Below are 57,671 nucleotides of genomic sequence, written 5' to 3'. Positions count from 1 at the left end.
TGCAGAGACGCTGAATCAAGCAAAGCAATCAGGGCAAAGCCGTCCGCTTGTTGTTGGAGCCGTTCCTTTTGACCAAGTAAAAGCAGCTCGGCTCATTGTTCCTGAAGAAGTGCACTGGTCAGGACCGCTTCAATTTGATCATGCGGAGAAGGAACAGCAGCCTGAGCATACATACCACATAGAACCTGTTCCTGCACCAGAGGGATATAAAAGTGGTGTCGAACAAGGACTGGCACGCATTGCCGATGGTACTCTCAGCAAGATCGTCCTGTCCAGATCGCTGCATTTGACTTCGTCTGAACCGATTCAGACGGATGAACTGCTTCGCCATCTGGCGCAGCATAACACACATGGCTACACGTTTGCCGCGGACGTGTCGTCTAGCGAAGCGGAAACGACTTCCCGCCGAACATTGCTCGGTGCAAGTCCGGAGCTTCTCATTTCAAGAATGGGAACCCAGGTCGTTTCTAATCCATTAGCCGGCTCAAGGCCCCGCAGTGCCGATCCTTGTGAAGACCAGCGCCGGGCTGATGAATTGCTTTCTTCCGCAAAGGATCTCCACGAACACGCAGTTGTAGCTGACGCAGTTTCGGCAGCGCTTAGGCCTTTTTGCCGGACGCTGGATGTTCCGGAAAAGCCTTCGCTGATCAAAACGGAGACGATGTGGCATTTGTCCAGCGTAATTAAGGGAGAGCTTTCTGATCCGTCTGTAACCTCACTGGAGTTAGCAGCGGCGCTCCACCCGACGCCGGCCGTCTGCGGAACACCGACTGATCTTGCCAGAGAAGCAATTCTCAGTATTGAACCGTTTGACCGCGGTTTTTTTACCGGTATGGTCGGCTGGTGTGACGATGCGGGTGACGGAGAATGGGTCGTGACGATCCGTTGCGCAGAGGCAGAAGAACGTTCACTCCGCCTGTATGCCGGAGCCGGTGTTGTTGCCGGATCAAAACCCGAGGACGAGCTTCAGGAGACATCCGCGAAGTTTCGGACAATGCTGCGGGCACTGGGCGTGAGTCACATATGATCAGAATGAATTGCTGGAGGGATACAACATGTTGAATGGATTTACGCCTTGGCCTGATAAGGTAGCTGAGACATATCGGAAGAACGGCTGCTGGGCCGGCGAGACGTTTGGAGATTTGTTAAGGGACCGGGCTGCCAAACATGGCGATCGCATCGCTATTACATGCGGAAACACCCATTGGAGCTATCAAGAGCTGGACACAAGAGCTGATCGTCTGGCTGCCGGATTTCAGAAGCTCGGCATTCAACAGATGGATCGTGTCGTGGTGCAGCTGCCGAATATCGCAGAGTTTTTTGAAGTCATTTTCGCGCTTTTCCGTCTGGGGGCGCTCCCGGTCTTCGCACTGCCTTCTCATCGAAGCAGTGAAATTACATATTTTTGCGAGTTTGCTGAAGCGGCTGCTTATATTATTCCCGACTCTTATTCCGGTTTTGACTACCGTTCACTTGCCAGACAGGTGCAAAGCAAACTGCCGACTTTGAAGCACGTCATTGTCGCAGGGAAGGCAGAGGGATTTTTGCCGCTGGAGGATTTGCATACAGAACCTGTAAAACTGCCTGAAGTCAACTCTTCTGATGTGGCGTTCCTTCAGCTTTCTGGAGGAAGCACCGGTTTATCAAAACTGATCCCGCGGACTCACGATGACTACATATACAGTTTGCGGCGGAGTGCAGAAGTTTGCTGGCTCGATCACAGAACGGTGTACTTGGCAGCATTGCCGATGGCGCACAATTACCCGCTGAGCTCGCCTGGGGTTCTCGGCGTGTTATACGCCGGAGGAAGAGTGGTACTATCTCCTTCACCAAGTCCTGATGACGCATTTCCTTTGATTGAACGGGAGCAAGTCACAATTACCGCTCTTGTTCCGCCCCTTGCAATGGTATGGATGGATGCGGCATCTTCACGCGATGACGATCTTTCCAGTCTTCAAGTGCTGCAGGTCGGCGGCGCCAAATTCAGTGCTGAAGCTGCGCGCAAGGTGAAAGCTGTTTTCGGCTGCACGCTGCAGCAAGTGTTCGGGATGGCAGAGGGTCTCGTCAATTATACAAGGCTGGATGACCCTGAGGAGGTGATTATCAACACCCAAGGAAAACCGATGTCCCCATATGATGAAGTACGTGTTTGGGATGACCAGGATCGTGATGTAAAACCTGGTGAAACAGGGCATCTGCTGACACGGGGGCCGTACACGATTCGGGGTTACTATAAATCAGAAGAGCATAATGCTGCTTCATTTACTGAGGACGGTTTTTACCGCACAGGTGATATCGTCAGGCTGACATCAGACGGCTATATTGTCGTTGAAGGCAGGGCGAAGGACCAAATTAACCGCGGGGGAGAAAAAGTGGCGGCTGAAGAGGTAGAAAATCATCTGCTGGCGCATCCGGAAGTTCATGATGCGGCAATGGTCTCCATGCCTGACCCATTTCTTGGCGAAAGATCTTGTGTGTTCATTATTCCCGGGGATGAAGCCCCGAAAGCCGCAGCGCTCAAAGCGTTTTTGAGAGAACGCGGACTGGCTGCATACAAGATCCCCGATCGTATTGAGTTTGTTAAGTCCTTTCCGCAGACAGGGGTAGGAAAAGTCAGCAAAAAAGCGCTTCGTGAAGCCATTACCGAGAAGCTTCTTGCAGGATCAAAAAAATAAAACAAACAATGATTTGAGAGGGAGTGTTCAAATGGCTATACCTGCCATTCAGCCGTATCAAATGCCGACAGCGTCTGATATGCCGCAAAACAAAGTGTCATGGGTGCCTGATCCAAATCGGGCAGTCCTGTTAATCCACGATATGCAAAACTATTTTGTAGATGCCTTTACAGCGGGAGCGTCTCCGGTCACAGAGCTTTCAGCGAATATACGGAAGCTGAAGGATCTATGTACCAAGCTTGGGATACCCGTCGTCTATACTGCGCAACCGGGAAGTCAAAATCCGGAAGACCGAGCGTTACTGACAGACTTTTGGGGTCCGGGATTAAACAGCGGCCCTTATGAGGAGAAAATTATAACCGAACTGGCACCGGAAGATGATGATCTCGTGCTGACAAAATGGAGATACAGCGCATTTAAGAGAACGAATTTGCTTGAGATTATGCGCAAAGAGGGGCGCGATCAGCTGATCATTTCCGGGATTTACGCCCATATTGGCTGTCTCGTTACAGCATGTGAAGCATTTATGGAGGATATCGAAGCATTTTTTGTGGGAGATGCAGTTGCAGATTTTTCATTAGAAAAACATCAAATGGCACTGGATTATGCGGCTGGGCGCTGCGCGTTTACCGTGATGACTGACAGTCTTCTCGATCAGCTGAAGAATGCGCCTGCACCTGTTCAGAAAACGTCAGTGAAGACTGGTAAAGCAGTGTTTACATGCGAGAAGATCCGTAAACAAATCGCTGAGCTTCTTCAAGAAACACCTGAAGATATTGCAGATCAAGAGGATTTGCTCGACCGTGGGCTTGATTCGGTAAGGATCATGACATTAGTAGAACAATGGCGCCGTGAAGGAGCCGAGGTGACATTCGTGGAGCTGGCTGAACGCCCGTCGATCGAAGAATGGCAGAAACTGCTCACAACCCGCAGCCAGCAAGTCCTGCCAAACGCGGATTATTTATAAAAGGAGGATAAACAAACGGATGCCTGATACAAAAGACCTTCAATATTCTTTGACCGGCGCGCAAACCGGCATATGGTTTGCTCAGCAGCTAGATCCGGACAATCCAATCTACAATACAGCGGAATATATAGAAATCAATGGACCAATCAATATTGCTCTTTTTGAAGAAGCTTTGCAGCACGTGGTAAAGGAAGCAGATTCGCTGCATGTCCGCTTCAGTGAAAATATGGACGGGCCTTGGCAGATGGTAAACCCGTCTCCAGAAGTACAGCTGCACGTCATTGACGTCAGCTCTGAACCTGATCCGGAAAAAACAGCATTAAACTGGATGAAAGCAGATTTGGCAAAGCCGGTCGATTTAGGACATGATCCTTTGTTCAATGAAGCTCTGTTTATAGCCGGGCCTGATCGTTTCTTTTGGTATCAGCGCATTCACCATATTGCGATTGACGGCTTCGGCTTCTCCCTGATTGCCCAGCGTGTGGCAAATACGTATGCCGCGCTGATGAAAGGACAATCAGCTACAGATCGTTCCTTTGGGTCGCTCCAGGCCATTTTGGAGGAAGATGCAGATTATCGCGCATCAGAGCAGTATGAGAAGGATCGCCAATTCTGGCTGGATCGTTTTGCAGATGGACCTGAGGTTGTGAGTTTGGCTGATCGGGCGCCAAGAACATCTAACCGTTTTCTTCGCCATACGGCGTACCTGCCTCTATCTGATGTGAACGCATTGAAAGAATCGGCGCGCTTTTTCTCAGGAAGCTGGCATGAAGTCGTGATTGCGGTGTCAGCTGTTTATGTGCATCGGATGACCGGTTCTAGGGATGTTGTGCTCGGTCTGCCCATGATGGGACGGATAGGGTCTGCATCATTGAATGTGCCGGCTATGGTGATGAACCTTCTCCCGCTCCGGCTGTCTGTAAGCTCTTCAATGAGCTTTTCTGAACTTATTCAGCAAATTTCCCGGGAAATCCGCAGTATTCGGCGGCATCATAGGTATCGCCATGAAGAGCTTCGGCGTGATCTGAAATTGATAGGAGAAAACCATAGATTATTTGGCCCGCAAATCAACCTCATGCCGTTTGATTACGGTCTTGACTTTGCCGGGGCCCGAGGAACAACGCATAACCTTTCAGCCGGTCCTGTCGATGATCTATCAATCAATGTATATGACAGAACGGACGGAAGCGGGCTGCGGATTGATGTAGATGCGAATCCTGAGGTATACAGTGAGTCTGATAGTAAACTACATCAGCAGCGGATCTTACAGCTGCTACAAACGGCTTCTGCCGGGGAGGATATGCTGATTGGGCAAATGGAGCTTCTATTGCCAGAGGAGAAAAAACAAGTCATTCATGAATGGAATGAGACGGCCAAATTTGAAAAACTGTTCAGCCTTCAGGACATGTTTGAGAAGCAGGCAATCCTTACACCTGAACGTATCGCTCTCATATGTGATGACGTTCAAGTAAACTATCAAGAGCTAAATGAAAAGGCAAACCGCCTCGCGCATCTGTTGATCGAAAAGGGGCTTGGTCCGGAGCAATTTGTCGCTTTGGCGCTGCCGCGTTCTCCAGAGATGGTGGCTTCGATGCTTGCTGTACTAAAGACTGGTGCGGCGTATCTTCCGCTTGACTCGGAGTTTCCGGCCGACCGAATTTCTTACATGCTCGAGGACGCGAAACCTTCATACATCATAACGACTGAGGAAATAGCAGCCCGTCTGCCTGATGACCTGTCTATTCCGCAGCTTGTGCTTGATCAGACTGTGACGCAGGAGGCTGTAAAACATTATTCGCCTGACAATCCCAATGTATCGGTTTCTCTTGCCCATCCTGCGTATATCATCTATACCTCAGGGTCAACAGGAAGGCCGAAGGGTGTTGTTGTTACGCTGAAAAGCTTGAGCAATTTTCTGCTGTCCATGCAGGAGGCATTTTCTCTAGGAGAAGAAGACAGGCTGTTGGCTGTGACGACTGTCGCTTTTGATATTTCGGCATTGGAGTTATATCTTCCGCTTATCAGCGGGGCGCAAATCGTGATCGCAAAGAAAGAAACGATCCGTGAGCCGCAAGAATTAGCCCAAATGATTGAATATTTCGATATCAATATTATGCAGGCGACACCGACACTATGGCATGCTCTGGTGACGAATGAACCTGAGACACTTCGGGGGCTCAGAGTGCTAGTTGGAGGCGAGGCGCTGCCGAGCGGCCTTTTGCAGGCGCTTCAAAAGCTTCATTGTTCAGTCACGAATTTATATGGGCCTACTGAAACAACGATTTGGTCTGCAGCAGCTTTTCTGGAAGAAGGGCTGAAGGGCGTTCCGCCAATTGGCAAACCGATTTGGAATACGCAGGTATATGTGCTTGATAACGGTTTGCAGCCGGTGCCGCCGGGAGTTGTCGGAGAGCTTTATATTGCAGGAACCGGCTTGGCTAGAGGTTATTTCCACCGCCCTGATTTAACGGCTGAGCGTTTTGTTGCAGATCCATACGGACCACCGGGGGCTCGGATGTATCGGACTGGAGATCAGGCTCGCTGGCGCGCTGATGGGACTTTGGAGTATATCGGACGGGCGGATCATCAAATTAAAATTCGAGGCTTCCGAATTGAACTTGGAGAAATTGATGCCGTGCTTGCTAAGCATCCGGACATTGAACAGGCTGCGGTTATTGTTCGGGAAGATCAGCCGGGAGACAAACGATTGGTGGCGTATGTAGTCCTTGCTTCAGCTATTGATACTGTCGAGCTTCGCCGTTATGTGGGTGCCAGTCTGCCTGATTATATGGTGCCGGCAGCATTTGTGGAGATGGATGAACTGCCATTAACACCTAATAGCAAACTCGATCGGAAAGCACTGCCGGCGCCTGATTTTAGCAAATCTGTCAGCGGTCGGGGGCCGAGGACTCCGCAGGAAGAGATATTGTGTGACTTGTTTGCTGAGGTTCTCGGTTTGGCACGTGTCGGCATCGATGACAGTTTCTTCGAGCTGGGCGGTCACTCGCTTCTTGCATCCCGTTTGATGAGCCGCATTCGCGAGGTAATGGGAGCCGAACTCGGTCTCGCGAATCTATTTGATGAACCGACAGTAGCCGGACTCGCTGCCCACCTTCATCAGGCGCAGAGTACACGCCCTGCATTGCAGAGAGCTGAGCGGCCTGAAAGAATTCCGCTTTCTTTTGCCCAACGCCGGCTATGGTTCCTCCATTGTCTTGAAGGGCCTAGTCCTACTTATAATATTCCGGTTGCTGTCCGTCTGTCGGGTGAGCTTGACCAAGGAGTGCTGCAAGCGGCACTTTATGATCTCGTCTGCCGCCATGAAAGCCTTCGGACGATTTTTCCTGAATCACAGGGGACATCGTATCAGCATATTTTAGACGCGGTTCAAGCAAGGCCTGTTTTACATGTTACAGAAATTGCTGAGAAGGAGCTTTCTGAGCGGTTTGCTGAAGCTGTGCGCTACAGTTTTGATCTTGCAGCTGAACCTGCTTTTCGTGCGGAACTTTTTGTCATCGGCCCTGACGAGTACGTGCTGCTTCTCCTCGTGCATCATATTGTCGGGGACGGCTGGTCCTTAACGCCGCTGACCCGCGACCTTGGGGCGGCTTATGCGGCTCGCTGTCACGGAAAAGCTCCCGAATGGGCGCCCCTTACTGTGCAATATGCAGACTATGCGCTTTGGCAGCAAGAACTGCTTGGAAGCGGGGATGATCCAAATAGTTTGATTGCCGGACAGCTTGCTTTCTGGAAAGAAACCTTGGAGAATCTGCCTGATCAGCTTGAACTGCCAACCGATTATTCACGTCCGGCTGAACCGAGTCATAATGGGGATACGATTCATTTCCGCATTGAGCCTGAGATGCACAAGCGATTGCAGGATCTGGCTCGCGCAAATAGAGTGAGCCTGTTTATGGTGCTTCAATCCGGTCTCGCAGCTTTATTGACAAGACTCGGGGCGGGCACTGATATTCCGATCGGCAGCCCGATCGCGGGGCGGAATGATGATGCGCTAGGCGATCTTGTGGGCCTGTTTATCAATACATTGGTGCTCAGAACCGATACATCCGGTGACCCAAGCTTCCGTGAGCTTCTTGACAGAGTGCGGGAAGTGAATTTGGCAGCCTATGAAAATCAGGATCTGCCGTTTGAGAGACTCGTAGAGGTGCTCAATCCGGCTCGTTCGCGTGCGACGCATCCTTTATTCCAAATCATGTTTGCATTCCAAAACACACCGGACGCTGAACTGAATTTTCCTGAAATGGAAAGCTACCTGCGGATCCACAGTGTCGGTTCCGCCAAGTTTGATTTGACGCTGGAAATCAGTGAAAATCGTCTTGCTGACGGGACTCCAAACGGATTGGAAGGACTGCTCGAGTACAGCACTGATCTTTTCAAGCAGGCAACTGCTCAGGCTCTTGCTGACCGTCTGATGCGCCTGCTGGAGGCTGCAGAATCTGATCCTGACCAGCGAATTGGAAATTTGGACATCCTTGCACCAGAGGAGCGCAGCAGCATGGTGACAGATTGGCAATGTGTTTCTGAAAAGATTCCGCATGCATGTTTGCCGGAGCAGTTTGAGAAGCAGGCTGCTTTAAGTCCTGATGCCATTGCCGTTGTTTGTGAAGATCAGTCACTGAGCTATGCAGAGCTGAATGAAAGAGCAAATCGGCTTGCCCGAATGCTGATCAGCGAAGGAGTCGGACCGGAGAAATTTGTGGCCTTGGCACTGCCTCGGTCATTGGAAATGGCTGTCGGGCTATTAGCGGTGCTGAAAGCCGGCGCGGCTTATCTGCCTCTCGATCCTGACTATCCGGCTGACCGTATCGCTTTTATGCTGGAAGATGCGAGGCCTGCGTTTATCATGACGAACACAAAAGCTGCAGAGAACATTCCGCCAGCTGAAAACGTGCCGAGAATCGTGTTGAATGATCCCGAAATGGCAGAGAAACTAAACACATACCCAGCTGAGAATCCGAGCAATGCGGATAGAATTCAGCCGCTTTCTCCTTTGAATACAGCGTATGTCATTTATACATCAGGCTCAACGGGCGTTCCAAAAGGTGTGATGATTCCTCACCAAAACGTAACGCGTTTATTTGCAGCGACTGAACACTGGTTCCATTTTAGCTCAGACGATATCTGGACCATGTTCCATTCCTATGCGTTTGACTTTTCGGTGTGGGAGATGTGGGGGCCTCTGCTGCATGGCGGACGTCTTGTGATCGTGCCTTATCACATCAGCAGATCGCCAGAAGCGTTTCTGCGCCTGCTGGTAAAAGAGGGTGTGACCGTTCTGAATCAGACACCATCTGCTTTCTATCAGTTCATGCAGGCGGAACGGGAGCAGCCGGATCTCGGTCAAGCACTCAGTTTGCGTTATGTCATTTTTGGCGGAGAAGCGCTTGAACTCAGCCGTTTAGAGGATTGGTATAACCGCCACCCTGAACATAGACCGCAGCTTATCAATATGTATGGTATTACAGAAACGACTGTGCATGTAAGCTATATCGAATTAAACCGAAGCATGGCAGCATTACGGGCAAACAGCTTAATCGGCTGCGGCATTCCCGATCTTGGCGTTTATGTGCTGGATGAGCGCTTGCAGCCGGTCCCGCCGGGTGTTGCTGGAGAGCTGTATGTATCAGGGGCGGGGTTGGCACGAGGCTATTTAGGCCGGGCTGGATTAACAGCGGAACGCTTCATAGCTGATCCGTTCGGTCCTCCGGGTACCCGAATGTATCGCACTGGGGATGTGGCCCGCCTCCGTGCTGACGGCTCTCTTGACTATGTTGGCCGTGCCGATCACCAAGTGAAAATCCGGGGCTTCCGAATTGAACTGGGAGAAATTGAAGCGGCGCTAGTTCAGCATTCGCAGCTTGAAGATGCGGCAGTAATTGTGCGTGAGGATCAGCCGGGAGATAAACGTTTGGCAGCTTATGTCATACCTTCTTCGGAAGACACAATTGATAAGGCGGAACTGCGCAAATATGCTGCAGAGAGACTGCCAGATTACATGGTGCCTTCTGCTTTTGTAACGATGAAAGAATTGCCGTTGACACCGAATGGAAAGCTTGACCGTAAAGCACTGCCCGCACCGGATTTCGCAGCGGCAGTGACAGGACGAGGACCGAGAACGCCACAGGAAGAAATCCTCTGTGACCTGTTTATGGAGGTGCTTCACTTGCCGCGTGTCGGCATTGATGACCGTTTCTTTGATTTAGGCGGACATTCCCTGCTTGCTGTACAGCTGATGAGCCGCATTCGCGAAGCACTAGGCGTAGAACTCAGCATCGGAAACCTATTCGAAGCGCCGACTGTAGCAGGACTTGCAGAAAGACTTGAGATGGGCTCAAGCCAAAGCGCACTCGACGTTCTGCTGCCGCTCCGAACAGGCGGAGACAAGCTTCCTTTGTTCTGTGTTCATCCGGCAGGCGGACTTAGCTGGTGCTATGCCGGTTTGATGACGAACATAGGAACAGATTATCCGATCTACGGCTTGCAGGCACGGGGAATCGGGCAGCGGGAAGAGCTTCCGAAAACACTTGACGACATGGCTGCCGACTACATTGTTCAAATCAGAACAATCCAGCCGAGAGGACCGTACCATCTCCTAGGCTGGTCTCTGGGCGGGAATGTCGTTCAAGCGATGGCAACCCAGCTGCAAAATCAAGGAGAAGAAGTATCCCTATTGGTGATGCTGGACGCCTATCCGAACCACTTCCTTCCTATAAAAAAGGCGCCAGATGATGAGGAAGCGCTTATTGCCCTTCTGGCGTTAGGCGGGTACGACCCAGATAGCCTAGGGGACAAACCGCTTGATTTCGAAACAGCAATTGAGATTCTTCGCCGTGACGGCAGCGCGCTTGCAAGCCTGGATGAATCAGTCATTTTCAATCTGAAGAATACGTATGTCAATTCTGTCGGTATTTTAGGCTCATATAAACCGAAAACCTTCCGCGGAAATGTCTTGTTTTTCAGATCAACAATCATACCTGAATGGTTTGATCCGATTGAACCGGATTCGTGGAAGCCTTATATTAGCGGACAAATTGAAGAAATCGACATTGACTGCCGCCATAAAGATCTTTGTCAGCCGGAACCGCTCGCTCAAATCGGCAAGGTTCTCGCTATCAAACTGGAAGAGATGAATAAATAAGGGGGAAGAAAGATGGCAAATCCTTTTGAAAATGCGGATGGCACATATTTGGTGCTGATCAATGAAGAGGGCCAATATTCCCTGTGGCCCGGTTTTATAGATGTGCCGAGCGGCTGGACAGTCGTTCATGAGCAAAAAGGGCGTGATGCTTGTCTGGACTATATCCAATCGCATTGGAGCGATATGAGGCCCAACAGCCTAAAGCCTGTTGAAAATGTGTAATTGCATAAAAAAGAGACTGCTTGCCGCAGTCTCTTTTTCTATTTACGCAGACGTTTGGGTATGATCACAATCTCTGACCGGGTTTCCGTTTTCATCCGTACACCAAGATTGGGATAAAAACGCTAAAAACACTGCAGCCCACTGATCGGCGAATTGAATCAGAATGCCTCCGTCATGCCAAGAGCCGTTGTCTTTTTTCCAGCGGCTATCCATTGCATTCCCTTGATTCATATGGATATTGTGCATGCCGTTGGTCGGTTTAAAACCGAATATTTTATCTGCAGCCTGTTCCGGCCCAAATTTTGAACCGAATATATAAACTGGCGCTTTCTCTTCTTGCGCTTTCTTCATATACGTTTCAATAAAGTCATTTAAATCATTATCAGGCCCCATGATTTCATGCGGCAAGGGCTTCATGTCCCGCGGTTCAAACAAATTGCCCCGCACATAATCCAGCGCCACTTCACGGTTTGCCTCATTGATCTTTGTATATCCATACGGCATGTTCGGAAGGATCGTAATTGAGCTGGAATCAAACTGATCGTCAGCCAAATACAATACTTCAGATTCCTCAGAACTGGACATCACATTGATGGCGCACCTGTAATACGTATTCTCTTCACCGAGCACTTTGACTTGGAAATGAGGACTGTCTTCATCAGTTTCCCGCTTCATATCTAAGACAATGCCTTTTAACACGCCATATTGCTGAACAGCCATATGAATCCTCCTTTATGATCAAGTTTCATCGTTTTAGTTCGTGAAATGGTCTCTTTTTTCCTTCTGAAAAATAAAAAAAGCCTGCAGAAATCTTTCTGCAAGCTCGATGTCATTAAGCACCCGCCACAGATGACTCATCCTCTAAAGCTTTCTCGGCAGGAACATACTCATATCCTAAATCCTTTGCCACAGCTTCATAGGTCACGTGTCCGTTTGCTGTGTTTAAACCAGCTCTCAGTGCCGCATTGTCTGCAAGCGCTTTTGCTGCTCCTTTGTTAGCGATTTGCAGCGCGTATGGAACAGTAACGTTAGTCAGGGCGATTGTTGATGTACGAGGGACAGCGCCCGGCATGTTCGCCACAGCGTAGTGGACAACGCCGTGTTTTTCATATGTCGGCTGATCATGTGTAGTAATATGGTCGACAGTTTCGACGATGCCGCCTTGGTCGATCGCAACATCGACAATCACTGAACCCGGTTTCATTTGTTTGACCATTTCCTCGGTCACAAGAGTCGGAGCTTTAGCCCCCGGAATTAAGACCGCGCAAATGAGAAGATCCGCTTCTGCCACAGCATCTGCAATATTGACCGGATTAGAAATTAACGTTTTAATCTGATGGCCGAAGATGTCATCAAGCTGGCGCAGACGGTCTGCGTTTAAGTCGATGATGGTCACGTCTGCCCCGAGGCCGACAGCCATTTTCGCCGCGTTTGTGCCGACTACGCCTCCTCCGATAATCGTTACTTTTCCGCGGGAAACGCCTGGCACTCCGGCAAGCAGAATGCCTTTTCCGCCTTTAGGTTTCTCTAAAAACTGCGCTCCGATTTGCGCTGCCATTCTGCCTGCAACCTCTGACATCGGCGTCAGAAGCGGCAATGTCCGGCCGTCACTAACCGTTTCATATGCGATCGCCGTAACTCCTTTATCTTTCAAGGCCTGTGTCAGCTTAGGCTCAGCTGCTAAATGAAGGTACGTAAACAGCACAAGCCCTTCGCGGAAGTAGACATATTCTTCCGGCAGCGGTTCTTTGACCTTCATGACCATTTCGGCGTCCCATACCTGTTTCGGGTCAGCAATAATCTCCGCTCCTGCTGACTCATAGGCTTCATTTTCAAATCCGCTTCCAAGGCCCGCGCCTGTTTCAACCAGCACCCGATGGCCGTTTGAAATGAGCTGAGAAACGCCTCCGGGTGTTAATGCAACGCGGTTTTCATTGTTTTTTATCTCTTTAGGAACCCCTATGATCATATTTGTCTCCTCCTGTATCTGTGATGTATTTAGTGTAGCTTGATTCTTATGAAAATTCTTTGTTTGAAAAAGAAAATAAAAAAACCTGGATTTGTGAAATTTCACAAATCCAGGTGCCGAAGCTTGATATCTAAATAGATGGTGAACTTTTGATTCACATTTTTTAAATCGATTTCAGCAATCTGGCTGATGCGCTTGAGACGGTAATTCAACGTATTAACGTGTATATTTAACATCTTGGAGGCTGTATTCACGTTGCTGTCTGCTTCAATAAAACGCTCTAGCGTTTCTACCATATTTGACTGATGATCCCGATCATACTGTTCCAGTTTGGAAAGCGAATAATTAAAATATCCAGTCTGTTTCCGTTTTTCATCCAAGATATCCAGGTATTGATAAATGCCTAACTCAGAAAAACTGAAAAGATGTTTTGTCTCTTCTGCGAAACGTTCCTTTGCTTTTAAGACAGACAGTGCCTCCTGATAGGAGCGGGAGACAAAAGAAATAGAATGGTATATTCCGCCAAAAGCAATAGAAACGTCTTCTATTTTATAACGTTCTTTCAACTGTTTTTGCGTACTTAAAGCAAACTGCTTTAAATCTTGAAAAGGGTGATCTGTTTTAGGGGCGGTTAAAATAATGAGTTCATTTGAATCTACGGTTGTCAGCAGCACGTGAACCTGCTGGGTCGTTTCCTGTAAATATTGCAGCTGCTGTTCGATTTTTTCAGTCAGCTCGCCGTTTATCCGGATGATCATAACGGAAAACTCAGAAGGGGCGGCCATTCCAAGTTTGTGGAAGCCATCCGCCATGTCATGCTCCTGATAAATGTGGCCAGTCAGCATTTTCCAGAAAAACTCTTGGCTGCGTTCTTCATTTTTCGTTTTTCTGATTTGGAGTTTGAGAAGCTTGTTTTTTACTGCTTTTGTCGCCATCTGCAATGTCATTAGATCATCGTCAGACAAAGTTTTTTGGATCTCAAGCGCCCATATGAAGCCAAGCACTTGGTTGTTTTTCCATATGGAAATGGCAACGCGGTTGCTTAGTCCAACTTCATCTATTTGCTTTACCCTGATCGGCTGGTCCGTTTTTAAAAGAGCTGGAATTGTCCCGTCTTTCCACAACTTGTTAATGACCTTCTCAGGCACCCTTCTGCCAATGATTGTAGACGTTCGGGCAGGATCTGTGCAGTCGCTGTGAGTGCTGTAGGCAAGCAGCTTGTGGTTAACATCCTCTATGGTGATCGGGCACCGCAGAACATCGCTGATATGATCAGCTACATCTTCAAGTCTGTCAAAACTGTATTTAAACGGATCATTCGGCATAGTCATAAATCTCCCTACTTTTCATGCGATTTTTCTTTGACATCTCATCCCCTTCCTTTTATTATGATTGTTGTTGTTTGGGAAAATCAACAACAAAGAGAGGAAGCTAAAAAAACAGATACATAGCATATTGAAAGAACATTTTAATATATGATTTGGGGCAAGACTGATTAAGAAAGAAAAAACTGAACCTTTCAGAAATGGTGCTGTAGCATCAAATTTTCTGAAAGGTTTTTTTTGGAGTTGGCGAATCATTTGGGTCTTTTGGGTTATTCGGAGAATGAAGAAGAGATTAAGAAAATAAACCTACTTGTTTAACAATATATGTCATTTTTAAGTGAGTTGGGATAAACCATTGGACTCATTTTGTAAAATTAAAACATATTTGTTTGACTGTGCCGAAAAACTGTTTTTATAATAATGACGTTCTAAAAATAAGTGAATTAGCCCATATTTAGGCTGATGGCACAGGAGGTAATGAGGAATATGGCAGGATTAATTCGTGTCACACCCGAAGAGCTAAGAGCGATGGCGAAGCAATACGGCGTTGAAAGCCAAGAAGTATTAAATCAGGTTGATCGTTTAAATCGCATGATCTCTGATTTGAAAAGCATGTGGGAAGGTGCTTCAAGCGAAGCGTTCGCAGATCAATACGAGCAGCTCAAACCTTCATTTATCAAAATGTCAGATTTGCTTCAAGATGTGAATCAACAGCTTGATCAAACAGCAAATACACTTGAGTCTACTGACCAAGACATCGCAAATCAAATCCGCGGATAACAGTATGAAAGGGAAGGAGCGCCTGATTCACGAGAAGACGGCGCTCTTTCTATGTAAGGGTGATCCTAAAATGTATATTGATATTACAATAGATTTGAAACATTATAACGGCAGTGTCTTTGATCTCAGGCTGTCAGATTACCACCCGGTGAAAAAAGTAATTGATATTGCTTGGCAGGCTCAAAGCGTCGCTATACCTCCGCGCGAAGGGCACTGGATCAGAGTGGTTAATAAGGATAAGGCGTTTTCCGGAGAATGCAAGCTGTCTGATTGCGGCATTACAAACGGAGACCGGCTTGAAATATTATGAAAGGATCTGGTTGAATGTCAGGTAAACAAAAATCATATTTAGAAAACCAATTAGAAGCCGTTGCCGAGAAAACAGATGCCGGCTATACATTTACCTTTCAACGGGAAAAAATAAAGCTTCTGGACGGTCTCGAAGCCAACGTGATCAAAGATGTAAATCCATTTTTTCAAAAAGAGATCGATGTGACGGATGATGAAGTGATCATCACAATCCAACCTCCTCCCTCCTATAAAGCATTCCGCGTAATAAAGGCTAAAGATAAAAAAAGCAAATGGCAGTTTGCCTATCAGCTTGTTCAAGCTGTACAGCAGCACAATCTGTCGAGGCTGAATTTGATTGTCGCTCCTGAAAACATTGTATTTGATAAAGGCCTAACGCCTTATTTTCTCCATTATGGAGTAAAAGAAAGCATTCCTCCTTACGAGCATGATGAGGAAAGAGTGTGGGGGGAGCTGAAAGCGGCAGCGGCTTTGGCAGTTGACGGCGCTTTTAATTTTGAAGACTACCTGAAATTTAATGAAACGCTGACGTTTTCCGCAGAGGCTAAGGAGATATTGGATGCAGCGTCCTATGATGAACTGCTCGAACTGATTCAAACCCATATCGATGAGCTCGAAGCTAAAGCGAAAACATACATACATATCCCGAGAAAGAAATGGAACATCCAGCGATATATCGGCCTGGGGCTCATTGTTTTGCTAGTACCCGCTCTTATTTATTCGATGTATTCATTATTTTTCGCACAGCCAAAGCACCAGGCGATAGTAGACAGCAACCGCGCTTTCCTAAATAAGCAGTACAGTGAGGTTATCAGCAGACTGTCTAAGTACGATGCGGAAAGCCTGCCTGAATCGGTGCAGTATCAGCTTGCTTATTCCTATGTAGAAGTTGAAAAACAGCTTTTAGATTACCAACGGGATAATATTGAGAAGCTAGTGACATTGCAATCTGAGCCGCAGCATTTCCTTTATTGGATTGATATTGGTAGAGGGGATTATAAAGAAGCGATCAGTATTGGACATAAGCTCGAGTATAACCCATACATTTGGCTTGGCCTTTATAAATACAAGCAGCAGCTCTTAGCTGAGGATAGTAATGATGAAGCAACTCAAAAAGAACTTGATTCTGTTGACAGCGAACTTGATAAAGTGAATAAAGCTAACGCTGAACAGGAAAAAGAATCGAATACTGAGTCTTCAACAACTGATACAACGGAAGAGAAACAACAAGCTGAAGAGACTGAAGAGAAAGCAGCAGAAGAAAAAGCGAAAAAAGAAGAACAAGCGAAGAAAGAAAAAGAAACAGAAAAGAAAGATGAGAAAAAAGATGACAAATAACGTGAGATATGAAGCGCAGGTCATCGCATGCTGCCAGTCGGCCGTTAGGGGGTTCGCCATTTGAGTCTATTATGGGTTTTCTACCAAAATAACGTTCAAAAATTGAAACTGTCTGACCTCCCGGCGTCCCATCCGGTGACCATAGGGCCTGATGTGAAGGATTCCGTTACGATCGGCACCATTCCGTTTGAAAGCGGAATGATTTCTCTTCAAAGAAAGGAATCCGGCGGCCAATACGAAGTTTTCCAGGGAAATGATTGTCTTGGCACGATTGAGCCGGGTACATCATTTACCCTCCGAACGGATCAGCAGAGTATACACTTGATCTTGATGGGCAGTGAGCCTGAGAAATCCGTTTATTTTACGGGGGATCGGGATGAAATCATATGCTCTTCTGAAAAAACAAATGCAGATATTTATTTGAATCCGCAAGATTTTGCTTTTGCTGATCAAAGCACGTTTTCTTTGCTTCGTGTCGGCGAAAGGTGGTCGGTTCATCCTGAAAGCGGGACGATTTTCTTGAACGGAGAGAAGATCATCGCCAATACACCGCTCCAGCCGGGGGATGAAATGTTCTGGAACTTTACGCAAATGAGAGTGACGGAACAAGACCTTTTAGAAATTGTTCATTTTGCACCGTTTGAAACAGCATTAACAGAAACGGTCAAACCAAGCACAGAGATGCAGAAAAAATATCCGCAGTACAGAAGAACACCGCGGATGGTGTACGATTTGCCGGATGACCGCGTTTCTTTCAGTTTTCCCTCTCAGGAGAGCGATCAAACCAACAGAGGGCTGTGGCTCGTCATTCTGCCGCCGCTCGTCATGCTGATCGTGATGGGCGTGGTCGCCATCATCCAGCCGCGCGGCATATTTATACTCGTTTCTTTGGCGATGTTTATGATGACCCTCATTACCTCGACGGTGCAATATTTCCGGGATAAAAACCAGCGGAAAAAACGCGAGGAAAAACGGGAGCGCGTATATAAGCTTTACCTAGATAATAAGCGGAAAGAGCTTCAGGCGCTAGCTGAAAAGCAAAAGCAGGTACTTGAATTTCACTTCCCTTCGTTCGAACAAATGAAATACCTAACAAGTGAAATCAGTGACCGGATCTGGGAAAAGTCGCTTGAAAGCAAGGATTATCTCCAGCTGCGGCTGGGGACAGGAACAGTCCCTTCAAGCTATGAAATCAATATGAGCGGCGGAGACTTGGCCAATCGTGATATTGATGACCTTATGGAGAAATCGCAGCACATGCAGCGTGTCTATAAGGACATCCGCAATGCGCCGGTTACGGTGGATTTGGCGGAGGGGCCGATGGGCCTTGTCGGGAAATCTCAGATTGTTAAGAATGAGGTTCACCAGCTGATCGGACAGCTAGCGTTCTTCAATAGCTATCACGATCTGCGTTTCGTTTTTATTTTTCATGAAGAAGAGTATAAAGACTGGGAGTGGATGAAGTGGCTTCCGCAATTTCAAATGCCCCATATTTATGCGAAAGGTTTTATATATAATGAGCAAACCCGAGATCAGCTCCTGTCTTCACTTTATGAATTAATCAGAGAGCGAGATCTCGAAGATGACAAAGAAAAATTGCAGTTCAAACCGCATTTTGTATTTATCATCACGAATCAGCAACTGATCTCAGAGCACGTCATTCTCGAATATTTAGAAGGGCAGCATGAGCATCTGGGCATCTCTACAATTGTGGCCGCAGAAACAAAGGAAAGCTTGTCGGAAAATATTACGACCCTTGTCCGCTACATCAATGAGCATGAAGGCGACATTTTAATACAGAAGAAAAAAGCGGTAAGAATTCCGTTCCGCCTCGACCATCACCAACGCGGGGACAATGAACGGTTCTCACGCACACTGCGGACGCTGAATCATCAGGTCGGCATTACCAATTCCATTCCGGAAACGGTATCGTTCTTGGAGCTTTTCCATGCGAAGGAAGTAAAAGAAATCGGCATTCAGCAAAGATGGCTGACGAGTGAATCGTCGAAGTCGCTGTCAGTGCCGATCGGCTATAAGGGAAAAGATGACATTGTGTATCTGAACCTTCATGAAAAAGCTCACGGCCCGCACGGGTTGCTTGCGGGGACAACGGGGTCTGGGAAAAGTGAATTTCTCCAGACTTACATCCTGTCACTTGCGGTGCATTTTCACCCGCATGAGGCGGCTTTCTTATTAATTGACTATAAAGGCGGAGGGATGGCGCAGCCGTTTCGCAACATTCCTCATTTGCTCGGCACAATCACGAATATTGAAGGCAGCAAAAACTTCAGTATGCGTGCGCTAGCTTCCATTAAAAGTGAGTTGAAAAAAAGGCAGCGCCTGTTTGATCAGTATCAAGTCAATCACATCAATGACTATACAAAGCTGTACAAGCAGGGCAAAGCAGAAGTGGCGATGCCTCACTTGTTCTTAATTTCTGATGAGTTCGCTGAGCTCAAAAGCGAGGAGCCTGATTTTATCAGGGAGCTTGTCAGTGCCGCGCGTATTGGGCGGAGCCTCGGCGTTCATTTGATTTTGGCAACACAGAAGCCGGGCGGTATCATTGACGACCAGATCTGGAGTAACTCGCGCTTTAAAGTAGCGCTGAAGGTTCAGGATGCCACCGACAGTAAAGAAATTTTGAAAAACAGCGATGCCGCAAACATTACCGTGACAGGACGCGGTTATTTGCAGGTCGGCAATAATGAAGTGTATGAGCTGTTCCAATCCGCCTGGAGCGGGGCGCCTTACTTAGAGGAAGTCTACGGAACAGAGGATGAAATTGCGATTGTCACGGATACGGGCCTGATCCCGCTTTCTGAAGTGGATACCGAAGATATCGCGAAAAAAGACGTTCAAACAGAAATAGAAGCTATAGTTGACGAAATTGAACGGATCCAAGATGAAATGATGATTGAGAAGCTGCCAAGCCCTTGGCTACCGCCGCTCGCGGAACGTATTCCGCGCACTCTCTTCCCATCGGACGAAAAAGATCACTTCCACTTCGCGTATGTCGATGAACCAGATCTGCAGAGACAGGCGCCGATTGCTTATAAGATGATGGAAGACGGAAATATAGGCATATTCGGCTCTTCCGGCTACGGAAAATCAATTGCAGCCGCAACGTTCCTGATGAGCTTTGCGGATATATATACACCTGAAGAGCTTCATGTCTATATCTTTGATTTCGGTAACGGAACGCTTCTGCCATTAGCGAAGCTCCCGCATACCGCGGATTACTTCCTGATGGACCAATCAAGAAAAATTGAAAAGTTCATGATTCGAATTAAAGAAGAAATTGACCGCCGTAAACGTCTGTTCAGGGAAAAAGAAATCAGCCACATCAAAATGTATAATGCGCTGAGCGAAGAAGAGCTTCCGTTCATTTTCATCACAATCGACAACTTTGATATCGTTAAGGATGAGATGCATGAGCTTGAATCGGAATTTGTCCAGCTTTCCAGAGACGGGCAGAGCTTGGGCATTTACTTCATGCTGACAGCAACGCGGGTTAATGCGGTCCGCCAGTCATTATTAAATAACCTGAAAACAAAGGTTGTCCATTATCTCATGGATCAATCTGAAGGATATTCCATTTACGGAAGGCCGAAGTTCAGCCTTGAACCGATTCCGGGGCGCGTCATCATTCAAAAGGAAGAGCTTTATTTCGCGCAAATGTTCCTCCCTGTTGACGCTGATGATGATATCAGCATGTTCAACGGGCTGAAATCTGACGTTCAGCAACTTCAGGAGCGCTTTGCTTCAATGGAGCAGCCGGCACCGATTCCAATGCTGCCTGAGAGCCTGTCGACGAGAGAATTTTCTCTCCGCTTCAAGCTGGAACGCAAGCCTTTATCAGTACCGATCGGGCTTCATGAAGAAACAGTCAGCCCAGTCTATTTTGATTTAGGCAAGCACAAGCACTGCCTAATTTTAGGACAGACACAGCGAGGAAAAACAAACGTCTTAAAAGTGATGCTCGAGCATCTGCTTGATGATGAAACGGAAATGATTGGTTTGTTTGACTCGATCGACCGCGGTTTATCCAAATATGCAAAAGAAACAGATGTCGCATATCTGGAAACAAAAGATGATATTGAGCAGTGGATCGAAACAGCAGAAGATATTTTCAAAACAAGAGAAGCCATGTATGTAGAAGCCGTCCGCCAGGGAGATGCGCAAAATCTGCGATTCTCACAAGTGGTGCTGATGATTGACGGGATTACGAGATTCCAGCAGACGATTGATACGAGAATACAAGACCGTCTGGCAAACTTCATGAAATCCTATGCGCATCTTGGGTTCAGTTTTATCCCGGGCGGAAATCACAGCGAATTCTCAAAAGGCTATGACTCCTTGACGACAGAGATGAAGCAAATTCGCCATGCGATTGTGCTGATGAAAAAATCTGAGCAAAATGTCATTCCTCTCCCGTACCAAAGACAGGAGCCTGAGATTCAGCCGGGCTTCGGATATGTTGTGGAAAACGGGAAGGAGCAAAAAGTTCAAATTCCTTTATGTTCTGCTGAAAGGGAGAGTGCTAGATGACAGAACAACGAAAAAGCTTGATCAAGTTAATATCCGCCGTCATCATCATTTTGCTGCTGCCGGTTTTGTTTTTCCGCTTTATCGGGGAAGACCCGGCGAAAAAAGTAGCGAATTCAACGCGGCAAATCGCGGTGGTGAATGAAGACACAGGCGTATTGAGCGAAGAAGTGAAGTCTGATGAAGAGGACAAATCCGCCCAGTTCGGCAAGGAAGTAGCGACCGTTCTGGGTGAACGTCCCAATTATTCATGGACAGTCGTAAACCGAAGCGCGGCCGAGACTGGTCTCGCATCAAAAAAATACGATGCGATTGTCTACATTCCCTCAGATTTCTCAAAAAACATTCTGAGCTATGACAAAGACCATCCTCAAAAAGCAACGCTCGAATTCAGCATTCAAGATAACCTGAATGCGGTCAACAAAGAAAAAGTGCAGCGTGAGCTCGAGGATGCGCAAAAGAATATGAACAGTAAAATGTCGGCCTTATATTGGAATTTTGTGTCACAAAAAGTAGACAGCATCAGAGGAGAATTTGACAATATCGTCAACAAAGAATCTGAATTCCAGAATGTCATGTACAACTTTTACAAACCTAGCTCAAATGATTTAGCAGGTGAAATCAAACAGCAAAAAGACTTAATCGATGAGCTGAAGAAATCAATGAATGAAGCGCAAAGCACGACAAAAGAAAAAGCTTCAACAGCGGAAGAAGCCAAAAACACGCTGAAAGAATTCGTTGATACCGTTGAAAGGTACAAAGAATATCAAGAAAATCAGAAAAAACTGCTTTTGACAGCCCAAGATGCCACTCAGCAGCAAATTCACACAGGTCTGGATGCCATCCAAGCACAGCAAAAGGCGAATCAGTTCAGCGAACGCATGAGCGGACTGGCAACTGGGATTAGCCAAGCGAAGACGCAAATAGGTCTGACAAGCCTCGCGTTGGACAATGCTAAAAAGTCAAGGCAAGATCAAGTGTCAATGCAGGAAATGGGTATGGCGAAGATTCAAAGTGATCTTCTCGATGAGTATAAAAGAAATGTTTTGAAACAAGTGTACGGACTTCTGGTTGAAGCACGCGAACCAATTACTTTTGGAGACGATCTAGACCAAGATGAATCTGAGAATGATGATCAAGATTCTAAGGAAGAAGACCCTGAAGAATTAAGAATCGATCTTGAAAAACAGCGTGAAGAACTGAAAAACATCGCAGCTGACATTAAGGATATTTCAGACAATCTAAAGGAACCTGAAAAAGAGGAACCGACGCCAGAGGACCCGTCCACTGACAACCCTGACAAACCTGATGATGGAAACAACACAATTCCCGATGATACACAGGGAGACACCGGAAACAATGATAACAATAGTGATACCGGGACTGAAGGACAAACGGACGGCGATACTCAGGATCGTGACCAGCAGGGAACAGACGGTCAGGAGCAGAACGGTGATGCCTCTAATGGTGCGTCAGACAGCGGACAAACCGAAACGGGCACATCTGCCGAACAGACTGCTTCATCTGACTCAGCCCTTCAATTTATCAAGCTGGCAAATGAAGGCGGAACTGGAGAGTCAGGAGATACCGGAGGAGACGGCGGCACGACTCAGCCTGAGGATAAAGACCAAACAGGAAATGACGACATTTCTGATATTGAAAAAACGAAAGAACAGCTCAACAAAGTGTCTGAGCGAATCAAGCAAATTGAACAGGAAATAAAAGAAAAAGAAGAAAAACATAATGAAGAGCTCAATCAGAAACTTGAAGCATTGAAAGCACGAATTAAGGAGCTTGAGGGTGAAGTAGGGGAACTCAAAGACCAGGTAAAAGAATTAAAAGCTAAATTGAAATCAGAGCATGAAAAAGTATTTAATGATGGTATCTATAGAGCTATTTACGATTTAGAAGCGAAGAATCAACTTGGTTTTATAAAGTCCATTAAATCAGAAAATATTTCTTATTTAATGAGATACTATAGATATTTATCTGTTTATGACTCTTTATTATCTGGAACGATTTACAGCACTGCAAAAGCCAACGCTATTGAAGGCCAGCAGGGCAACGTCAAATCAGTCCTGGCTCTCTCACCAGCAGAATCAGCAAGCTGGGAAGAACTCAAAAACAACACGATGCAAACCGATGAAGACATTAACAGCTTTATCGACGGCATGACTAAATTTACAGAGGACTACAGCGGCTTCATCCGTGACTCTCAAGCAGGTGTTCTCGAGGAACTGACGAACATCTCTGAAAGTGCCGCAAAAGCGACAGAACAGCTCGTAACGGGCACAACACAAGAAGCAGCGACGTTCAGTAACGACGGGCTGTCTGGCACAATGGCACTGAGTATCCAAGATACAGTCGGCCAGGAAGTGCTGCAAATGTCAGACATGATGGGGTCATTGTCTGATCGCCAATCAGGCATTATTGATTACACGACGAATATGCAGCAAAGCGTCAATGATGTTCAGGCGAAAGCTGACACCTTAAACAACAACTGGGGGAAAAATGTCGCTTCCACGAAACTCGTACGCAATGACGTATACGGCATACTCGGAAATACATTAGTAGACGGCCAAAACAACGGCTATGTATATGATTACTTGGCAAATCCGCTTAAAATCAGCGGAGAGGTTCCGGAAGAAAAAATTCAGACGGTACCGCCGGTTGTCATCCTTGTCATTGTGTTGATCAGCAGCCTGTTAATCGGCTATTTCAGCTCGTATTATCAAAATGCGCCGCTTCTCGTAAAAGGAGCGCTATTCGGAATTCTGAATATCCTTGTCGGACTCATGATCAGCTTGTTCGGTTTGAATATTTATTCACTGCCGGACGATCAGACGATTAAGTGGTCGGTGTTTACGATTCTATTGCTGGTCGCAAGCTCTGCCTTCATCCGGACAGCATTCAGATTCGGTTCAATCCCTGGGTGGATCGCTTCAGCGGCAATGATTCTATTCTATGTCGCACCGCTTATTGATTTGATCATGCCGAACTTTACATTTGAAGATCCGGTTTCGAAAGTATATATCGACATCCAGTACGGTACAGGACACTTGTTTACAATGGGAATAACGGTTCTGCTGATCATTGCGGTAATTGCCGCGGCTTTGCCGCTGATTATCCGGATGATGGCCGAACACACAGCAGAAAGCGATGAAACGTATGAAGCGTAATCGCAGCATGGAAAAGGGGATCATGATGTGTATGCTCTCCTTTTCCCTTTTCATACCCTCTGCCGCCGCTGCCGAAACCGAGGAAAATACAGATGTCGCGCCAAACCAATATGAAAAAAAAGACATTGAAATCGATACGAATTATTTGCATGAAGATACCTACTATGAAGAGAAAGTAGAACTGCCTGAGGAACAGAAGAATTTCACTTTTGATAAACCCGAGGACAAGGACGCCGAGCTGATAAAAAATTTGTTTACATCAACAAATCCCGAGGAATCCAACACGATTGCGGCCCAGTCGAAACAGCTCGGGATTACGTTTGCTGAAAAACCAATGAAAAAGACGTCATCCCCAGAAACAGAAGAAGGACAAGGTACATCTTCGTTACTGCTTCCGATTATCTATGTTGTGCTGATCCTGCTCGGAATTGCAGGCATTGTGTTCCTCATCCCAAAAGTCACAGCGCAGGAGAACAAAAAGGCATAGGCCCTGTGCTTGTGTTGTGCTAAAGCGGTACCGTACAATAGGAATGGAAGGAGGAGGTTGTTTCTAATGGAACTTTATATCATCACCGGAGCGTCAAAAGGACTGGGAGAAGCCATTGCATTACAGGCTTTAGAGAAGGGCCATGAAGTCCATGCCTTATCCAGAACAAAAGCGGATGTCTCACACGAAAAACTGACGCAGCATCAAATAGACCTCATTAATCTCACAGAAGCTGAACAGCAATTTGAAACATTGCTTTCATCCATTAATCCAGATCGTTATTCAGGTATTACCCTGATCAATAACGCCGGAATGGTAACGCCGATCAAACGCGCCGGCGAAGCGTCTCTTGACGAGCTTCAGCGCCATTATCAACTGAACTTGACAGCGCCCGTCCTTTTGAGTCAGCTGTTTACAAAAAGGTTAGCATTATACAGCGGCCAAAAGACGGTTGTCAACATTACGTCAGGCGCCGCCAAAAATCCATATAAGGGATGGAGCGCGTATTGCAGCTCAAAAGCCGGTCTCGACATGTTTACGAGGACATTTGGATTTGAACAAGAGGATGAAGAACTGCCAGTGAACATGATTTCCTTCTCACCAGGTGTGATGGACACTGAGATGCAAGCTGTCATCCGTTCTTCATCGAAAAAGGATTTCCACGACATTGAACGTTTCCGGAAATTAAATGAAACAGGAAGCCTTCGCAGTCCGTCCTTTATTGCCGGCACACTGCTTTCTTTATTAGAAAAAGGGACAGAAAACGGACGCATTTACGATATTAAAGAGTTTTTGTAGAGCAGATATTTTCTGCTCTTTTTTTTATAAAAAAGTCTATCGCCCTCGCATTCTGTTGAGTAGCCGCATATACTGACTGAAACTCTGCTTTTAGGGTATAACAATGATGATTAAAAGACAAAATGATGTGACATAAGAATTGAGTTTCTCTGCAAATTATGTTAGCATTCTAAAAATATCTAAAGGAGGGGTTTCCATGAGAAAGGTTACATTAATGGATGTTTTCACCCATCCAATTGCACAAAAATATTTACAGCGTTCCGGCGTGGCACATGCGATTGCCTGCGCTTACCATGCGTACAGGCTGTCTATAAAGAATGACATCAACCCTGATTTAGCTGCAAAAGCGGCGCTGTTGCATGATATCGGCCATTATGAATGGTATACAGACGGAAAGTGGGATTATGAGAAATACAAAAGAAATGACATTCATGCCATTAAAGGGGCGGAACGGGCTCATAAGCTTCTGATTCGGCTTGGCGAGGAACCGAAAGCGGCAAAAGAGATTGCCCTTGCCATTTTGCTTCATACCGATTCCTATTTACCTGAAGGCGAATTAGATAAAAACACACTGCAGCAGATTGTCAAAAAAGCGGACGAACTTGATGAAGAGCCGGGAGGCCACCATCATTATCGCCAAATTGATCCTTCAACTGCACGTAAAAAAATAGAAAAGCTGGACCGATTAATCGACCAAGCCCAGGCATCCATGACAAAGCCTGTATAAGTCCCGCTTTTTTCACGGAACAGCGCCAGCTTTCTTCGCTGTCTCCGCTTCATCACCATTTCCTTTACAACCGCTTCCCAACATATTCTCCTAAAATCCCCGCGTTCCTGGTTTTATCAGGTAAGCCTGTGTCATTATCCATAATTGCGGCATAAACTGAGATAAAACATCAAAAGGGGATTGAAGTATGGTCAACCAAGGTAGTCCGCAACTGGTCTCTTTAGTCGATCCTTATGTCTATCAGACCATTAAAAAGCTCATCGGCTCAAGGTTCGTGATACAAACAGTACGAGATACGGTCAGAGGCAGACTGATCGATGTAAAACCTGACCATATCACCATTGAAGGAGCCCGAGATTCTGTTTGTTTGATCAGAATTCAGCACATGATTTCCATCACGCCAGATTACAGTGAGCGGGTTTAACAGTGCTTGCGCATGAAAAATAGGCGTACACCGAGACGTCCTATTTTTCTGTTAAGCGCTGTAAAAAAGCACTATGATACATTATATCGTCAAGGTCAACACGGCAAATTCTTTGTAATCACCATCTGAAAAACAAAAAGTGACGCCGTACACTGTATAGCTGGAACGGACTGAACCATCTGAATCTTTTACATATAGCCGGGATTTCCCGGCAAATGGGCACAGAGCAGTGCTGCCTCACCACAACATTCGAATTCGGCGATTTTGCCGTCTTGGCTGATATCCAGCAGGATACAATCATTGACTCTAAGCTCCTCAGACCGTACATTCCTGCTCTTTTTTGGAGGAAGAACATAGATATAAGCCAATTCTGAATCTTTATCATATGTCACTGCTTTCATCATCAACACTCCTTTCATTATATTAAGAGTTCTGATATGAGTTCATTTTTGTTACAATGATGGGGTATAAGCCCTTTTATCTGACAGACAAAGAAAAACTAGGAGGAACAAAGCTTGTTGAAATCAAAAGTCCATTTTTGGACATTGCAAATTTTATTTGTTTTGCTGATTATTTACGTAGCAACAAAGGTTTCATTTGTATTTCAGCCGTTTATTGTTTTTATCTCAACATTGTTTTTCCCGATGCTGATTGCGGGAATTTTGTATTTCATTTTTAATCCGGTCGTCCGCCTGCTTGAGAAAAAAATTCCGCGGACATTATCCATTCTATTGATCTATTTACTATTTATCGGTTTGCTGGCCTTCGTTTCAGCGTCAGTCGGGCCTATCATAACATCGCAAGTGACCGGGCTGTTTAACAATCTTCCTGATTATATAAAACAGATTCAGTCGCTGACAAAAGATTTGTCCCATTCCCAATGGTTTACCTGGATGATGAATCAGGATTATGTATCGATATCAAAAATTGAACAGTCGTTGACAAGCTTTCTCCAAAACCTGCCGCAAAATATCACGTCCAGTTTATCTGCGGTGTTTGGTGTCGTGACAAACATCACACTTGTTATTATCACTGTTCCATTTATCCTTTTTTATATGCTGAAAGACGGACATCGCTTTCCGCATCTAGCGGTAAAAATTCTCCCGGCTTCTTATCGGACAGAAGGCTTAAAGATTTTTAAAGATTTATCCGATACGCTGGCGGCTTATTTTCAGGGACAGCTGTTGATCTGTCTTTTTGTCGGAACAGCATGTTTTATCGGCTACTTAATTGCTGGGCTGCCGTATGCCTTGATTCTTGGGATTGTCATGGCGATTACCAATATCATTCCTTATGTCGGGCCTTTCCTCGGTGCTGCTCCGGCTGTCATTGTTGGTTTTATGGACTCTCCGGCCAAAGCGCTGTTTGCGATTATTGTTATTGTCATCGTTCAGCAGCTCGACGGGAACCTGCTGTCTCCTCTTGTAATCGGAAAGCGGCTGAATACGCATCCGCTTACGATTATTTTGCTGTTGATCGGAGCGGGAAGCTTTGGCGGCATTCTCGGCATGATTTTAGCTGTGCCGGTCTACGCGGTAGTGAAGGCATTCTTCCTGAATATTGTCCGCTTGTTCAAGCTGCGCCAGCGGTCACGCCTTGAAGAAAACGCCAAGTCCGCTGAATAGGCGGGCACCATTTGCGCCTCTTTGCATATGATGCTGTAAATCAATGCGGAGGTGGGGAAATGCCTGCGATTGTAGGTCCGATTTATATTATGTCAATATCAGGTGATGCAGCGGCCAGCTTTGGGGATGTGTTTGCGATTTCGCCAAAGAGCGTTGATCACACAGGCGCAGGATCGGGTGCGTTTCAATTAGGTGATTATATGAAGGTCAATAATGAACATAGCAAAACGAATTTCAATGATTCCGATATTATTGATGAAACCGTTTCGTTTAACGAGTAACAGCCTTTTCAGGAGAGGCTGTTGCTTTTTTATTGTATAATATGGGTAGTCTTTGAATAGAGAGGTCATGTTATGAAAATCAGAAAAGCGAATATCAATACGCAAACCGGAATGATCACGGACGTGTATCTGCATGAAAACAGAAAAGAACTGCGAACGCTGGTAGCGGTTCCGCAGCTGGAGTGGAGTACGATCATTTCTTATGAAGAAGATAAAGCATCTCTGCCTGAACGGCTGGAAGCTTCTTTGCGCCGGCATACAGAGGAAGAACCGGCTGGTGAGCTGGCCAAAAAAATTATTCATTGGGTAACAGAAATGTAAACCGCCCTTGAGAGTTTAGCTCCTGCCTGATCAGGTGATAATGAAGACAAACAAGACGGGAGGACAAGCTTTTGAGTGATGAAAAAATAGATCTCTATTTGCAGCAAGGAATGTACGGGCCCTTGGAGACAAAGCCAGATGAGCGCCATTTGTTTTTAGGCTCATTAAGGGAAAGAGTGCTTTTGGCATTGACAAAAGGGCAGGTGCTCAGAAGCAAACCCTATAAAGAAGCGGAGCAGGCGCTGAAAAACAGCAAAAACATAACCCTTTTGATTAATGGAGAGCTTCAGTATCAATCGTACTCTCCCTATATCCAAATGGCGAACCGGAACGGAGTGCACTTCAAGATCGTATCTGATCTACAGTTTCATACGCCTTTAGGCCTTGTCATTGCGGCTGACATCGCTGTGAATCGTGAATTGATATATATTCAGGACGACATTTTTAACCGGTCAGTGCTGAAACCTTAAGAGACAAACGGACCGTTTGTCTTTTTATTCATGGCAATTCACTTGCAACTGGAGATAAGATATAATGTTCTCATACTGATGGCGGGGAGGCAGGCTATGAAAAAAGCACTTATTTGTATTGATTATACGAATGATTTTGTGGCGAGTGACGGAAAATTGACCTGCGGGGAGCCCGGCAGAATGATTGAAGAGGCGATCGTCAATTTGACTGAAGAATTCATCACAAATGGTGATTACGTCGTATTAGCAGTAGATTCTCATGATGAAGGGGATCAATATCACCCTGAAACCCGTCTTTTCCCTCCGCATAATATCAAAGGCACGGATGGAAAAGATCTGTACGGAAAGCTTTTGCCTCTATATCAGAAACATGAACATCAACCAAATGTTTACTACATGGAAAAAACGAGATATTCTGCTTTTGCGGGAACTGATTTAGAGCTCAAACTCAGAGAGCGGCAGATTGACGAATTGCATCTTGCCGGTGTCTGCACAGATATTTGTGTGTTGCATACAGCGGTTGACGCTTACAACAAAGGTTTTCGGATTGTTGTGCACAAACAGGCTGTTGCCAGCTTTAATCAGGAGGGGCACACGTGGGCTCTTACCCATTTTGCAAACAGCATCGGAGCGCAAGTGGCAGAGTAAGGAAGGGGAAAAAACAGTGTTAGAGTATGGTTTTAAAGATGACAGCCTGTCATTACATACAGACCTTTATCAAATCAATATGGCAGAAACTTACTGGAGAGACGGCATTCATGAAAAGAAAGCCATTTTTGAGCTTTTTTTCAGAAGGCTTCCGTTTGAAAATGGTTATGCGGTATTTGCAGGCTTGGAAAAAGCCATCGAATATCTGGAAAACTTCAAGTTTACGGATAGTGACCTGAATTATTTACAGGAAGAACTCGGGTATCATGAAGATTTTATTGAATATTTGCGTGGTTTGACTTTTACAGGCTCACTTTACTCCATGAAAGAAGGAGAGCTCGTATTTAACAATGAGCCGATTATGAGGGTGGAAGCCCCCCTTGTAGAAGCGCAGCTGATTGAAACGGCTTTGCTCAACATTGTGAACTACCAAACATTAATTGCAACAAAGGCTGCCCGGATTAAAGGCGTCATCGGCGATGAAGTCGCGCTTGAATTCGGAACAAGACGGGCGCATGAAATGGATGCAGCCATGTGGGGAGCGAGAGCAGCCTTAATCGGCGGATTCAGCGCGACAAGCAATGTAAGAGCTGGAAAGCGCTTTAATATTCCAGTATCCGGCACGCATGCGCATGCGCTTGTGCAGGCTTACCGCGATGAATATACCGCTTTCAAAAAATACGCGGAAACGCATAAGGATTGCGTCTTCTTAGTTGACACGTATGACACACTTCGTTCAGGCATGCCGAATGCGATTAAAGTGGCCAAGGAATTCGGAGACCGCATCAACTTCATCGGCATTCGCCTGGACAGCGGCGATTTGGCGTACCTGTCAAAAAAAGCCCGGAAAATGCTTGATGAAGCAGGATTTACAGATGCGAAAGTCATTGCTTCAAGTGATTTGGATGAGCATACCATTATGAATTTAAAGGCTCAAGGGGCGCGCATTGATGTTTGGGGTGTCGGTACGAAGCTGATCACGGCCTATGACCAGCCGGCTCTCGGCGCGGTTTACAAACTCGTTGCCATTGAAGAAGACGGGAAATTGGTCGATACGATCAAAATTTCCTCCAATCCTGAAAAAGTGACAACACCGGGCAGAAAAAAAGTGTACCGCATTATCAATCAGTCCAATCATCATTCTGAAGGTGACTATATTGCGCTTTATGATGAACAGGTAAATGATCAGAAGCGGCTCAGAATGTTCCACCCGGTTCATACATTTATCAGCAAATTTGTCACAAATTTTTATGCGAAGGATCTTCATGAGCTGATTTTTGAAAAGGGCATTCTTTGCTACCAAAATCCTGAGATCTCAGACATACAGCAGTATGTGCAGGATAACCTCAGCCAGCTGTGGGAGGAATATAAGAGAATCAGCAAGCCGGAAGAATATCCGGTTGATTTAAGCGAGGACTGCTGGAGCAATAAAATGCAGCGGATTCATGAAGTAAAAAGCAGGCTTGATGAAGAGCTTGAGGAAGAATAAAGAAACTGGCCTTTCGCTTCGAAGGGCCAGTTTCTTTTTGAATATATTAATTTTCATGATTAGACAATTTTCGTCAAATTATTTGATATACTTAAGGGGTGAAAGCTGCGCGTATTGTAAGGGGGAAAATCAATGAGGGTGTTTGTTGCAAGACAGCCTATTTTTAATAGAAAAGAACAGGTTGTTGCTTATGAGCTGCTGTATAGAGAAAGCGAAGAAAATGTATATAGCGCGAAAGACGGCGATCAGGCAACAACAGATTTAGTAATCAACAGCTTTTTAAACATCGGAATTGAGAAGCTGACGGAAGGGAAACGCTGTTTTGTTAATTTTACGGAAAGCTTGATGTTATCGAACCTTCCCACCTCCTTCAACCCGAAACAGCTTGTCATTGAAATCCTTGAAGATATACCAATCACGCCGGCCCTCGTCTCCAGATGCAAAGAATTGAAAAAAATGGGGTATATGCTGGCACTTGACGATTTTTATGCGATAAACCCGCAAAATGAAGGCTTACTGGAAGAGCTCATGAGCTATATTGATATATTGAAAATTGATTTTCTCAAAACAACACGAATGGAACGCAGAAAAATTTTGCAAACCTACGGCTGCAGAGGCTTGATTTTTTTAGCGGAAAAAGTAGAGACCCGAAAAGAATATAAACAAGCGGCACAAGACGGCTTTCAATTATTCCAGGGCTACTTTTTCAGCGAACCGCGCATCATCAGCGGGCATGATCTGTCGACTCACTTCTATTCTTACTATGAACTGCTTAACGAATTGAGCAAAGAACAGCCTAACATAAAGCATGTGACCGAATACATAGAGCGGGATTTATCACTGTCCTATCAAGTCTTAAAATTTTTAAACTCATCCCACAGCCGTTTGATCCAGAAAATTGAAAGTATTCAACAGGCCATTATGCTGCTTGGGTTTAATGAAATCAAACGGTGGATATACATTCTTTCCTTTAAGGATTTAAGCAGTAAAGGGCATTCCAGCAAGCACGAAATCATTAAGATTTCTTTGATGAGAGCAAAGCTTTGTGAGCTGCTGGCAAGAAAAACAGCCCGGCCGCAGCCTGCCTCTTATATGCTGATTGGAATGTTTTCTCTTATAGACACCCTGCTGCACCGAGAACTAGAGGAGATTATTCAAGAATTGCCTTTAAAAGATGAAGTCGGGCAAGCGTTATTAGGCCATCAAAACGACTACTACCAAATGCTTGAGCTTGTGAAATGTATTGAAAGCAACAACTGGGACACTTGCACAGAATTAGGCAAAGAACTGGACAAAGAAGAAGCGTATGAATGTTATCTTGAAGCTCTGGAGTGGTGTCATAATCTAATGGACGCAAAATGATTGCGGGCATCTGACCACCGCAAAGCAAGAATCATTCGGCTTTGCGTCCCGATGAGGCTGATGTAGATGCCGTCGGGATTAAAGACCGTATCCACTTCATGCCGTACGCCCATTTGTTTAATCAGGCGCTTTACAGATTGTTTGTCTGATTGCTCGGCTGCGGTCAGAATGCGGTGCGAGAGCTCCCGCGAGCCCGCAATGCGGTTGAGAACAAGCTGGGCATCGGCGAACAGCCCTGACGCCTCCCTTGCTGAACGGATAAAGAAATCTGTATTGGCAGAAGCCTGAGGGCGACGAATCTCATACGGATAGGCGTAAAACCAAGGATAACAATAACTCATGGGAGCACCTCACACAAAAGGGATGTTTCTATATGTATAGAGCCCTAATTGCTGAATATGACAAAGCGAAAAGGCCACAACTTTAGCGTTGCGGTCTTTTTCGGTGTTTGTCGGTCAGGATACGCCAAGAATCGCATATTCCTTTTTGAAAATACAGTAATTAGGACTATAGTCCCGCTTGATAAGAATGCGAAACCCGTTAACATCAAGGAGATTAAGAATCTTTCTCAATTTCGGGACATATAAATACTCTTATTCATAGAAAGATAGTCCCGTTCTTGTTGTGATTCCTTTGGGTATTTTGGTCTAATTAGATTTGCGGTGTCACGCAGGACTTTTTTGTATACTTTTCGGTGAAAAATAAGCCAAAAGCAGATACACTATTAGTAACAGATCAAATACCTAGGACTCGTTCACCATACACAATTCATTGATCTTTCAAAAAAAGGAGTGTGGAAACGATGGAAAAGAAACTTGAAGAAGTAAAACAATTGTTATTCCGACTCGAACTTGATATTAAAGAAACGACAGATTCATTACGAAACATTAACAAAAGCATTGATCAGCTCGATAAATACAATTATGCAATGAAAATTTCGTGAAAAAGACTTGGAAACAAGTCTTTTTTTTCGTTTTTCCCATACAATAAAAGGATAAAGTATTATATGATTGTAAAAAAACGAAAAACCTGCTGTCTTTTGGATAGCCCATTTAGTAAAATGGAAGGGGAGGGAGGAAGGCGTTATTGAGCAGATATGTTTAGATTCTGTGGGGATCAAGGAGAAAATGAAGGAGATTGTAGATGAAAATATTTTAAATGAGGACTTGAAAGAGAAACTCAAATCTTTTGTTGAAGTAAAAAAACAATTTTCATTTGCAGAATTAGCTTATAACCATTACATAGCATTTGACGGAAAAAATGATACAGCTATTGAGTTATTGGCTTCAGGTATTGAACTTTTAATTTTATCTGCGGACATTTTTGACGATATTGAGGATAAAGATAATACTCAGGCTGTCTGGATGAAATTAGATCCTTCTATAGCAACAAACGCAGCTACTACACTTTATACATTAAGTTTGCAAGTGATAAATTCTGTTTCTAATAATCCAGAACTTTTAAGGCTCACTTTACAATATTCACTTCAATCTTTACAAGGGCAACATGTTGATTTGAATTTTAAAAAAATTTCATCAGAATCAGAGTATATTGAAATGATTAAACAAAAGTCAGGTTCGCTGGTGACATTGCCAAGTGTCCTTGGTGTTTACTTGGCAACTGGAGAATTTAATGAAACAGTCGATGAATATTCACGTTTTTTGGGCATAGTCGAGCAGATTGCCAATGATCACTATGGGCTTTATTATCCAGACAATAATGACTTGAAAACAAGACACACTCTTGCCTTCTACTATCTAAAAAATAAATATAACCAATCATCCATTGACTTATTAAATTTTTATGCGCTAGAAGAAAAAATGATAAATAATTTGGATGAATTGAAAAGGAAATTACGTGATTCAGGAGTAATATTATATTTAAACGTTATTAAAAATTTAGCATTGGAAAATTTCAAGGAATCATTTGGAAAACTAAGCTTAGATGAACAAAGAAAGAATAAACTATTTGTTCAATTATTAAGGGGGAATAGAAATTGAGACATATTGATAAAATTATAAGCCATCTAGTAAATAATCCTGAAGCGATTGATCAATTTAAGAATGGGAACTTAACCTTGCTAAATATAAATGAAAAAGAAAAAAAAGCTATATTATATGCGTTTGAACAAGGAGAAGTGCCAAGAACAAGCAATTGGCCTCCAATAGAAGCTATCAGTAATTTTTTTGAGGATGATAAAAGAAAAAGTTTTATTTAATTACGGGATGATGTGATGCAAAGAAATATTAACGTATTCAAGTATTTGTCTTTAGCCCTTATCATTTTAAGTTTTATTTATGTCATCTACCTCTCTTATATTTCTGTTTTTAACATCTTCGTAGGTGCTGATGTGAAGATTAATGAACAGGGTAAGTTAGAGGTCACCAACGTTGTAGATTATACAGATGAATATTATTCAGGTGTGAAAAAGGGTGACATCATTTTAGAAGTGAATGGGGAAAAAGGCAGTGAAGTCCAGTTAGAAAGCGGAAGATTGGTCAATGTAGAAAGTTTAATTGTTGAGAGAGATAATAAATCATTTCATTTACAAAATGTAAGCTTAATAAGTGAAGAGAATTTATTTATGTATCTCATTCCAATCATCTCTTATTCAATCTGTTTATTTTGTATATTTTTTGTTTACAGAATAAATAAAGTTAGAAAATCATCTTCTGCTTTTGTTTTAATTTTATTTTTGTTATTTGTATCAGTAGCGTATGTGAGTGCCTGCGGTGCAAGAAGAGGAGAAGAGGTTAGTACCTACCTTCTTGTTCTTACTTTAGTAAGTTGTCCAATTTTATATATTCACTTTATATATAAATATTTTGTGGAATTAGGCACCAAGTTATTCAAAAAGAAGATTTTAATCATTATGTATATGCTTCCAATAATAAACCTGTTATTGGAAGCTGTTATGGGTAATAGATTAAATTCTTCTACTTTTTTGTCTAACTTGAACTTGATTTCCTTTTTTGTCTTAGTTCTTACTGTATCTATTCTTATCCATCAAGGGGTAAGAAAAATTAAACATAATGAGCAAAAGTCGATTTTGAAGGTCCTTTCTTATACAAGTATTCTGGCTTTCAGTCCTTTTATTATCTTTTTTGCTATCCCATATGTGTTGTTTAATACGTATCTTTCACCCTTTAGTTTGGCAGCTTTTACACTTGTTATACCTTTTTCTTTAGTATATCAGTTTATGACCAATAGACTTTACAATATTGACTTTGTTGTAGGACGGCTTAAGTACTATGGGTTCTTAGCAATTACTCCTACTGTGATTGTAGTCACCATATTTAATTATGTCCAGAAACCAAAAGATAACTTCTATTCTGTCAAGCTAACAATTGTAATATATCTGCTTATGTTTGCTGTTTTTTACTTTAAAGAGATCATTGACTTTCGTTTCAAGTTGAAAAGGTTCACAGAGAAATTTAATTATCAAGATGGAATTTTTAAATTTACTCAGTTAATAAAACAAGCATCATCGGTAGATCAAGTGCTTATTTACTTTAAAAATGCAATCTTAGAAGTACTGAACATTGATAATGCTTGCGTGTTTGATAATTCTAAGGGGGAGATTACCCTTCTTAGCAAGAACAACTACAAAGATATAACTTATAAAAAGTTCGAGAAATATGCTCAACATTTTACAGGTGATATTGGAAAAATTGTAGAGTTTAAACAAGGTTTTATTATTAAAATAGGTGAACGAGGAGACAGATCATTTCTAGTACTATGTTTCTCAAGCTATAATACCTTTAAATTAACAAGAGATGAAATTGCATGGCTTAAAACATTAGCGTTTTATACAAATGTTTCATTGGAAAACGTGATGAAAATCGAAGAATTGATGGTGCATCTTGAAGATTTAAAACAACAGGAATCAAACCCCGTTTGGCTCAAAAAACTTATGTACACCATTGAAGAAAAACAACGTTCAGAACTCGCCCGCGATCTCCACGATTCCGTCCTCCAGGATTTGATTTCATTAAAGCGCCAGTGCGAGCTGTTTTTGGCTGGTTTTAAGAAGGATGATAACCCTTGCCAGGAAGAGGTGAAGGACAAGCTTGTGCAAATGAATGAGCAAATGTCTGACGTGATTTCGATGACAAGAGAGACGTGTCATGAATTGCGGCCGCAGCTTCTGTATGATCTTGGGCTGGTGAAGGCGCTGTCCAAGCTGGTGGCGCAGCAGCAGGAGCGGGTTCCGTTCCATATCCGTTTAAATACCGACAGATTTACGGCTTCGCTTGATCTTGATTCGCAGCTGAATTTGTACCGGATCATACAAGAGTTCCTGTCTAATGCGGTCAAGCACTCTCAGGCGACGGATGTGCTGATTATGCTCATCAGTATTCAAAACAAAATCGTTCTTCATTATGAGGACGATGGTGTAGGGTTTGATCAAGAAAAAACTACTGAGCATTCCATGAGCATGGGACTTTCTGGCATTAAGGAGAGAGTCAGGGCTTTAGATGGGCGCCTTCGGATTGAAACAAGTGAAGGAAAGGGCTTTAAGGCTGATATTGAAATCGAATTGTAATGGTTTTATAACGGAAACGACTTGGCACAAGCCAAGTCTTTTTTATAAAATGGAAATGAGTGAGTAAAAGGGAGGAAAACATGAAAAAGATACTAGTGATTGATGACCATCCGGCTGTCATGGAAGGCACCAAGACAATTTTGGAAACGGATTCTAACCTGTCTGTTGATTGTCTCAGTCCTGAACCGAGCGAACAGTTTATCAAGCAGCATGATTTCTCGTCATATGATCTCATTTTAATGGATCTGAATTTAGGCGGCGAGGTCAATGGGATGGAGCTTTCTAAACAGATATTACAAGAGTATCCTCATTGTAAAATTATCGTGTATACCGGTTATGAGGTTGAGGATTATTTTGAGGAAGCGATTCGTGCGGGACTGCACGGTGCCATCAGCAAAACGGAATCTAAAGAAAAGATCACCCAATACATATACCACGTACTCAACGGAGAAATTTTAGTTGATTTTGCTTACTTTAAACAGCTGATGACTCAGCAAAAAACAAAGCCTGCTCCTTCCTCTCAAAAAGAACAAGATGTGCTCACACCTAGAGAATGCCTGATTCTTCAAGAAGTTGAAAAGGGTTTTACAAACCAAGAAATCGCAGATGCACTTCATTTAAGCAAGCGGTCCATTGAATACAGCCTGACATCAATTTTCAATAAGCTGAATGTCGGTTCCCGGACGGAAGCAGTTTTAATTGCGAAATCAGATGGTGTACTTTAAATAAGGGGGGATATGATGGATACGAAACACACATTGCTTGAAGCGCTTGGAATTGAGATTGTTGAGAACACAGCGGAACGATGTGTTGCGGTCATGCCGGTGGATCATCGGACAGTGCAGCCGTTCGGATATTTGCATGGAGGCGCTTCAGTGGCTCTGGCAGAAACCGCGGCGAGCGCAGGGGCGCAGAACCTGATTGATCACACGACTCAAGCTTGTGTCGGTTTGGAGATTAACGCCAACCATTTAAAATCCGTAAAGGAAGGAACGGTAAAGGCAGTAGCCGAACCCGTTCATATAGGCAGAACGACTATTGTCTATCAAATTCATATTTATGACGAGCAAGAAAGGCTGATCTGTATCTCCAGATGCACGCTGGCTGTCATCAAGAAATAAAAAAACAGCCGGAACTCTGCCTGTCCGGCTGCTTATTCTTATAAGTAAGAATCCTCTTTTCGTTTAATCACAAAGTTTCTGATTCCGTTATAGTTATCCTGTACACTTCTCTTATTAAGCTTGACGCCGGAGTTGTACGCAGCACGGCAGATCAAGTGTCCCCCGACAGGCGACGTAATAAAGATAAAGAGTATCCCGAGCAGAATTTTTGCGGAAATGTTCCCCGTTACAAACCACAAATAGAAGAAGACACCAAGCAGAATCATATTGACGCCTAACGTTGAGCCTTTAGAGGCAGCATGAGAACGTGTAAACACATCAGGAAGGCGAATTACTCCTAATGAAGCAACGAGGCACACAAGTGCGCCTACCAAAATGAATGCAGCCACAACGACCTTAGCGAATTCGATCATTTTCGATAATCTCTCCTTTCTCCAGGAACTTGGAAAATGCGATCGTTCCGATAAATGATAAAATCCCCAGCAGCAAAATTATATCCAGAAACGCACTTGTTTTCAGCAAAATGGAGACAAGCGCTGTGATCGCGATCAAGTTGATGCCGATTGCATCCAGAGCCACGACTCGGTCAGGCACAGTCGGCCCTTTAATAACACGAATGACATACAAAAAGGTAGACACTGCCATAATGCCAAGCGCGAGTTGCAGAATCAGCGTAAACATCAGCGGCTCACCTCCTGTATGGCTTTTTCAAATGACTCCCGAATATCAAAAATGGCTTTTTCAGCATCCTCAATATCCATCGCGTGAATATAAAGTATCGTCCTGTCATCTGAGATATCCATCACCAAGGTTCCCGGCGTTAACGTAATGAGCAGTGACAGCAGGGTGATTTCCCAATCTGTCGTAAGCTCAGTTTTAAAAGCGAAAATGCCGGGTCTGATATTCAGTTTCGGCGATAGGACTGATTTCAGCACACTGACATTGGCAAGGTACAGTTCCCTTAAAAAAATCAAAAAGAGTTTGATGATAGAAAACATTTTCCATAGATAAAACTGGCGAGTAAAAAAGCGCCGGAAGAAAAAGAGAGAGAGCATTCCCAGGATGTAACCTGTGAAGAATCCTGCGGCGCTTGGACTATTGCTCAAGAACATCCAGCAAAAAGCGAGAAACACATTTAATAAAATTTGAAATGCCATGCGATCTACTCCTTCAAAACAGCTTCAATATATTTTTCCGGATTCAGCAACGTCTCGGCCGCTTGATCAACGTAAGGAGACACCCATTCTGTACCCAATCCGAAGAGAAGAGACAGTAAGAGAAAAATAGCTGCCGGATAAAGAAGTCCTTTAGCGGTTCTATGATTTGGTTTTGGTGTTTCTTTTTCTTCGCCCCAAAACGCATGGATAAAGATCCTCAGCACAGAGTAAAGTACGAGCAGACTCGAGAGCAGAATCAGCATGGAAATCGTAAATTCACCTTCTGCGAAGCCGCCCTCCGCAATTTTAAGTTTGCCGACAAATCCGCTGAGAGGCGGGATGCCCGCAAGAGATACAGCTGAGATGAAAAACATCCACCCTAGAACAGGGTAGCGTTTGATCAGCCCGCCCATTTTGTGCAGGCTCGCTGTTCCTGCCAATGCGATCAGCGTCCCTGCCAGCATAAATAAAGCACCTTTAATCAGCATATCGTGAATCAGATAGTAAATCGCGCCTTGGATTGATGCAGGGGTATGAACTGCCACACCGAACAAAATCACACCCACAGCAGTAATAATGTTGTAGATCACAATTTTCATGACATTCGAATAAGCAAGTGAACCGATAACACCGAAAATTACAGTCAGTGCTGCGAGCCAATTCATCAGCTGATGGGTAAAGGCTGTATCGTGAATAAAAATCAATGTGAAGACTCTAGTGATCGCGTATAAACCGACTTTGGTGAGCAATGCGCCGAACAACGCGGAGATTGCCGCCGGAGGTGCGTAATAAGAGCCTGGAAGCCAAAAGTAAAGGGGGAAGATTCCGCCCTTCATGCCAAATACCAAAAGCAGCAGGACACCAATCACAGTGATCAGCCCGGTTTGCCCTGATTCGCTGATTTTCACACTAAGATCGGCCATGTTTAACGTACCGGTTACAGCGTATAAAAAGCCGACGCCGATGACAAATAAGGCAGACGATACGATATTAAACACAATATATTTAAGGGACTCCCGCAGCTGAATTTTTGTGCCGCCTAATACAATCAGCATATAGGAAGCAATAAGCAGGAGCTCAAAAAATACGTACATATTAAATAAATCGCCTGTTAAAAACGCTCCGCTGACACCGGCAAGCAAAAACTGAACGGCAGAGTAATAAAAGGAGCGCTCCCGTTTTTCACCGACGGAACGGAAGGAATAAAGCACAACCAATAAACCAATTATTGATGTTGTGAGAACGAGCAGGCTGGCAAATTGGTCTGCGACCAGCACAATGCCGTACGGCGCTTTCCAGCCGCCCAAACTAAGTGTCTGGATACCATTTGTAAAGACAGTCTGTACGAGTATGCCACTGATCATAATCCCGATTGCCGATGCCGCAGTGCTGAAGATCCGCATGAGCATAAGATTCTTCGTCATGAAAATCAGCAGAATGGCCGACAGAAGCGGGATCAGGATTGGCAAAATAACAAAATTATTCATGTTGATCATTTCCCCTCATTTGATCCATATCGTCCGATTTCAATTCCTGATAAGCGCGAAAGGCCATGACGAGGATGAATGATGTAACGCCAAATGAAATGACAATTGCGGTCAAAATCAGGGCTTGCGGAAGCGGATCGACAAATGATTTGGCATGCTCGCTCAAAATCGGAGCGGCACCTTTCTTTAATCCTCCCATGGTCAAAAGCATTAAATGAACGCCATGGCTTAACAGTGCTGTTCCGATAATGACGCGAAGCAGGCTTTTAGACAGCAGCAAATACGTAGCAGCCATAAAAATAATACCGGCTAAAACAGCCATTAAGATTTCCATTATTCTTCCTCTCCAATCGTTTGAATAATGGTCATCGTAACGCCTACGACAACAAGATAAACGCCTAAATCAAATATCGTCGCCGTGGCGAGCTCCGTTTTCCCAAGGATCGGCAGCTGAAAGTATCCGAATGCGTGGGTTAAAAAAGGAGCCCCGAAGACAAAGGAGCCAACCCCGGTTAATACTGCGAGCAGGAGGCCGGCTCCCGCGATATAAATGAAATTAACCGGCAAAATGGAACGCACGGTTTTTAAATCATATGCCAAGAGCAATAGAACGATGGAAGAGGACGTGATCAGTCCGCCGACAAAGCCTCCCCCAGGCGCGTTATGCCCCGATAAAAATGAATAGAAAGAGAAAAGCAAAATGATAAAGGATACCAGCTTTGTCACGGTTTGAAGAATTAAGTCATTTGTTTTTTGTTCATTCACCGCTTTTCCCCTCCTCTTTTACTTTTGTTTTAATCATGCTGTAAATGCCGAGAGCGGCAATCGTTAGTACCGCAATTTCAAACAATGTATCAAATCCCCTGAAATCAACGAGGATGACATTGACGACATTATCCCCTCCGCCGAGATCGTGGCTGTGTTTTAAGAAGAAGGACGAAATGCTGTCTTTTGTCCGCTGGCTTGATGATGCGATACCAAGCAGGGTAACGATAATGCCGACGCCTAAAGCAATAATAAAGTTCGTCAATCGGAACGTTCTCGTTTTCTTTTTCATCCTCAGTTTCGGCAGATGATAGAAGCAAAGCAGAAACAGGGCGACGGAAATCGTCTCAATAACCAGCTGAGTCAAAGCTAAATCGGGCGCTCTGAAAATCACAAAAAACAATGCGAGCGCATAACCGACGACACCAAGTGAGATAATCGCCGTCAGTCTTGATCTGGCAAAAACAGTTGCCGCTGTGGCGCTGATCATGACAAGCGTCAAAATAACTTCGTATACGCCGATTTTAGCCATGCCTTCCGTTGTAAAGGAAAATCCGCCTTTGATAACAAAAGCTCCGCCCATCAGAATGATGAAACCAGCAAAGATATACAGCAAATAATCCCTTAAAAACCCGGTCATATATTGTTTTGTGATTCGGTAGGACCCTTTCTCTATTAGCGTCACAAGCTTGTCGTATAACCGGTTGAGTGTGAGCTTCGAAGGAAACAGCTTATAGATTCCCTTCCACTTATTCAGCGACAAATATCCGATGGTGCCGATAACAATAATGCCTGCGGTCATCAGTACTTCTGTATTCAACCCGTGCCACTGTGAAATGTGAACATGGAATTTCTCATGGCTGTCCAGCAGTGTCGGATAGATCGAGTTCATTGCTGGCTCTATCAAGCTGTACGACAATATATTCGGGAAAAAGAAGAGACTGACAGCCAAAGCGACAAGAATGACAGGTGATACGAGCATGCCGATCGGCGCTTCGTGAGCCTGTTTTTTAAGCTGTTCAGGCTGGTAACTTCCTCTGAATGTTTTAAACAGCAATTTCATGCTGTAGATAAACGTAAATATGCTTCCGATCCAGGCGAGAACAGGGAATAGAATGCCCCATGTCTGTACGTTGAATAGATCGAAATGTGTCACGCGAAGCATGCTTGTGAAAAACATTTCTTTACTCAAAAACCCGTTAAACGGCGGTAGGCCTGCCATTGAAAATGTTCCGATTAAGGAAATCGTAAATGTAATCGGCATAATTGCCATCAGGCCGCCGAGCTTCCGGACATCCCGTGTGCCTGTTTCGTGATCGATAATCCCAACTGCCATAAACAAGCTTCCTTTAAAGGTTGCGTGATTGATTAAATGGAAAATGGCAGCCATGGCGGCAACTGTATAATATTCTGTATGGCCGTAATGAAGAGCCGCAGCACTGACTCCGAGCATGGAAATGATCATCCCGAGCTGGCTGACGGTTGAAAATGCCAAAATTGATTTTAAATCAGTTTGTTTCACGGCATGGAATGAACCCCAAAGCATGGTAAAGAGCCCGACGAGGGAAACGATCCAAAACCACTGAGCTGAAAAGGCGAAAATAGGGCTGAATCTCGCAATCACATAAATGCCGGCTTTAACCATAGTAGCTGAATGGAGATAAGCGCTGACAGGTGTCGGAGCTTCCATCGCATCAGGCAGCCAGATATAAAAAGGGAATTGCGCCGATTTCGTAAATGCTCCTAATAAAATGAGAATCATAGCCGGGATAAACAAATCGTGGCCGGCAATCAATTGAACCTGATGAATCATCTCTCTAATACTGAAGGAATCCGTTATCAGATAGAGGAGAATAAATCCTCCGAGCATGCACAGCCCGCCACTGACCGTAATCAAAAGTGATTTGGCGGCGCCGTAGCGCGATTTCTCACGCTTATACCAATAGCCGATCAGCAAAAAGGACGAAAGGCTGGTAAGCTCCCAAAACATGTAGAGAACCATGACATTGTCTACAAGAACGACACCGAGCATGGCGCCCATGAACATCAGTAAGTAGATGTAAAAGGGCCCAAGCTGTTCTTTTTCTTTCGATAAATAAAAAATGCTGTAAAGAGTGACCAAAGAGCCGATGCCTGAGATCAGTAGGGCGAATAATAATCCCAGACCGTCTATATAAACGGTAAAGTTAATGCCAAGTGAAGGAATCCACTCAAATACCGACCTCAGTGTTTCTCCAGATTGTGTCATCCTGATCATTGGGAGAAAGTATATAAACAGCAAGACGGGCAGGATCAACACAAACCAGCCCGTATGCACTCTTTTTGCGTATTTTGCCAAAATGGGGATGATAAAAGCAAATATGAAAGGCGATAAAATAGCAAAATGTAAGAGCTGCAAAGTTAGACCTCCTTTTTCTCATTCTCAATTGAAAAATGCGCTATGTACCAAATATACGGTCAAACGATCTAGTCCAAATTATATCGCACTTTTCTGCAAGCTGCCACGCTTCGAACTGCGCAATGATCTTTTACGAGTTCTTGTGACCTTAAAATAAGTCTAACAAAAATAATGTCATTTGTATATTTAAAATCATTCCTGATCAAGCTGAATGTAAGGAGCTGGTCATGTGAAAAGAAAGGTATTGATGTGCTCAAGTTTATTCTGCTCTGTATTTGCTGTGGCATTCATTTTAAATCAATATAACGGGCGCAGCGGTGCGGAGGCTAGTGAGGAGTGGGAGCTGTATTTATTGGAGCACCACCTCTCAGCCAGAATGAGTGAAATGGAATCAAGGGAGCTGCCGTTTGGCCCCCGGGAGTATATCCGGATTGTGAACAGATAAAAAAAGAGTTCCGCATATAACGGAACTCTTTTTCTGATTATGAAGTGAAAAAACGAAGCAGAATTGTCGCGCAAATAACTGTGCCTGCACCGCCGAGGCGGGTGGAAATTTGGGCGAACGGCATAAGGCCCATTCTTCCTGACGCTGATAAAATCGCAACATCACCAGTTCCGCCGAGACCGCTGTGGCAGCAGGTAACGATTGCTGATTCAACCGGGTACATGTTCATCAGCTTGCCCATAAAATATCCAGAAGCAATCATGGCGATAACGACTGAAATACAAATGAAGACAAACGGAATAGAAATCACAGATGCCACGTCATCCAATGGGATAAAGAGGATGCCGAGACCGACCATCAGCGGCCATGTAAAGCTTGAAGAAATAAATTTATAAAGCTGGTAAGCGCCATCTTCCATTTTTTTCGGAAGAATATTCGCATATTTGACAGCCGCTGCTGAAATAATCATTAAGATCGCGCCCGGGATGAAGATGAATTTCTCCAATAACCCGCCGAAAATAAAGAATGTACATGCGAGCAGAACGCCGGCTCCCATGAGTTTAAAATCGATTTTTGCTTCGGTTTCTTTTTGATTGAAAATCTCATTTGCTTTTTTAGATTTGACGAGGCGACCGTTGCCATTTAGATCTGGACGCTTATCGCCAAGCTTTTTCATTAAGGCAGCACAGATGATAGCAAAAACGTTTCCGATAATAGCGGCTGGTACCAGCTGAGACACATATACATCAGCGGATGAACCGAGTATTTGTGAATAGGCAATTGAGAGCGGCAAAATTCCCTCGCCTATTCCCCCGGCAATAATCGGTACAACGACAAAGAAAAAGGAATCGTAGGCACTGTAGCCAAAAATAAATCCGACGAGAATGCCGGCTGCAACTGCCGCGATTGTTCCGGCAACCAGTGGAACAAACATCCTGATAAACCCTTGTATTAAAACAGTTCTGTTCATTCCAAGAATACTTCCCACAACAAGACAAGCGATATAGAAATAAAGGAAGTTAGACGTTTTCATCAAGTTGGTTACAGCGTCTAAAGATGTTGAATTCAGCACATTGTAAAAGACTAAAAATGAAGGAACAAACAAAGATAAAATAGCAGGGCCGCCAATATCTTTCAATATCGGAATACGCTGGCCGATGTCTCCAAGAAACACACCTAGAATCATGATGATGGCGAACCCGCCAAGCATGTTTGCGGGCAGCTCATTGTAATAGGCAGAAAGAATAATAATAACAGCTAACACTGTGTATAATGGCAGAGGAATCACACCGATTTCCCAGGTCCAGATTTTTTGAAACAGGTTTTTCTCCTGTGGGTCTTTTTGCTCAGGTGAAATTGTCCCCGTTTTTGGAATTGCTCCCATGTCATACACCCCCATGTATTGTTTGTTACAGTCTACAAGAAAGCGGTAACACTTCATAGTTTTTTAAGTTAAAAAACTAATAAACAATTAAATTAAGAGGGACGTTTGGATTAGAAAAAAATCCCTGAGAAGCGTCTTCCCAGGGAGAATGTTTTCTCTTTTTTCCTATAAATAAGGCACGCCATTGGCTGTTGGCGCATCTGAACGCCCGATAAAGCCAGAGTCGTTCATACATAAGGCGGTATGTCTTTAAAAAGAGGGAGAGGAGAGCCGAGGGACTGCTGCCGTTATAGAAAAACACCTCCAAGTCTTATCCGTTTTCAAACTTGAAGGTGCTTTTTGTTTATCCCATCTTATGGGGTCAGTCCCGGAGTGACCAGTGTTTTTTTATAGGTATTGCTTAATTCCGTTAAGGTTTCCTGTGTTGACGTTGTACTGAAATACTGGTCTTCCGATAGTACCGTACGCCATTTCTACATTCAGAACCTGTATATCTTCAAGAAACTTCAGGTATTTTCGTATGGATACTTGAGAAATTTCTGTGTGCTTTGCCAAGTCTTCTGTCGTAAAAGATTCATTTTCAAATGACTGGATACTGGACCAAATCAGCTTCAGCGTGCTTTTTGTCAGGCCTTTAGGAAGCTGTACTTTTTCTGTTGCTTCTTTCTTTTGAAAAAGCTCGGCGTCCAGTTCTTTCTGGCTCATGTTGCGATGGGTTGAATATACCTTTTGTTTTCGTTTGTAATCAGACAGGGCAGTTTGGAAACGTTCAAATTCAAACGGTTTGATTAAATAATCGACAGCACCGTAACGAAGTGTTTTCTTGATAACGTCAAGCTCGCTGGCGGCTGAGATAACAATCACGTCAACTGCTTCATTTTGGGCTCTCAGTTCGGTTAGCAGTTCCAGCCCGTTTTTGCCCGGCATATAAATATCGAGCAAAATAAGGTCGATGTGATGCTCTCCTAAAATATGCAGAGCGCTTTGAAAGGAAGAGGCGATGCCTTTCAGCTGAAAGCCTTCTATTTGGCTTAAGTATCGTTTATTTAATTCACCCACCATGGGGTCGTCTTCAACTATTAGTACATTAATCATGATTTTCCTCCTTCGGTTCGTACGGGACGCGAAGACTGAATGTCGTTCCTTCATTCTCTTCGCTTGTGAGGATCATTTGGCCCTTTAAATTTTCGATGCTTTGCTGGGTAAAATAAAGGCCGAATCCACGGTTTTTGCCCTTTGTTGAATAGCCTTGTTCAAATACTTTGGCTTGATCTTTTTCAGACATGCCTGCTCCTGTATCGGTAATTTCAATGTCCAGTATGCTGTTATGAAAACGCATGGACATGGTAATTTGTTTTTTCGGCATATTGGCAACGGCGTCCAATGCATTGTTGATGAGATTTCCAATGATTGTAATGAGTTCATGGATGACTGAAGGGTCTGCCGCGTTCGGGATGACACCTTTGCATTTTATATCAAGATTTGCGCCCTGCTCCCGTATGAAGCTCTGTTTTCCGAGCAGAAAACCGGCCAGTACAGAGCTTTTGACATCATTTATAATTTCGCTTGTTTCTGACTTTTGCTGAATGGCAATATCTTTAATATAATCTCCAAGATCGTCATACTCTTTCAGCTGGACGAGGCCTAATATCACATGCAGTTTGTTCATAAATTCATGAGACTGCGCTCTCAATGCGTTTGCATACATTTTAACACCGGAAAGCTGTTCAGCTAAATGTTTTACCTCGGTTTTGTCCCGGAATGTCGCAATCGCTCCGACGGTTTGTCCTTTCAGTTGGATGGGAACTTCATTAAACACAAGCTCTAACCCGTTAATGCGGACGTCTCTGTCTTGAAGCGGTTTTTTTGTCTCAATGACCTTTTTCAAGCGGCTTTTCGGCAAGATGTCATTTACATCCTGTTCAACGGGATTCGTGTTGATGCCCATTTTCACGAATAGACGCTTTGCTTCCGCGTTGGCAAGTTTGATTTTGCCGTGTTCATCGACAGCAAGTATTCCTTCCTTCGTCGATTCCAGCATCGCGCTCCGTTCTTCAAGAAGAGTCGCAATTTCATACGGTTCGAGACCGTACATGATATTCTTTACCGTACGGGCAACGATAACAGCCCCGATGACACCGACGAAAATGCTGACGCAGATAATAAAGTAGAGCGGCCGTAAGCTGTGGCTGATCACTTCATCAATTTCATTTACGGTGATGCCGACCGCAACTGCTCCGACCTGTTTTCCATTCTCCGCATAGACAGGGACGAATGCTCTTTGCGATTTTCCGAGCGTGCCAGAGGCAGTGCTGATGTGGACATGGCCATTTAATACTTCCGATTCATCGCCGCCCCTGAATTTTTTTCCAATTTTGTTCGGGTCGGGATGGGTTTTGCGAATGCCGTCCATATCCATGACGACAACAAATTCCGTGCCGGTGATTTTCTGAACCCGTTTTGTGTAGCTTAGCAGCTCTTTCTGTTTTTTTCCGCTTACTAAAGCAGAAGCTGTGATTGGCGTCTCGGCTACCATTTCAGCAGTTTGCAGCGCAGTGGCTTTTTCCTGATCTCTAATCCGTGTGGTGGTTTGGGCACCTACTGTAAAAAATGTAATGAGCAGTGCGATTAACACAACGATACAAACAAATATGGTGAGTCTGGTTTGCAGTTTCAATGTTTTTTTCATTTAAAACTTCCTTACGTTTTATGATTCCTGCGTACTACTTTACTCTCAAAAAGCTGCTTTGTGAAGATTTGGGATCGTAATTCGTAAAAAGGAGAAAAAATGGAATAATTTATCTTGTCAATGTGTTTTAAGTCCTCCATAATAAATGAGGTAGATTATAGAAAGGGACTTTTTATATGAAAAATACTTATTTGACAGGATACTTTCCGCTGATTGCGATCCTGCTTTTTAGTTCGTCGTTATCCATTTCAACTTCACTTTATGCGTTGAAGCTGCTGTCCTCATTTGGAATGTATGATGGAATGCTTGATTATTTTTCAGAAAAAGGGATCAGGCTTGCGTTATTTGCTGCCTTTGCACTTTTATATTTTATGGTTCTGTCCGCTCTGAAATTAATTGCGAATACCGTGACTGAGCTGTCATTGCTGTTTTTTGCCAATGATCCGGAAGGGAACAACCTGAAAAAAATCAGAATGGGTTCCATGATTTATTTAGGCGGCGGGATTTTATCCTTTGTGCTCTTGCAAAATGCCATCTGGATTGTGATCTGGTTTGCGGTCGTCACCCTCGCTTACTTTGTGTTTATCGTATATCGGATTTATTCGACGCTTTCCCTCATGTCATTAGTCGGATTCATTCTATTGGAACTGCTGTTTTGGTTTACCTTTGTTATCGGTATTCTGTTCATATTTATCAAGCTTTATAATAGCATAATGGCTAGCTTACCTGTGTAAGCTAGCCATTTTTTCGTTTACGGTAAAAATCTTTTTTTTATAGAAGGGGAGGGGAGCATACACTCATCTTTTTTGCCAAACCACTTATAACGGTTTTTAGCTATGAAAGAGTAGGCCATATCTCTGAAAGGCTTCGGCACTGCGAAAAACAGGACAAAGAGGCGCCATGGGCCCCGCAGATGCCTGAAAACCTTAATGGCTGCAGTTGACTTTGTGTACACTTGGCCGTCTTCGAGAAAGACAAAGCTGTCAAAATGATCAGTCGGGAGCCCGCTTTTTTTCAGCAGGTTCTGTCCTGTTTCCGACTGCAGCGATGTAAAAGAAATCAGTCCGTCTGGATCACGTTTAATGATAAACTGCACGGCGCCATTGCATAAATTGCATACGCCGTCGAACAGCAAAACGCGATTTGGAAATTGTTCTGATGCCACGCCAGATCCCTCCGATCCTTTAATAAGCCGCTTGCAGCGTTCCTTTAAAGATGGAAAGCTGTGGGCTGATGCTGTGAAGATACTCAACGCTGCTCGGTGTATCTTTTCCGACCCAGACACCCATTGTGTACGTATCTGTCAGGCCGACAAACCACATATCGTGATAATCATTTGATGTTCCTGTTTTACCGCCGATGTAAGGCGCTTTAAAATATGCTTTTTTCCCTGTCCCGCTTTTCACAACGGAAGACATTAGTTTTTTCAGCTGCATGTTTGTGCGGACACTGAATATTTGAGTCGATTTATCATTCCATTTATAAAGCGTTTTTCCTTTAAGGTCAGTCACCTTTGTAATCGCATGGCTCGGCGTATAGCTTCCGCTATTGCCGAATGTCGTATACGCCTTTGTCATCTCAAGAGGCGTCATGCCGTTTGTAAATCCGCCAAGCGCGGCAGGGAGAAGATAGTCGCTGTCGACAAGCTTGGCAAAATGATACGGCTCAATATAACTGAATGCTTTTTGGATGCCGACACGGTCCAGCATTCTGATGGCCGGTGTATTATATGAATTTTTAAATGCCGTGTCGAGCGTCACTGTCCCGTACGTACGGTTATTGTAGTTTTGCGGACAGTAATCTCTGCTGCAAAACTTGCTGGCATCAATGGTGCTGCTTGCTGTCGCGCCGGTCTGTTCAATATAAGGGCCGTAATCAAGAAGCGGCTTAATAGATGAACCCGGCTGTCTGTATGCCTGATAGGCGCGGTTAAAGTCATATTTTTGATAGTTTTTCCCGCCGGATAAAGCGATGATTTGATGCGTCTGGTGATTAATCACAGCCGCTCCGCCCTGTACGTCCGCATACGGGAGCTTGGCATTCATTTGTGCCACAACCTGATTTTGCATATACGGATCAAGTGCAGTATAAATTTTTACGCCGTCTTTCATCAGAGTGCTGACTCTTGCGGACAGCTCGTTTTCAATTTTTTCTTTTTGTTTCCCTGACGCTTTTTGAAGACGCTTATCATAGCCTTCTGATTCAGACACCAGTTGAGTGAATTCATCATTGACATAGGAAACGTAGTCCGGATATTTGTCTTCTCTCTTTTCAACATCCAGTTTGATTTTTTGTTTGACAGCTTTTTTCAGCTCTTTATCCGTAATGATCCCGGCATCTTTTAACCCTTTAAGCAAACGTTCTTGACGGTTTTTCGTGTAGTCAAAATGCTTGAGAGGATCATATAATGTAGGGTTATTAGGTATTGCACAGATAAAAGCCATTTCTCCCACTGTGAGAGATTTCAGCGGTTTGCTGAAATAGAATTCAGCCGCTGAACCGACGCCGTACACGCCATTGTTAAAGTAAATGGTATTTAAGTAAGCTTCAAGAATTTCATTTTTCGTATACTTTTTCTCTAGCTGATAAGAATACGCGAGCTCAGTCAGCTTTCGGCTGAAGGAGCGTTCATGGCTTAAATACAAGTTTCTTGAAAGCTGCTGTGTGATGGTGCTTGCGCCCTGATCAATTTTCTTGTCTTTTACGTTAGAAGCGGTTGCCCGCACCATTCCCATAAAGTCAAAGCCTTTATGTTCGTAAAAATGCCGGTCCTCAGACGTTAAGAAAATCTGTTTGACTTCCTCTGGAATCTTGTTAAATGGAACGAGCACGCGGTTTTCATGATCGCTGACAATTTCCGAGACCAAGGAGCCGTCCCTGTCATACATGTAGCTGTTCTGAACTAGGCTGATATCTTTCAGATTAATATTTTTATCAAGCACCTGATCCAGGGATCTCATTTGTTTTACTTCTTTTCCGGAAGCGATAACTGTAAATGCAAACAATGGGATTATGCAAAGGAGCAAAATCCATCCGATTATTTTTCGTAACATGGTCACTCTCTTTTCTCCTAAATTCTAGCCATATCGTACCATTCTTTTGAGTTTACGAGAAGGTTAAATTTAGAAGATTCCACAGTTTTTTTCTGATAATCAGCTTGCTTTGGCATAAGAATCTTTCCGGAATTTCTGCATGATCCAAAGCATGCAGGCGCCGGCGAAAAAGAGAAATGCTTGACATAAAAGGCGGCTGAAATTGTAAAATGGCTCGATATAATTCCGCCCAGAAGAGGCCCGAGCACGTTTCCTAAAAAGCGAAAGCTGACATTGTAGCCGAGAACTTCTCCTTGAATGCTGCCGGGAGCCTGAACGCGGATCGCTGCCGTGATGCATGGCAGCAAACCGCCCATCGCCAATCCGAATAAAAATCTGAAAACAAGGAGCACATTAAGTGAGGACGCGAGCGCCTGCGGAATAAAAAAGAAAGAGGCGGCAAGTAAAAGTCCGATTAAAATGCGGCGGTGGCCGTAGCGGTCGCCCAGATCACCCCATTTTCTAGCCAGCAGCAAACTCCCGAGCCCCGTTGCTGAAAATGCCATACCGGAGAAAAAAGCCAAATTGACAGGTCCGTGCAGCTCATTTACATATAAAGCGAGCAGCGGCTGGATACTGAAATTGCCTGTTTGAATCAGCATGGTTAACAGCATCATGACCCAAAGCGCCGGCTGGTGAAAAATATAGGAGAGCACTTCTTTTCTCGTGTAAGACGTACGTTTGGCTGTCTTCTCTGCAAGAGGCTTTTCTTTGACACCGAATAACACGAGAAGCACTGATAAGAAAATCACAAAGGATGTGATAAAAAAGGTATACGTAAAGCCGAAACGATCAGCAAGCAAGCCTCCCAAAAGCGGGCCGAACAAGCTTCCGGACACTTGCCCCATTTGCAGCGTACCGAGGGTTTTACCGGCTGAGCTCTTCGGAGTCTGTGCCGAAATCATCGCAAGAGATGTCGGGATGAATCCGGTTACAAGCCCCATTGCCATACGCAGAAAAAACAATTGGTACACCGATGTAACAAAGCCCATTAATAAAATACTGAGGGCAATGCCCGTTCCAGTTGCCATAAGTATTTTCTTGTATCCGCGTTTGTCTCCGAACCGCCCCCAAAACGGGGATACCAAAAATGCCATGAGAAATGTAATGCCGAAGACATAGCCGCTCCACCTTTGCACAAAGCCGTTTGAAAAAGTGCTGAGCGTCTCAATGTATAAGGAGAGAAAAGGAACAATCATCGTTGTGCTGGCAGAGACAAAAAAATTGGCCAGCCACACAATGACAAAGTTTTTCTTACGGATAGAAATAACATCACCTTCTTATTATTTCGGGTTCCTTATTAATTATAAAGAAACGGTTCACAATTTAAAAGAAACAAAGCGGCTGGGAAAATTCATTATTTTTAGAAAATGAAGAAAGGTCGAGAAGGGAAATAGATATACTATAAAGATAGCAATTTCTGATCGGAGGAAAGGTAGGTGTAAAAAAGGTGACGACAAACAGCTTACTCATTATTGATTTCGAATTTACGATGCCCGACGGAAAGTACAGTCCGCAAAACTTTTTCCCGGAAATCATTGAAGCAGGAATTGTAAAATCGATTGATGATGAAGTAGTTGAGACGTTTTCTAGCTATGTCAGACCGAAAAAATTCCCGAAGTTGACGAAACGCTGCAAATCATTTTTAAAAATAACTCAAAAGCAGGTAGATGAGGGGATGAGGTTCGAAGATTTTATTCATAAACTAAACGAGCTTGATCCTGAGAAAAACAGCACGATTATAACGTGGGGAAACATGGACATGAAAGTCCTGAAGCAAAACTGTATGTTTAACCATATTCCTTTCCCATTTAAAGGAGAAATGAGAGATTTATCGCTTGAATACAAAAACTTTTTTGGAGACCGGACACTTACGGGGTTATGGAAAGCTGCCGAAGAGTATGGAGATGCCGGAACCGGCACCCATCATAAAGCGCTTGATGACGCCCTCACTGCTTATAAGCTTTTTAAGCTTGTTGAGCAGGATAAGCAGTATCTCGAAAAGCCAAAACCTCCGACAATCGGCGAAAGAATCGATTTATCCGAACTGTTCAAGCGCGCAACATAAAAAACCCAATCTTTTGTCAGACTGGGCTATGGCCGGTTAAAATATTCTTTTTCTAAAACGTCCAGATTATTTAGGGAGCGCTTTGCCCACTCCGAACCATCTTCATTCAATTTGGCTCTCAGCTGTGCTGCCGCTTCCCGCAGAGATTCGGTATAATCCGGCACTTCACCATCATAGGGCTTCACCATATGATGGGGGATATTGGTCTGTTCGCCATATGCGAGCGCTTTTCTCTCATGGAAAAAGGGCACATCCGCCTGTTTTGGATGATGGAGGTCTCCTTGAGTGGGATGGGTGAGAACCGCTTTAATTTTCACTAAATAATGCTGTGGCCTGCAAGCGGTAACTTCTCCTATGTATACACCTGTTTTGTAAAATCCTTTAACGATAGAGCCAGTCTCAAACGTGCTCATCTTTCATCACCTCGCATTTATTCTATAAAAGTTCCAATCGATTTGCTAGTGAGGAAGATCAGCGGGGAGCTTAATTGTTACCGTGGTGCCTTTTTGGAAGCTGCTGTTAAAAGAAATGGTTCCGAGATGATGTTTTATAATTGAAAAGGTCACGGTAAGCCCGAGTCCTGTTCCGTTCGTTTTTAATGAGTAATAAGGTTCGCCGAGTTTTTGCATTTGATTGTCTGTCATGCCAACTCCATTATCTGAGATGTGAATCATAATCGTTTGGCCGTTTCTTTTGGCTGATATGTGGATTAACCCCTCCCCATGGGGAACGGCTTCTATGCTGTTTTTCATTAGGTTGATGACAGCCTGCTTCAGCTTTGTTGCATCTCCGTATATGAAGAGGCCCGGCTCTGCTTCAGACTCGACGGTGACAGACTTGTAATTGGCATATGAAACCATAAGTGAGCTTGTTTCTTTAATAAGAGCTGATAAATCAAAAACCTCTTTTTCATACAATTGCTGTTTGGCCATATCGAGATAGTTTGTAATAATGTCTTGCGCCCTATCAAGCTCTGACAGTACAAGCTTTTTGTAATCCGCGCCCGACTTATTTTGAAGAGTTTCGTCATTGAAAAGCAGCTGGACAAACCCGCGGACAACTGTCAGCGGATTCCTGACTTCATGAGCGACGCTCGCTGCCAGTTCACTCACAATCGTCATTTTTTCTGAATGGATCAGCTGTGAACGCAGGGCGATATTTTCGGCGATGCTTTCTATAATATAGATGCTTAAAAGAAGAACGCTGGAGCGGAACAGCCCTGAGACAGCTGCCTCATAAAGTAATGTTTCTGATTTTTGAAAATTTGAAATATTCAAGGCAGAAAAAATCCAGCTGGAGGCAAAAAATAAGAGGATCTCTAAGCAGCTTATCAACAAAGACAGAACCAGTTTTTTCGCTTTGGACATGTATGGCCATTTTTTCTGAAATAAGATTGGGATGATGATGATAGTAAAAGGCAGCAAAGTGAAAACAAACATTGCGGAAGGTTCGTAAAACAGCAGTTCGAAACATAAGACAGATGCGGCGACTGTAAGCCCGGACGCGGTGCTAATGTAGAATAAACAAATGATAACAGGAATTGTCTGAAGGCCGTATTGTATGTAGTCCATTTCGTGAATAGGAAATATAATGCATAAAACGGAGGCGCTGCAGGCGAATAACGTGACCAACCCGCTGTTTATTTTGGGCACAAGGATCGTCGGCTTTCCAAGCCAAAATACTTGGTAAAGAAGAATAGGAAACAAAATAAAGCAGATATGCAGGAGATAGTCTTTTAGAATTTCCATTCGTGTGAAATCCTTTCATTTTAAAATATGTATCTATTATAACATTAAATATTAGAAGTAATGTATAAAATTCCTTTATAAAGAACGCCTTTACGAAGGAAGACGTAAAGGCGATAAACAGGAAATATTTTACGCTAAGGCTGCTTTGATACGGCGCAGGCCGTCCTGCAAGGTTTCAAGAGGGCATCCCGCGTTCAGGCGCATAAATCCTTCCCCGCCAGGCCCGTATTTCGTCCCGGGCTCTAAAATAACTTTCCCTTTTTTCAGCATCCTTTGCTGAAGCTCCGCGTCGGAAAAGCTGTAAGCGCTGAAGTCGAGCCAGATCAGGTAAGATGCGTCCGGCTTTATCATTTTAACTTTCGGCAGCTCGGTACTCAAAAAGGCTTCGACTTCGTTCGTGTTTTTCTCAAGGTAAGAGATCAACTCATCGAGCCAAGGTCCGCCTTTGGCGTAAGCCGCTTCGATCGCAGTGACGGCAAACGCGTTCAATCCGCCTAATCCGTTGCGCTGAAGGCTGGCGGAAAACTTGGCACGCTTCAAACGATCAGGAATAATAATTGCTGACGCCTGCAATCCGGCGATATTGAATGTTTTGCTTGGTGCAGCGCATGTCACAGATATCTCAGCGAAATCGTCAGAGAGAGAAGCGAACGGTGTGTGTTTGTTTCCGTACAGCATTAAGTCGGAATGAATTTCATCCGATACAACTGTAACCCCATGCTCAAGACACAATTCGCCGAGCTTCAGTAAATCCTCCCGTCCCCATGAACGGCCTGAAGGGTTTTGAGGATTGCATAAAATAAATAATTTGACGCTTGGATCACTAAGCTTCGTCTCCAAATCTTCAAAATCCATTGCATACGTGCCGTCTTTTTTTTGCAGCGGATTATGTAATATGTGCCGGCCGTTTTTCTCAATCATATGGTAAAAAGGCGTATAAACAGGAGGCTGGACAACCACTTGGTCTTCAGGCTCTGTGAAAGCTTGTACCGCCATGCTCAAAGCTGTGACAACGCCCGGGCTGAATGTGATGCTTTCTGGGTTCACCTTCCAGCCGTGCCTGTTTTGCATCCATCCGCACACCGCATCCTTTGTTTTTTGATCCGGAGCCGTATAACCGAAAATCCCGTGGTCGAGGCGCTCTTTTAATGCTTCAGTTATCGCTTCCGGCGCGCGAAAATCCATATCCGCCACCCACATCGGGAGTGCGTCTGTCACGCCGAATAATTCGCCTGTTTTGTCCCATTTGACTGACTGGGTTCCAAGGCGTTCTTCTCGTTTATCAAAATTCATTCTATTACCCCCTCATGTAGTTAGTTCTTCTTAACTTAACTATGATAAAATTGAACTGCAAATTTTATTATAAGCGGTGATGAATATGGAAGAAAGTCAAGCGGTCAGGGAAATGATCAAGATCATTGCCAAATGGGACCCGTTTAAATATGGAGAAGAGTTTTACGAAACAGAGGCTGTTGATGTCGTGCAGGCCGTCTATGATGAAGACGATCCAGACGTGCTGGCAAAAAGCATTCAGCAGATATTTGAAGCTTCTTTTGAACAAACGCTGCCGATTGACAGCTGCCGGGAAGTGGCTGGCCAGCTTTTATTCATTAAAGACAGCAGCTCCTGTACGCCTTAAAAAACCGGTTCTGTGGTCTTACCCCTGTCAAG

Annotated in this window: 51 protein-coding genes and 3 pseudogenes (1 of these 54 running past the window's edge); 32 read left to right on the top strand and 22 right to left on the bottom strand. The window is 44.3% G+C overall.

The annotated features are described in order from the left end of the window. The 5 genes in view from dhbC to MOF34_RS02280 are tightly spaced (at most 31 nt apart) and all read left to right on the top strand, a layout consistent with a single transcriptional unit that may run on beyond the window. Positions 1-1,027, top strand: partial view of an isochorismate synthase DhbC gene (gene dhbC, locus MOF34_RS02300; RefSeq protein WP_268398286.1) — the 3' portion only. Its footprint begins 173 nt before the window's first position; the window shows 1,027 of its 1,200 coding nt (coding positions 174-1,200); its start codon lies beyond the left edge, outside the window; it ends in the stop codon at positions 1,025-1,027. A gap of 28 nt (positions 1,028-1,055) precedes the next feature. After that, entirely contained in the window at positions 1,056-2,675 is a 1,620-nt protein-coding gene (locus MOF34_RS02295) for a (2,3-dihydroxybenzoyl)adenylate synthase (RefSeq protein ID WP_268398284.1), read from the top strand. A 31-nt stretch (positions 2,676-2,706) separates the two neighbouring features. Then, entirely contained in the window at positions 2,707-3,642 is a 936-nt protein-coding gene (locus MOF34_RS02290) for an isochorismatase (protein WP_268398283.1), read from the top strand. Between the two features lie 19 nt (positions 3,643-3,661). Further along, positions 3,662-10,801 carry a non-ribosomal peptide synthetase gene (locus tag MOF34_RS02285; RefSeq protein ID WP_268398282.1) on the top strand — a complete coding sequence of 2,380 codons (7,140 nt, stop codon included), beginning with the start codon at positions 3,662-3,664 and terminating at the stop codon, positions 10,799-10,801. Positions 10,802-10,813: 12 nt separating this feature from the next. Beyond that, on the top strand, positions 10,814-11,023 hold the full coding sequence (locus MOF34_RS02280) for an MbtH family protein (RefSeq protein WP_019715576.1): 210 nt from the start codon (positions 10,814-10,816) through the stop codon (positions 11,021-11,023). A gap of 42 nt (positions 11,024-11,065) precedes the next feature. On the opposite strand, the gene MOF34_RS02275 is transcribed toward MOF34_RS02280, so the two are convergent. From MOF34_RS02275 to adeR, 3 genes and pseudogenes are all read right to left on the bottom strand, one after another. Then, positions 11,066-11,743 carry a YukJ family protein gene (locus MOF34_RS02275; protein WP_019715575.1) on the bottom strand — a complete coding sequence of 226 codons (678 nt, stop codon included), beginning with the start codon at positions 11,741-11,743 and terminating at the stop codon, positions 11,066-11,068. A gap of 112 nt (positions 11,744-11,855) precedes the next feature. Beyond that, on the bottom strand, positions 11,856-12,992 hold the full coding sequence (gene ald, locus MOF34_RS02270; protein ID WP_019715574.1) for an alanine dehydrogenase: 1,137 nt from the start codon (positions 12,990-12,992) through the stop codon (positions 11,856-11,858). A gap of 101 nt (positions 12,993-13,093) precedes the next feature. Beyond that, positions 13,094-14,360 (bottom strand): annotated as a pseudogene (adeR, locus tag MOF34_RS02265) (sporulation transcriptional activator AdeR). A 443-nt stretch (positions 14,361-14,803) separates the two neighbouring features. Here adeR and MOF34_RS02260 point away from each other — a divergent pair. The 9 genes from MOF34_RS02260 to MOF34_RS02220 all read left to right on the top strand — a co-directional run bounded on the left by MOF34_RS02260 (position 14,804) and on the right by MOF34_RS02220 (position 26,904). Continuing rightward, positions 14,804-15,097: a WXG100 family type VII secretion target gene (locus MOF34_RS02260; protein ID WP_003220661.1), complete on the top strand. Its 294-nt coding sequence runs from the start codon at positions 14,804-14,806 to the stop codon at positions 15,095-15,097. Positions 15,098-15,167: 70 nt separating this feature from the next. Further along, positions 15,168-15,407 carry an ESX secretion system protein YukD gene (gene yukD / locus MOF34_RS02255; protein ID WP_268394952.1) on the top strand — a complete coding sequence of 80 codons (240 nt, stop codon included), beginning with the start codon at positions 15,168-15,170 and terminating at the stop codon, positions 15,405-15,407. A gap of 14 nt (positions 15,408-15,421) precedes the next feature. Further along, positions 15,422-16,744: a type VII secretion protein EssB gene (gene essB, locus MOF34_RS02250; protein ID WP_268398277.1), complete on the top strand. Its 1,323-nt coding sequence runs from the start codon at positions 15,422-15,424 to the stop codon at positions 16,742-16,744. Positions 16,745-16,804: 60 nt separating this feature from the next. Further along, entirely contained in the window at positions 16,805-21,292 is a 4,488-nt protein-coding gene (gene essC, locus MOF34_RS02245) for a type VII secretion protein EssC (protein ID WP_268398274.1), read from the top strand. Then, positions 21,289-24,468 carry a type VII secretion protein EsaA gene (gene esaA, locus MOF34_RS02240; protein WP_268398273.1) on the top strand — a complete coding sequence of 1,060 codons (3,180 nt, stop codon included), beginning with the start codon at positions 21,289-21,291 and terminating at the stop codon, positions 24,466-24,468. Before essC ends, esaA begins: the two co-directional genes overlap by 4 nt. Before the next feature lie 31 nt (positions 24,469-24,499). Next, positions 24,500-24,955: a type VII secretion protein EssA gene (essA, locus tag MOF34_RS02235; protein WP_080010352.1), complete on the top strand. Its 456-nt coding sequence runs from the start codon at positions 24,500-24,502 to the stop codon at positions 24,953-24,955. Between the two features lie 66 nt (positions 24,956-25,021). Further along, a complete protein-coding gene (locus MOF34_RS02230; protein ID WP_268398272.1) occupies positions 25,022-25,753 on the top strand; it encodes a (S)-benzoin forming benzil reductase in 732 nt (243 codons plus the stop codon). 196 nt (positions 25,754-25,949) lie between these two features. Then, positions 25,950-26,480: an HD domain-containing protein gene (locus tag MOF34_RS02225; RefSeq protein WP_019715566.1), complete on the top strand. Its 531-nt coding sequence runs from the start codon at positions 25,950-25,952 to the stop codon at positions 26,478-26,480. Positions 26,481-26,667: 187 nt separating this feature from the next. Beyond that, complete coding sequence (locus MOF34_RS02220) at positions 26,668-26,904, top strand: YuzF family protein (protein ID WP_268398271.1); 237 nt, start codon at positions 26,668-26,670, stop codon at positions 26,902-26,904. A 40-nt stretch (positions 26,905-26,944) separates the two neighbouring features. Here the strand turns inward: MOF34_RS02220 and MOF34_RS02215 are convergent. Continuing rightward, a pseudogene (locus MOF34_RS02215) lies at positions 26,945-27,305 on the bottom strand (DUF2283 domain-containing protein). A gap of 114 nt (positions 27,306-27,419) precedes the next feature. On the opposite strand from MOF34_RS02215, the gene MOF34_RS02210 reads away from it, so the two are divergent. From MOF34_RS02210 to pdeH, 7 genes are all read left to right on the top strand, one after another. Beyond that, the gene (locus MOF34_RS02210) at positions 27,420-28,529 is read left to right on the top strand and encodes an AI-2E family transporter (protein WP_268398270.1); all 1,110 of its coding nucleotides are present in this window, start codon (positions 27,420-27,422) and stop codon (positions 28,527-28,529) included. A gap of 59 nt (positions 28,530-28,588) precedes the next feature. Then, positions 28,589-28,810, top strand: coding sequence for a spore germination protein (locus MOF34_RS02205; RefSeq protein ID WP_268398269.1), 222 nt, complete (start codon positions 28,589-28,591; stop codon positions 28,808-28,810). A 72-nt stretch (positions 28,811-28,882) separates the two neighbouring features. Beyond that, positions 28,883-29,131 carry a YueH family protein gene (locus MOF34_RS02200; RefSeq protein ID WP_014114991.1) on the top strand — a complete coding sequence of 83 codons (249 nt, stop codon included), beginning with the start codon at positions 28,883-28,885 and terminating at the stop codon, positions 29,129-29,131. A 71-nt stretch (positions 29,132-29,202) separates the two neighbouring features. Continuing rightward, positions 29,203-29,601: a YueI family protein gene (locus MOF34_RS02195; protein WP_019715561.1), complete on the top strand. Its 399-nt coding sequence runs from the start codon at positions 29,203-29,205 to the stop codon at positions 29,599-29,601. 96 nt (positions 29,602-29,697) lie between these two features. Continuing rightward, positions 29,698-30,249 (top strand): cysteine hydrolase family protein, encoded by a 552-nt coding sequence (locus MOF34_RS02190; protein ID WP_019715560.1) that lies wholly within the window; start codon positions 29,698-29,700, stop codon positions 30,247-30,249. 16 nt (positions 30,250-30,265) lie between these two features. Further along, positions 30,266-31,738, top strand: a complete 1,473-nt coding sequence (locus tag MOF34_RS02185; RefSeq protein ID WP_019715559.1) for a nicotinate phosphoribosyltransferase — start codon at positions 30,266-30,268, stop codon at positions 31,736-31,738. Positions 31,739-31,870: 132 nt separating this feature from the next. Beyond that, the gene (gene pdeH, locus MOF34_RS02180; RefSeq protein WP_268398268.1) at positions 31,871-33,100 is read left to right on the top strand and encodes a cyclic di-GMP phosphodiesterase; all 1,230 of its coding nucleotides are present in this window, start codon (positions 31,871-31,873) and stop codon (positions 33,098-33,100) included. On the opposite strand, the gene MOF34_RS02175 is transcribed toward pdeH, so the two are convergent. Continuing rightward, on the bottom strand, positions 33,076-33,441 hold the full coding sequence (locus MOF34_RS02175; protein WP_019715557.1) for a hypothetical protein: 366 nt from the start codon (positions 33,439-33,441) through the stop codon (positions 33,076-33,078). The two genes, pdeH and MOF34_RS02175, sit on opposite strands and share 25 nt — an antisense overlap. Before the next feature lie 114 nt (positions 33,442-33,555). Beyond that, positions 33,556-33,672 carry a hypothetical protein gene (locus MOF34_RS02170; RefSeq protein WP_138921993.1) on the bottom strand — a complete coding sequence of 39 codons (117 nt, stop codon included), beginning with the start codon at positions 33,670-33,672 and terminating at the stop codon, positions 33,556-33,558. Positions 33,673-33,902: 230 nt separating this feature from the next. Between MOF34_RS02170 and degQ the strand changes: the two genes are divergently transcribed. The 6 genes from degQ to MOF34_RS02140 all read left to right on the top strand — a co-directional run bounded on the left by degQ (position 33,903) and on the right by MOF34_RS02140 (position 38,767). Continuing rightward, positions 33,903-34,043 carry a degradation enzyme regulation protein DegQ gene (gene degQ / locus MOF34_RS02165; RefSeq protein WP_003220708.1) on the top strand — a complete coding sequence of 47 codons (141 nt, stop codon included), beginning with the start codon at positions 33,903-33,905 and terminating at the stop codon, positions 34,041-34,043. A gap of 184 nt (positions 34,044-34,227) precedes the next feature. After that, a complete protein-coding gene (locus MOF34_RS02160) occupies positions 34,228-35,100 on the top strand; it encodes a polyprenyl synthetase family protein (protein ID WP_029317112.1) in 873 nt (290 codons plus the stop codon). Further along, a complete protein-coding gene (comX, locus tag MOF34_RS02155; RefSeq protein ID WP_019715555.1) occupies positions 35,097-35,318 on the top strand; it encodes a competence pheromone ComX in 222 nt (73 codons plus the stop codon). Before MOF34_RS02160 ends, comX begins: the two co-directional genes overlap by 4 nt. Before the next feature lie 15 nt (positions 35,319-35,333). Beyond that, complete coding sequence (locus MOF34_RS02150) at positions 35,334-37,646, top strand: histidine kinase (RefSeq protein ID WP_268398265.1); 2,313 nt, start codon at positions 35,334-35,336, stop codon at positions 37,644-37,646. A gap of 80 nt (positions 37,647-37,726) precedes the next feature. Beyond that, positions 37,727-38,371: a two-component system response regulator ComA gene (comA, locus tag MOF34_RS02145; protein ID WP_019715553.1), complete on the top strand. Its 645-nt coding sequence runs from the start codon at positions 37,727-37,729 to the stop codon at positions 38,369-38,371. A 15-nt stretch (positions 38,372-38,386) separates the two neighbouring features. After that, positions 38,387-38,767 (top strand): hotdog fold thioesterase, encoded by a 381-nt coding sequence (locus tag MOF34_RS02140; protein ID WP_003220719.1) that lies wholly within the window; start codon positions 38,387-38,389, stop codon positions 38,765-38,767. A gap of 38 nt (positions 38,768-38,805) precedes the next feature. On the opposite strand, the gene mnhG is transcribed toward MOF34_RS02140, so the two are convergent. From mnhG to MOF34_RS02105, 7 genes are read right to left on the bottom strand one after another with little or no spacing between them, the layout of a single operon-like run. Next, the gene (mnhG, locus tag MOF34_RS02135) at positions 38,806-39,180 is read right to left on the bottom strand and encodes a monovalent cation/H(+) antiporter subunit G (RefSeq protein ID WP_268398263.1); all 375 of its coding nucleotides are present in this window, start codon (positions 39,178-39,180) and stop codon (positions 38,806-38,808) included. Further along, positions 39,164-39,448 (bottom strand): Na(+)/H(+) antiporter subunit F1, encoded by a 285-nt coding sequence (locus MOF34_RS02130; protein ID WP_268398261.1) that lies wholly within the window; start codon positions 39,446-39,448, stop codon positions 39,164-39,166. Before MOF34_RS02130 ends, mnhG begins: the two co-directional genes overlap by 17 nt. Next, entirely contained in the window at positions 39,448-39,924 is a 477-nt protein-coding gene (locus MOF34_RS02125) for a Na+/H+ antiporter subunit E (protein WP_019715550.1), read from the bottom strand. Before MOF34_RS02125 ends, MOF34_RS02130 begins: the two co-directional genes overlap by 1 nt. A gap of 5 nt (positions 39,925-39,929) precedes the next feature. Beyond that, positions 39,930-41,411 (bottom strand): Na+/H+ antiporter subunit D, encoded by a 1,482-nt coding sequence (locus MOF34_RS02120; protein ID WP_268398258.1) that lies wholly within the window; start codon positions 41,409-41,411, stop codon positions 39,930-39,932. Beyond that, positions 41,404-41,745, bottom strand: a complete 342-nt coding sequence (locus MOF34_RS02115; protein ID WP_003220730.1) for a Na(+)/H(+) antiporter subunit C — start codon at positions 41,743-41,745, stop codon at positions 41,404-41,406. The genes MOF34_RS02120 and MOF34_RS02115 overlap by 8 nt, the downstream gene beginning before the upstream one ends. After that, positions 41,745-42,176 carry a Na(+)/H(+) antiporter subunit B gene (locus MOF34_RS02110; RefSeq protein ID WP_019715548.1) on the bottom strand — a complete coding sequence of 144 codons (432 nt, stop codon included), beginning with the start codon at positions 42,174-42,176 and terminating at the stop codon, positions 41,745-41,747. The genes MOF34_RS02115 and MOF34_RS02110 overlap by 1 nt, the downstream gene beginning before the upstream one ends. Continuing rightward, the gene (locus MOF34_RS02105) at positions 42,169-44,574 is read right to left on the bottom strand and encodes a Na+/H+ antiporter subunit A (RefSeq protein ID WP_268398255.1); all 2,406 of its coding nucleotides are present in this window, start codon (positions 44,572-44,574) and stop codon (positions 42,169-42,171) included. The genes MOF34_RS02110 and MOF34_RS02105 overlap by 8 nt, the downstream gene beginning before the upstream one ends. Before the next feature lie 229 nt (positions 44,575-44,803). Between MOF34_RS02105 and MOF34_RS02100 the strand changes: the two genes are divergently transcribed. Next, positions 44,804-45,019, top strand: coding sequence for a hypothetical protein (locus MOF34_RS02100; protein WP_019715546.1), 216 nt, complete (start codon positions 44,804-44,806; stop codon positions 45,017-45,019). Between the two features lie 37 nt (positions 45,020-45,056). Here the strand turns inward: MOF34_RS02100 and maeN are convergent, their stop codons facing one another. The 3 genes from maeN to maeL all read right to left on the bottom strand — a co-directional run bounded on the left by maeN (position 45,057) and on the right by maeL (position 49,092). Beyond that, the gene (gene maeN, locus MOF34_RS02095; RefSeq protein ID WP_268398253.1) at positions 45,057-46,403 is read right to left on the bottom strand and encodes a sodium/malate symporter MaeN; all 1,347 of its coding nucleotides are present in this window, start codon (positions 46,401-46,403) and stop codon (positions 45,057-45,059) included. Positions 46,404-46,790: 387 nt separating this feature from the next. After that, positions 46,791-47,498 (bottom strand): two-component system response regulator MaeM, encoded by a 708-nt coding sequence (gene maeM, locus MOF34_RS02085; protein ID WP_019715545.1) that lies wholly within the window; start codon positions 47,496-47,498, stop codon positions 46,791-46,793. Beyond that, on the bottom strand, positions 47,491-49,092 hold the full coding sequence (maeL, locus tag MOF34_RS02080; RefSeq protein ID WP_019715544.1) for a two-component system sensor histidine kinase MaeL: 1,602 nt from the start codon (positions 49,090-49,092) through the stop codon (positions 47,491-47,493). Before maeL ends, maeM begins: the two co-directional genes overlap by 8 nt. Positions 49,093-49,268: 176 nt before the next feature. Between maeL and MOF34_RS02075 the strand changes: the two genes are divergently transcribed. Beyond that, positions 49,269-49,826, top strand: a complete 558-nt coding sequence (locus MOF34_RS02075) for a YufK family protein (protein ID WP_019715543.1) — start codon at positions 49,269-49,271, stop codon at positions 49,824-49,826. Positions 49,827-49,843: 17 nt separating this feature from the next. On the opposite strand, the gene MOF34_RS02070 is transcribed toward MOF34_RS02075, so the two are convergent. The 3 genes and pseudogenes from MOF34_RS02070 to MOF34_RS02060 form a co-directional block, all read right to left on the bottom strand. Then, positions 49,844-50,257: a thiol-disulfide oxidoreductase DCC family protein gene (locus MOF34_RS02070; protein WP_268398250.1), complete on the bottom strand. Its 414-nt coding sequence runs from the start codon at positions 50,255-50,257 to the stop codon at positions 49,844-49,846. Between the two features lie 19 nt (positions 50,258-50,276). After that, on the bottom strand, positions 50,277-52,151 hold the full coding sequence (locus MOF34_RS02065) for a transglycosylase domain-containing protein (protein ID WP_019715541.1): 1,875 nt from the start codon (positions 52,149-52,151) through the stop codon (positions 50,277-50,279). Between the two features lie 93 nt (positions 52,152-52,244). Then, positions 52,245-53,452: pseudogene (locus MOF34_RS02060) on the bottom strand (multidrug efflux MFS transporter). Between MOF34_RS02060 and MOF34_RS02055 the strand changes: the two are divergent. Further along, positions 53,355-53,558: a hypothetical protein gene (locus tag MOF34_RS02055; protein ID WP_032728291.1), complete on the top strand. Its 204-nt coding sequence runs from the start codon at positions 53,355-53,357 to the stop codon at positions 53,556-53,558. The pseudogene MOF34_RS02060 and the gene MOF34_RS02055 overlap by 98 nt on opposite strands. 76 nt (positions 53,559-53,634) lie before the next feature. Further along, the gene (kapD, locus tag MOF34_RS02050; protein ID WP_268398246.1) at positions 53,635-54,252 is read left to right on the top strand and encodes a 3'-5' exonuclease KapD; all 618 of its coding nucleotides are present in this window, start codon (positions 53,635-53,637) and stop codon (positions 54,250-54,252) included. Between the two features lie 26 nt (positions 54,253-54,278). Here the strand turns inward: kapD and kapB are convergent, their stop codons facing one another. From kapB to patB, 3 genes are all read right to left on the bottom strand, one after another. Next, positions 54,279-54,665, bottom strand: a complete 387-nt coding sequence (gene kapB / locus MOF34_RS02045; protein ID WP_268398244.1) for a kinase-associated lipoprotein KapB — start codon at positions 54,663-54,665, stop codon at positions 54,279-54,281. A gap of 45 nt (positions 54,666-54,710) precedes the next feature. Next, complete coding sequence (locus MOF34_RS02040; protein WP_268398243.1) at positions 54,711-56,000, bottom strand: sensor histidine kinase; 1,290 nt, start codon at positions 55,998-56,000, stop codon at positions 54,711-54,713. A 129-nt stretch (positions 56,001-56,129) separates the two neighbouring features. Then, complete coding sequence (gene patB, locus MOF34_RS02035) at positions 56,130-57,293, bottom strand: cystathionine beta-lyase PatB (protein ID WP_268398242.1); 1,164 nt, start codon at positions 57,291-57,293, stop codon at positions 56,130-56,132. An 85-nt stretch (positions 57,294-57,378) separates the two neighbouring features. Here patB and MOF34_RS02030 point away from each other — a divergent pair, with 85 nt between their 5' ends. Further along, positions 57,379-57,639: a YugE family protein gene (locus MOF34_RS02030; protein WP_268398240.1), complete on the top strand. Its 261-nt coding sequence runs from the start codon at positions 57,379-57,381 to the stop codon at positions 57,637-57,639. The last annotated feature ends 32 nt before the right edge of the window (positions 57,640-57,671 follow it).

This window comes from Bacillus sp. T17B1 (assembly GCF_026796395.1).
Classification (GTDB): domain Bacteria; phylum Bacillota; class Bacilli; order Bacillales; family Bacillaceae; genus Bacillus; species Bacillus spizizenii_A.
Note: the sequence above shows the minus strand (reverse complement) of the source record. Positions and strands in the feature narration are given on the sequence as shown.

Excerpts from the sequence above, each read along its gene's own strand:
- MOF34_RS02295 (WP_268398284.1), top strand. The coding sequence starts at position 1,056 with ATGTTGAATGGATTTACGCCTTGGCCTGATAAGGTAGCTGAGACATAT.
- MOF34_RS02290 (WP_268398283.1), top strand. The coding sequence starts at position 2,707 with ATGGCTATACCTGCCATTCAGCCGTATCAAATGCCGACAGCGTCTGAT.
- MOF34_RS02285 (WP_268398282.1), top strand. The coding sequence starts at position 3,662 with ATGCCTGATACAAAAGACCTTCAATATTCTTTGACCGGCGCGCAAACC.
- MOF34_RS02280 (WP_019715576.1), top strand. The coding sequence starts at position 10,814 with ATGGCAAATCCTTTTGAAAATGCGGATGGCACATATTTGGTGCTGATC.
- MOF34_RS02275 (WP_019715575.1), bottom strand. The coding sequence starts at position 11,743 with ATGGCTGTTCAGCAATATGGCGTGTTAAAAGGCATTGTCTTAGATATG.
- ald (WP_019715574.1), bottom strand. The coding sequence starts at position 12,992 with ATGATCATAGGGGTTCCTAAAGAGATAAAAAACAATGAAAACCGCGTT.
- MOF34_RS02260 (WP_003220661.1), top strand. The coding sequence starts at position 14,804 with ATGGCAGGATTAATTCGTGTCACACCCGAAGAGCTAAGAGCGATGGCG.
- yukD (WP_268394952.1), top strand. The coding sequence starts at position 15,168 with ATGTATATTGATATTACAATAGATTTGAAACATTATAACGGCAGTGTC.
- essB (WP_268398277.1), top strand. The coding sequence starts at position 15,422 with ATGTCAGGTAAACAAAAATCATATTTAGAAAACCAATTAGAAGCCGTT.
- esaA (WP_268398273.1), top strand. The coding sequence starts at position 21,289 with ATGACAGAACAACGAAAAAGCTTGATCAAGTTAATATCCGCCGTCATC.
- essA (WP_080010352.1), top strand. The coding sequence starts at position 24,500 with ATGCTCTCCTTTTCCCTTTTCATACCCTCTGCCGCCGCTGCCGAAACC.
- MOF34_RS02230 (WP_268398272.1), top strand. The coding sequence starts at position 25,022 with ATGGAACTTTATATCATCACCGGAGCGTCAAAAGGACTGGGAGAAGCC.
- MOF34_RS02225 (WP_019715566.1), top strand. The coding sequence starts at position 25,950 with ATGAGAAAGGTTACATTAATGGATGTTTTCACCCATCCAATTGCACAA.
- MOF34_RS02220 (WP_268398271.1), top strand. The coding sequence starts at position 26,668 with ATGGTCAACCAAGGTAGTCCGCAACTGGTCTCTTTAGTCGATCCTTAT.
- MOF34_RS02205 (WP_268398269.1), top strand. The coding sequence starts at position 28,589 with ATGCCTGCGATTGTAGGTCCGATTTATATTATGTCAATATCAGGTGAT.
- MOF34_RS02200 (WP_014114991.1), top strand. The coding sequence starts at position 28,883 with ATGAAAATCAGAAAAGCGAATATCAATACGCAAACCGGAATGATCACG.
- MOF34_RS02190 (WP_019715560.1), top strand. The coding sequence starts at position 29,698 with ATGAAAAAAGCACTTATTTGTATTGATTATACGAATGATTTTGTGGCG.
- pdeH (WP_268398268.1), top strand. The coding sequence starts at position 31,871 with ATGAGGGTGTTTGTTGCAAGACAGCCTATTTTTAATAGAAAAGAACAG.
- MOF34_RS02175 (WP_019715557.1), bottom strand. The coding sequence starts at position 33,441 with ATGAGTTATTGTTATCCTTGGTTTTACGCCTATCCGTATGAGATTCGT.
- degQ (WP_003220708.1), top strand. The coding sequence starts at position 33,903 with ATGGAAAAGAAACTTGAAGAAGTAAAACAATTGTTATTCCGACTCGAA.
- MOF34_RS02160 (WP_029317112.1), top strand. The coding sequence starts at position 34,228 with ATGAAGGAGATTGTAGATGAAAATATTTTAAATGAGGACTTGAAAGAG.
- MOF34_RS02150 (WP_268398265.1), top strand. The coding sequence starts at position 35,334 with ATGCAAAGAAATATTAACGTATTCAAGTATTTGTCTTTAGCCCTTATC.
- comA (WP_019715553.1), top strand. The coding sequence starts at position 37,727 with ATGAAAAAGATACTAGTGATTGATGACCATCCGGCTGTCATGGAAGGC.
- MOF34_RS02140 (WP_003220719.1), top strand. The coding sequence starts at position 38,387 with ATGGATACGAAACACACATTGCTTGAAGCGCTTGGAATTGAGATTGTT.
- mnhG (WP_268398263.1), bottom strand. The coding sequence starts at position 39,180 with ATGATCGAATTCGCTAAGGTCGTTGTGGCTGCATTCATTTTGGTAGGC.
- MOF34_RS02130 (WP_268398261.1), bottom strand. The coding sequence starts at position 39,448 with ATGTTTACGCTGATTCTGCAACTCGCGCTTGGCATTATGGCAGTGTCT.
- MOF34_RS02125 (WP_019715550.1), bottom strand. The coding sequence starts at position 39,924 with ATGGCATTTCAAATTTTATTAAATGTGTTTCTCGCTTTTTGCTGGATG.
- MOF34_RS02120 (WP_268398258.1), bottom strand. The coding sequence starts at position 41,411 with ATGAATAATTTTGTTATTTTGCCAATCCTGATCCCGCTTCTGTCGGCC.
- MOF34_RS02115 (WP_003220730.1), bottom strand. The coding sequence starts at position 41,745 with ATGGAAATCTTAATGGCTGTTTTAGCCGGTATTATTTTTATGGCTGCT.
- maeN (WP_268398253.1), bottom strand. The coding sequence starts at position 46,403 with ATGGGAGCAATTCCAAAAACGGGGACAATTTCACCTGAGCAAAAAGAC.
- maeM (WP_019715545.1), bottom strand. The coding sequence starts at position 47,498 with ATGATTAATGTACTAATAGTTGAAGACGACCCCATGGTGGGTGAATTA.
- maeL (WP_019715544.1), bottom strand. The coding sequence starts at position 49,092 with ATGAAAAAAACATTGAAACTGCAAACCAGACTCACCATATTTGTTTGT.
- MOF34_RS02075 (WP_019715543.1), top strand. The coding sequence starts at position 49,269 with ATGAAAAATACTTATTTGACAGGATACTTTCCGCTGATTGCGATCCTG.
- MOF34_RS02055 (WP_032728291.1), top strand. The coding sequence starts at position 53,355 with ATGTATAAGGAGAGAAAAGGAACAATCATCGTTGTGCTGGCAGAGACA.
- kapB (WP_268398244.1), bottom strand. The coding sequence starts at position 54,665 with ATGAGCACGTTTGAGACTGGCTCTATCGTTAAAGGATTTTACAAAACA.
- MOF34_RS02040 (WP_268398243.1), bottom strand. The coding sequence starts at position 56,000 with ATGGAAATTCTAAAAGACTATCTCCTGCATATCTGCTTTATTTTGTTT.
- patB (WP_268398242.1), bottom strand. The coding sequence starts at position 57,293 with ATGAATTTTGATAAACGAGAAGAACGCCTTGGAACCCAGTCAGTCAAA.
- MOF34_RS02030 (WP_268398240.1), top strand. The coding sequence starts at position 57,379 with ATGGAAGAAAGTCAAGCGGTCAGGGAAATGATCAAGATCATTGCCAAA.